Here is a 57592-nt window from a genome sequence, read left to right on the forward strand (position 1 = left end):
TTTATAGACGAATACATGTTTGGGTGATAAACTAATATCAGTAAATAATAGATAAATAATTATAAGTGGGACGCGGTGACTTTAAGGCTCGCGATTCCACTTTCTTTTGCTTAAGTCTAGTGTAAAGGAGGAACTTTTTTGTGATTTACCGGCAACCAGATAAAAAATTTGAATTAGTATCAGACTATCAGCCAACTGGTGATCAGCCCCAAGCGATTAGCCAACTGACAAAAGGAATAGAGGATGGCGAAAAAGCTCAAATCTTGTTAGGAGCGACTGGAACAGGAAAAACGTTTACGATTTCAAATGTTATTGCTAATGTTAATAAGCCCACGTTGATTCTTTCACATAACAAGACGCTAGCGGGACAGCTTTATGGAGAAATGAAGAAGTTCTTCCCCCATAACGCGGTTGAATATTTTGTTTCGTACTACGACTACTATCAGCCAGAAGCATATGTTCCTTCGAGTGATACATATATTGAAAAGGATGCTTCGATTAATGATGAGATTGATAAGCTGCGACACTCTGCCACTACATCTTTACTGGAACGTAATGATGTGATTGTTGTTGCTTCGGTTTCAAGCATCTTTGGTTTGGGTGATCCGCGAGAATATCAAAACAGTGTTCTTTCATTGCGGGTTGGTCAGGAGATTGAACGTGACCGACTTTTAACAGACCTTGTTAATATTCAGTTTGACCGTAATGATATTGACTTCCAGCGGGGAAGGTTCCGTGTTCGCGGCGATGTTGTGGAGATTTTCCCAGCGTCACGTGATGAGCGGGCACTGAGGATCGAATTTTTTGGTGATGAAATTGACCGGATTCGTGAAGTAGATGCCCTTACCGGAGAAGTGATTGGCGATCGTGACCATGTTTCGATCTTCCCGGCAACACACTTTATGACCAATGAAGAGGTAATGGATAGAGCATTGCCGCAAATTGAAGCCGACATGAAAAAACAGGTTAAAAAGTTTACGGATAAAGGGAAACTACTGGAAGCTGAGCGGATTCAACAACGGACAACTTATGACATTGAAATGATGCGCGAGATGGGCTACACCAATGGGATTGAGAATTATTCCCGGTATATGGACGGCCGTAAGCCGGGAGAACCGCCTTATACCTTGCTGGATTTCTTCCCCAAAGATTTTTTGCTAGTGGTTGACGAGTCTCACCAAACAATGCCCCAAGTGCGCGGAATGTATAATGGGGACCGTGCGCGAAAACAAATGTTAATTGATTATGGGTTCCGTCTACCGAGTGCCCTTGATAATCGGCCTTTAAAATTACCGGAATTTGAAAAGCATGTTAATCAAGTTGTATATATGTCGGCAACTCCCGGTCCATATGAAATGGAACAGACTGATCATGTTGCTCAACAGATTATTCGACCGACAGGCTTGCTTGATCCAACTGTAGAAGTACGCCCGGTTATGGGACAAATTGATGACTTGGTTGGTGAAATTAATAAACGGATTGAAAAGAATGAACGGGTCTTTGTCACAACATTAACCAAGAAGATGTCAGAAGATTTGACGGATTATTTGAAGGATATGGGCTTAAAAGTTAAATACCTTCATAGTGATATTAAGACCCTTGAGCGGACCCAAATAATTCGTGACCTCCGTCTTGGAAAATTTGACGTGCTTGTTGGAATTAATCTTTTGCGGGAAGGACTAGATGTACCTGAAGTATCGTTAGTTGCAATTCTTGACGCGGATAAGGAAGGGTTCTTACGAAATGAACGCTCACTTATTCAGACGATAGGGCGGGCGGCTCGTAACGAAAATGGGGCCGTAATTATGTATGCCGATACTATCACTGATTCGATGCAAAAAGCGATTGATGAAACTAAGCGGCGGCGGACGATTCAGATGAAATATAATGAAGAGCATCACATTACACCGCGTACAATTATTAAGCCAATTCAAGAAGCAATTACGGTTACTAAGAAAGTAACTGATGAAACGGAAACAGATAATAGCGCTGAATTTACCGATAAGGACTTTGCAATGCTGGATAAAGAAGCGCAAAGCAAGATGCTGGATGAATTAACCGAACAAATGCGGTCTGCGGCTAAACGGCTTGACTTTGAGCAAGCGGCAACACTGCGGGATACGATTATGGAGTTAAAAACAAAATTAAAGAAATAAGGAGGGATTAATTCGTGGCAAATGATAAGATTGTAATTCATGGCGCACGGGCACATAACCTAAAAAATATTGATATAACGATTCCCAAAAATAAATTAGTAGTTGTTACCGGGCTGTCTGGATCAGGTAAAAGTTCCTTAGCTTTTGATACTTTATATGCTGAAGGACAGCGGCGATATGTTGAGAGTTTGTCCGCATATGCCCGCCAGTTTTTGGGACAGATGGACAAACCGGATGTTGATTCGATTGATGGGCTATCTCCTGCTATCTCGATTGACCAAAAAACAACGTCGCATAACCCGCGCTCAACTGTTGGAACAGTAACCGAAATTAATGACTTTTTACGGTTATTGTGGGCACGAGTAGGAACGCCGATTTGTCCTAATGATAATATCCCTATTACTAGTCAGTCACCGGAACAGATGGTGGATAGGGTGCTTGAGTTGCCTGAACGAACTCGTTTACAGATTCTTTCACCTGTTGTGCGGGATAAAAAAGGAACACAGAAGAAAGTTTTTGAAACGATTAAACGAGAAGGATTTGTTCGAGTCCAAGTTGATGGCGAAACCTACGACCTTGATTCAGTCCCAGAACTAGATAAAAATAAAAAACACACAGTTAATGTGGTAATTGATCGGATTATTATCAAGGAAGGTGTTCGTTCGCGGTTATTTGATTCGTTTGAAGCAGCATTGCGATTAAGCAATGGATATGCGATTGCTGATGTAATTGGCGGAGACCCGATCCCATTTTCTGAACAATACGCGTGTCCAATTTGTGGTTTTACGGTTGGCGAATTGGAACCCCGGTTATTTTCGTTCAATGCCCCAACTGGCGCTTGCCCGGAATGTGAAGGGTTAGGGTTAAAGTTAGAAGTAGATATTGATTTGGTAGTGCCTGATCCAACAAAGACCTTAAAAGAAGGGGCAATTGTGCCGTGGAACCCAATCTCTTCTCAATATTACCCGCAATTGCTTGAACAATTCTGTAAATCGGTTGGCATTGATATGGATACCCCATTCAATAAGCTGCCTAAAAAACAACAGCAGCAAGTCCTATATGGTAACGGTGACACCACATTCCACTTCCATTATGAAAATGACTTTGGCGGGATTAGGGATGTTGACGTTCCGTTTGAAGGGGTTATTAACAACATTAGCCGTCGTTACCGGGAAACTAATTCTGACTTTACAAGAGAACAGATGAGGAAATACATGACAGAACTGCCTTGTCCGCTTTGCCACGGTTATCGGTTAAATCAGCGGGCACTAGCAGTTAAGATCGATGGTCAAAATATTGGAGAAGTTTCTGATTTGCCGATTAGTGAATCGCTTGAATTCTTTAAGAATGTTAAACTTTCCGACCAAAACGCTAAGATTGCCCAGCCAATTCTGAAAGAAATTATCGACCGTCTTACCTTCATGAAGAATGTGGGAGTTGAATACCTGACACTTAGCCGCTCTGCAAGAACTCTTTCTGGTGGGGAGGCTCAGCGAATTCGGTTAGCCACTCAAATCGGTTCAAATTTATCTGGCGTAATGTATGTTTTAGATGAGCCATCAATCGGTCTTCATCAGCGTGACAATGACCGGCTTATTGCATCTCTAAAATCGATGCGGGATCTTGGTAACACACTGATTGTGGTTGAACATGATGAAGATACAATGCGGGCGGCTGACTATATTATTGATATTGGACCAGGAGCCGGCGAAAATGGCGGGCAGGTAATGGCAGCCGGAACTCCTAAGCAAATTATGCGTTCACGGAAGTCCTTGACTGGTCAATATCTGTCTGGTAAAAAATTTATTCCGGTACCGCAAGAACGCCGAACTGGTAATGGTAAAAAAATTACTATAAAGGGAGCAGCTATAAATAATCTAAAGAATATTACGGTTGATTTCCCGCTTGGCGAATTTATTTGTGTGACAGGAGTTTCTGGCTCTGGAAAATCAACGTTAGTAAACATAATTTTAAAACGGGTATTAGCCCAAAAGTTAAACAATAATTCTGCTAAACCCGGTAAGTATAAGTCAATCAGCGGGGTTGAAAATATTGAAAAGGTTATTAATATTGACCAATCCCCAATCGGGCGGACTCCACGAAGTAATCCGGCTACTTATACTGGTGTATTTGATGATATTCGCGAATTATTTGCGCAAACTAACCAGGCCAAAATGCGTGGTTATACAAAGGGAAGGTTCAGTTTTAATGTAAAAGGCGGTCGCTGTGAGGCATGTCATGGTGATGGAATCCTTAAGATTGAGATGAACTTCTTACCAGACGTATATGTACCGTGTGAAGTTTGTCATGGTACGCGGTATAATTCAGAAACCCTTGAAGTTGAATACAAAGGTAAGAATATTGCGGAAGTCCTTAATATGACTGTCTCTGAGGCGCTTGAATTTTTTAATGCAATTCCTAAAATCAAGCGCAAGTTGCAAACCATTGAAGATGTCGGTCTTGGTTATGTTCATCTTGGACAACCAGCAACAACGCTTTCGGGTGGTGAAGCGCAGCGGATGAAACTAGCCGCTGAACTTCATCGTCAGTCTCATGGTAAGAGCTTCTATATCTTAGATGAGCCGACAACAGGATTACACATGGATGATATTAAACGCCTATTAGCTGTCCTCCAGCGGTTAGTTGATGCTGGAAATACTGTTTTGGTGATTGAACACGATTTGGATGTTGTAAAGTCAGCAGACTGGTTAATTGATCTTGGCCCAGAGGGAGGAGCTAATGGTGGCAATATTGTGGCGACCGGAACTCCTGAACAGGTAGCTGAAGTAAAGGGCAGCTATACTGGTAAGTACCTAAAAGAGATGCTGGACCGTGATCAAAAATGGGCAGAAGAGCGAGCAACTAAGAAGAAAAAATAAAAAAGTAGTTGCAATCAAAAAGTTCTAATGGTATTCTAATAAAAATCAAAGTACACGAAATGAGGGAAATATAATGTTACGATTTAATAAACAAAATCAACAACTTTCTTCCTCCTCAGCCTCTAACTCTATTAAGGCTGAGTGATTTTGGTGTACCCAATCAATAGGTGTTAAACAAACTCGGGTTCTCTATTAATCATTTGGCATGTCCGAAGTGTATTAATAGATGAAGTTCCGGGTTTTTTATTTTGCCTAATATTAAGAATGGAGGAATGATGATGAATCAACAACCAGCGGATGAATTAAAAAGGGCGCTTGGATTTTGGTCTGCCATTTCAATTGTAGTGGGGACCATTATTGGGTCGGGAATATTCTTTAAGCAAGGCTCTGTTCTTGATAGTGCTGGAACATCGACTCTTGCAATCGCTGCTTGGGTTTTCGGGGGAATTATTACCTTGACTGGTGGACTAACTGTTGCCGAAATCGGAGCGCAGATGCCATATACCGGTGGGCTTTATGTATATATTGAAAACATTTATGGCCGGATTCTCGGTTTCCTTGCCGGGTGGATGCAGGTAATTGTATACGGTCCTGCGATTATTGCTTCAGTTGCCGGTTTTATGAGTATTTTAATGGCTAACTTTTTTGGCCTGGGAGCACAATGGCGAATACCATTGGCAGTAATTACAGTTGTTGCAATTGGAATAATGAATTTATTTGAAAATAAAGTCGGTGCAATTTTTTCTATCATTACAACAGCAGGAAAAATGATTCCGATTGCTGCTATCATTATTTTTGGCCTTTTCTGGGGTCAGCAAGACGCGTTTGGACAGACTGTTACAGAAATTCATCAATCAACTGGTGGCTTTGGGGTAGCGGTTTTAGCAACATTATTTGGTTATGATGGCTGGATTTTAATTGCTAACCTTGGTGGTGAAATGAAAAATCCGCAAAAGTTGCTTCCTCGCGCTATTATTTTAGGAATTACGGCGGTACTAATTATCTATACCTTAATTACTATTGGAATCCTTAAATTTCTTCCTGTTAATACAATTCATCGATTAGGTGAAAATGCAACAGCTTATCTAGCCGTTAAAGCTTTTGGGGCAATTGGCGGTAAGTTGCTATCAGCTGGGATTATTATTTCGATGATGGGGACATTAAATGGAAAAATGATTACGTTCCCGCGGATTGTCTATGCCATGGCTCGTCGACGCGACTTACCGTTTTCACGGTATCTCTCGTATATTACACCTAAAGGGAAGTCACCGGTTGTTGCAACAATGTTTATTATCGTATTAGCAACAATCATGATGTGCTTCTTTGATCCTGATCATTTATCAGATTTATGTGTGTTTACTGTATATTGTTTCTATTTACTAGCATTTTTTGGTATCTTCATTTTAAGAAGAAAAAATAAGGGACCACGGCCGTTTAGCACGCCGCTTTACCCCCTCGTTCCGATTATTGCGATTGCTGGTGGGATTTTTGTCCTCGTAAGTGAAGTTATGAATGATCCGGCTGGTGTAATTCTTTTTATAGGGATTGTTATTGTCGGATTGCCAATTTTATATATTGTTAAGCGGATGGATCAACGGCGGATGCATTAGCGTTTGAGGAGGAGCCTAACAAAATGTTCTCCGCAAGTACAGATAGGCCTCTAGAGTTCAGTAAAATTGAACGCTAGGGGCCTTTTTCTTTTGTAGTTAGCTTTTTCTTGCTTGGGTAAGACACGCCCGGCTTGATGTGATAAAATGGGTGAGTAGCTGTAAGGAAGAAAGGAAACTATTAATGGCAGATGAAAAACTAAAAGTAGTAATAATTACGGGGATGAGCGGGGCAGGTAAAACTGTTGCCGTTCATAGCTTAGAAGATTTAGGATACTTTGTAATTGATAATATGCTTCCGGGATTAGCAGAACGGTTTGTAGATGTAATTGAAGAGTCCGATGAATTCAATAAAATCGCTATGGTGATGGATATGCGTTCGCGGGGCTTTTACGATGAAGTTCTACCAAATTTTGAAAAGCTAAAGCAACGTTCTGATTTAGATGTTAAGTTATTATTCCTTGATGCAAATGACGTTACGTTAATTTCCCGTTATAAAGAAACTCGTCGGTCACATCCATTGTCACCGCATGGTCGAATTTTAGATGGGGTTGAATTAGAACGAAAGCTATCTGCTGACCTCAAGAGTCAAGCTGATATTGTAATTGACACAACGAATATAACGCCTCGTAACCTGAAATTACGGCTAAATAAGCTTTTTGGTCATGGTGAAGGCAGTGATTTTTATGTTGAGATAATGTCATTTGGCTTTAAGTACGGGTTACCGCTTGATGCTGATATTGTAATGGATGTTCGCTTTTTGCCTAACCCATTTTATATCCCGGAATTAAAGCACCTAACCGGGAATGATAAGGTGGTTCAAGAATATGTAATGCAGAGTCCGCTTGCTAAAGAATTTTATCAACACTTGCGTTCACTCTTAGAAATATCTCTGCCAGGGTATATTCGTGAAGGCAAGAGTAGTTTAACAATTGCAATTGGGTGTACCGGTGGTCAACATCGGTCAGTGACAATTGCTAATAAAATATCTGCTGATTTAAAAACTGATGGGTATAAGGTTAATACTTACCATCGGGACGTTGAAAAGGCGAAGTAAAGAGGAGTTTTGATTATGTTGCATAAACCAAAGATTGTAGTAATCGGTGGTGGAACTGGACTCCCAGTTGTTTTGCGCGGATTACGAGATCAAGATGCTGATGTTACAGCGGTTGTGACCGTTGCTGACGATGGCGGTTCATCAGGAATATTACGTAATTATATTAATGTTGTGCCACCTGGTGATATTCGCAATGTTTTAGTTGCACTATCGGAATTGCCGGATCTTGAACTTGATATTTTCCAATACCGCTTTAAGAGTAGTGATCAATTCTTTGCCGGCCATGCAATCGGTAATTTGATTATTTCAGCTTTATCTGAAATGAAAGGCGGTATTTTTACAGCAGTTCAAGAACTATCTGAAATGATGAAAATTAATGGTCACATTTATCCAGTCGCTAATGAACCGTTAACATTAAATGCTGAATTTACAGATGGAACAAAATTAAGCGGTGAATCAGAGATAACGGCAGCTCATAAACAGATTAAACGAGTATGGGTAACCCCTTCTGCCGATAATGATGGTCATCCTGCACGACCTGTTTCTGAGGTTTTGACCGCAATTAAAAATGCTGATCAAATTGTTATCGGTCCTGGTAGTTTATTTACAAGTATTCTTCCCAACCTTATGATTTCTGAGGTAGGACAAGCGGTATGTGAGAGCAAAGCTGAAGTAATATATATTTGTAATATTATGACGCAGAAAGGCGAAACTGATAATTTTACTGATGCTGATCATGTCCGTGTCCTAAATCAACATCTTGGGAAAAACTTTATTGATACGGTCTTAGTTAATATTCAACCAGTTCCTGCTAATTATCTTGACTTCCAAGAATGGAACGAAATTTCTCAACCGGTTAAGCATGATTTTCGCGGATTACGTGCGCAAGGCTGCCGGGTAATTAGTTCTAATTTCTTACGCCTTAAAGATAACGGGGCATTTCATGATCGAGATAAGGTAGTGGCAGAATTAATGAACCGGCTTCATCAGGTCCACGATTAATAAGGAGGCAGATGCTAAGTGTCATACGCGAGCGAGGTAAAAAAAGAATTAACAGGAATAAAAGTTCATCGTGACAATGCAAAAGCTGAGCTAATGGCGCTTATTCGGATGAATGGATCAATTGGGATTGCTGATCGGCAATTGATACTTAACGTGCAGACTGAAAATCCTGCTATTGCACGTCGAATCTATTCACTGCTAAAACAGTTTTACGGGGTAGAAAGTGAAATTGTAGTACGGCGAAAGATGAAATTAAAGAAAAATAATCAGTATATTGTCCGTTTGCGTTACCATGCCCAGCATGTTTTAGATGATTTAGGAATTCTACAAAACTTCCAGATTAAAGAACAGGTACCAGTCGAGCTGCTTAAAGATGAATGGATGGTGCGGTCTTATTTGCGGGGGGCCTTTCTTGCGGGAGGATCGGTTAATAATCCTGAAACTTCACGTTACCATTTGGAAATCTATTCTTTATATGAAGAACACAACGAAATGATTGCCCAAATGATAAACAAATTTGGCTTAAATGCGCAGACAACGGCACGACGAAGCGGATTCATTGTTTATCTAAAAGAAGCAGAAAAAATTGCAAATTTTATGTCACTAATCGGGGCAACAAATTCCATGCTACAATTTGAAAATGTACGAATTGTACGCGATATGCGAAACTCTGTTAATCGATTGGTGAACTGTGAAAATGCTAACCTAAACAAAATTGCCAATGCTTCTACCCGGCAGATTGAAAATATTGAATTTATTGATTCACGTGTCGGACTTAGCAGTTTGCCTGATAAATTAAGAGAAATAGCTGAAACGCGGCTTGCCCATCAAGAAGTAAGCTTAAAAGAACTAGGCGAATTAGTACCAGGGGGGCCAATTTCAAAGTCAGGGGTTAACCATCGTCTACGCAAATTAAATGCATACGCTGATGAATTGCGTGCTTCACAAGTAAAATAATAAAAGCCTTTAGCATATCTTCATCCTTGAATGACAGGGTATGCTAAAGGCCTTTTTATAAAAAAGAAAACCTATTTTTTATTAATGCTTTCACTAATCAATGCTAATTCTGTAGCGGCACATTCTTGATCTAATTCATTCCAATTTGTGGTAACGTTAAAAATGTTTAAGGTATTTACTGACATAGTTATATCCTCCTCGGTCTTACACCATTACTTTATTTCTCATGTCTATACTCTGTATCATACCCTAATTGGTCTAAAATGTAAATCTTTTAATTGTAACGTTTGGTAGGCGTTGATTAAAATTGGTATAGGTCAATTGGCTGAAAAGCTAAGGCAATAGTAAAGATAATCGTTTAACAATTCCAATAAAATATTTCTTAATTTTTTCTTGAGAAGACTTATTTTTTGAAATTTAGAGAGACTTGCTTTTTAAAACGATGCCCGGTATAATTGGAACGTTAATTAATTTACGTTTAATATAAAAGGAGGCAAATACACATGCGTAAAGCACACCCATACGGCGTACAAGGCCGTCGCCCAATCGCTTCAAAGTACAAGCGAGCATTAAAAGAAAAGAAGATTGAAGCTATTCGTAAGTGGGCTAAGGAAAAGCCAGCTGAAGAAAAGTAATTCATAAAAAAGATCATGCAGCTTAATGCATGGTCTTTATTTTTACAAAAATATTAAATAAAGGTTAAAACATTTGACCTTTTTTGACCAATCGAGTATAGTATTATTATCCGTTAGCATACAAGACTAACGAGTGCTAATTAACTTAAGGAGGCCATATTATGAATTTAGTTCCTACTGTCATTGAGCAATCATCACGTGGTGAACGTGCTTATGACATTTACTCACGGCTTCTGAAGGACCGCATTATTATGCTTTCCGGTCCAATTGAAGACGAAATGGCAAATTCAATTGTTGCGCAGCTTCTATTCCTTGATGCGCAAGATTCAACTAAAGACATTTATTTATACATTAATTCACCTGGTGGAGTTGTTACCTCAGGAATGGCAATTTACGACACCATGAACTTTATTAAGGCTGATGTTCAAACTATCGTCATCGGAATGGCTGCTTCTATGGCCAGTGTGTTAGTATCATCTGGTGCTAAGGGGAAGCGTTTTGGGTTACCGCACTCACAAGTTCTGATTCACCAGCCATCTGGTGGAGCACAAGGTCAGCAAACTGAAATTGAAATTGCTGCTACTGAAATTTTGAAGACTAGAAAGATGCTTAATGGCATTTTAGCTAAGAATTCTGGTCAGCCAATTGAAAAGATTCAGGCTGATACTGAACGTGACCATTACTTAACGGCACAGGAAGCGGTAGATTACGGTTTGCTTGATGGCGTAATGGAAAATAATTCAAAATTAAAGTAATACTTAATAAGTTTAATTAAACATAAATCCCTATATTTAGGCTTTTTCCTAGATATAGGGATTATTTTTATATATAAAATTTAAAAATAAAAAAGAGGCTATAGCAGCCTCACAGAATGCGCCCCCCGAGAGTCGAACTCGGATCTCGAGAACCGGAATCTCACGTGCGATCCATTACACTAAGGGCGCGTCAACAAATATTATACTATCTTAAATTATAATGGATTGCAAGGATTATTTGAAAAATTTAATCAAAATAACGCTTACATCAGAAAAATGTTGTGATTGAATAGACAATTTTTTTGAAGATGGTATCATAAGTATCGTAGGAGTTGTATATTGCTTAGACCTTACCACTGCGTCACTTACAATGGTTGACAGTTGCGATGCTGATGTAATGTGATAAACTAAGCAAGTACACTAATTTATGTTTTTCCTAAAGGAGGAATTTGCAGTATGACTGTAAAAATTGGTATTAACGGTTTTGGCCGTATTGGTCGTTTAGCATTTCGTCGGATTCACGAACTCAACACAAATGATATTGAAGTTGTTGCAATCAACGATTTGACTACTCCTTCCATGTTGGCATACTTACTTAAGTATGACTCAACTCATGGTAAGTTCCCTGGTGAAGTTTCAGCTACTGATACTGGTATTGTTGTTGATGGTAAGGAATACCCTGTATATGCTGAACGTGATGCTCGTAACATTCCTTGGGTAAAGAACGATGGCGTTGACTTTGTCCTTGAATGTACTGGTTTCTACACTTCTGCTGAAAAGTCACAAGCACACATTGACGCTGGTGCAAAGCGTGTATTGATTTCAGCACCTGCTGGTAACATCCCAACTGTTGTTCCTGGTGTTAACCTTGACACCTTGACTAAGGATGATGTTATCGTTTCAGCTGGTTCATGTACTACTAACTGTCTTGCACCAATGGCTAAGGTCTTAAATGACGAATTTGGTGTTAAGGTTGGTACTATGACTACTGTTCACGCATTTACTTCAACTCAAGCTATCCTTGACGGCCCTCGTGGTAAGAAGATGCGTAACAACCGTACTGCAAGTGTTAACACTATTCCTCACTCAAGTGGTGCTGCTAAGGCTATTGGTTTAGTTATCCCTGAATTAAACGGTAAGCTTTCAGGTCACGCACAACGTGTTGGTGTTGTTGATGGTTCATTAACTGAACTTGTTTCAATCTTGGACAAGAAGGTTACTGTTGACCAAATTAACGATGCAATGAAGAAGGCTACTGAAGGTAACGATGCTTACGGTTACACTGAAGACGAAATTGTTTCAACTGATATTATCGGTTCAACATTCGGTTCAGTATTCGATCCTTCCCAAACTGAAATTATGGAAGGTGAAGATGGCTCACAATTAGTTAAGACTGTTGCTTGGTACGACAACGAATACGGTTTCACTAGCAACATGATCCGTACTTTACTTCACTTTGCTACTCTTTAATTTGAAGTAAAATTAAACTAATTGATTAAGGTGGGAGGAGGAAAACTCCGCTCACCTTTTTTGATAAAAGAGGAGGAAAATATACATGGCTAAATTAACTGTTGAAGACCTTCCTTTAGAAGGCAAGAAAGTATTAATGCGTGTCGACTTTAATGTACCAATTAAAGACGGCGTAGTTGGTGATGACAACCGAATCGTTGCCGCTTTACCAACTATTAAGTATGTAATTGATAATGGTGGCCGGGCAATCTTATTCTCACACCTTGGCCGGATTAAGAAAGAAGAAGATAAGCCAGGCCTTTCTCTTCGTCCAGTTGCTGAGCGCCTTTCAAACTTGCTTAACAAGCCAGTAACATTTGTTCCGGTTACTGAAGGCAAGCAATTAGAAGATGCCATTGATAACATGAAGAACGGTGATGTTTTGCTTGTTCAAAACACTCGTTACGAAGATGTTAAGGATGGCGAATATGTAAAGCGTGAATCTGGTAATGATCCAGAATTAGGCAAGTACTGGGCATCACTCGGCGATGTATTCGTAAATGATGCTTTTGGTACTGCACACCGTAAACATGCATCAAATGTTGGAATTGCTACAAACATGCCTGGTAAGGCCGCTGCCGGTTACTTAATGGAAAAGGAAATTAAATTCTTAGGTGACGCTGTGGATAACCCTGAACGACCATTTGTTGCTATCCTTGGTGGTGCTAAAGTTTCTGACAAGATTGGTGTTATTGACAACCTTCTTGATAAGGCAGATAAGATTATCATTGGTGGTGGAATGGCTTATACATTCTACGCTGCTAAGGGAATCAAAGTTGGTAACTCTCTTGTTGAAAAAGATAAGATTGATGTTGCTAAGCAAATCCTAGACAAGGCTGGCGACAAGTTAGTATTGCCAATTGATAACGTAGTGGCTGATAAGTTTAACAACGACGCTGACACTAAGGTAGTTGAAGGCGACATTGACGATGGCTGGATGGCTCTTGATATCGGTCCTAAGTCTGTAAAGGAATTTGAGAACGTATTAAAAGATGCTAAGACTGTTGTTTGGAATGGACCAATGGGTGTATTTGAAATGCCTAACTTTGCTAAGGGTACGCTTGAAATTGGTAAGTTCCTTGGTACTTTAACAGATGCTACGACAATTGTCGGTGGTGGTGACTCAACTGCTGCTGTTAAGGAATTGGGTGTTGCTGATAAGCTTACTCATATCTCAACTGGTGGTGGAGCATCATTAACATACCTTGAAGGTAAAGAATTGCCTGGAATTGCTGCAATTTCTGATAAGTAATTCGTTACTATTTCATGATTAGGGGGCTGAGAAAAATTCGTGTTTTTCTCAGCCCTTTATCCTTTATTGGGGGTGCACGAAATGAGAGTACCAATTATTGCAGGAAACTGGAAAATGAATAAGGATGTTCAAGAGGCAGTTTCTTTTGTGAAACAAGTAAAAGATGAGCTGCCACCAGCAAATCAGCTTGAAACGGCGATTGCGGGACCAACGCTTTGTTTAGTGCCAATGGTAAAAGAGGCTGGCAAGTCGCCCTTAAAAATAATGGCTGAAAACTGTTACTATAAGGATGATGGTGCATATACCGGTGAAACAAGCCCATATGCCTTATACCAAGCAGGAATTCATCATGTAATCTTAGGACATTCTGAGCGGCGAACATACTTTAATGAAAGTGACGACATGATTAATAAAAAAGTTAAAGCTGCCTTGAAAAACGGATTGTGTCCAATTGTTTGTTGCGATGATACAATGGGCCGTCGTGTTACAGGGAAAAAGGTTCATTGGGTAGTAAGCAGGATTCTAGCTGATGTGCATGGCCTTACTGATGACGAAATCTGTCATGTTACTATTGCTTACGAACCAAGCTGGGCAATTGGAACTGGCGAAAGTGCCGATCCTGATCAAGCGGCAGAGGGATGTTACTTGATTCGCCAAACAATCAGCGACATGTACGGTGATAATGTTGCTAACGATGTTCGTATTCTTTATGGCGGGAGTGTTACAACTGCTAATATTAATGCGTTGATGGAAAAGCAAGACATTGACGGAGTGTTGGTTGGTGCTGCTAGTTTAAATCCCGCAACATTTTTACAATTAGTTCACCATTAACCTGTTAAATGCTTGTTTTTAATTGTGTAAAATAATACAATGTTAAGTGGAATTGCTTTCCAAATAAATGACAGAGGAGAGATTCATCAAATGTCACTCATTACAGATATTTATGCACGTGAAGTCCTTGATTCACGTGGTAACCCAACAGTTGAAGCAGAAGTTTACACAGAAGCTGGCGGTGTAGGCCGCGGTATTGTTCCTTCTGGTGCTTCAACTGGTGAACACGAAGCTGTTGAATTACGTGACGGCGACAAGAACCGTTTTGGCGGTAAGGGTGTTTTAAAGGCTGTTTCAAACGTAAACAACATTATTGCTAAAGAAATCGTAGGGATGGAAGTTACTGACCAAATCGCTATCGATAAGGCAATGATTAAGTTAGACGGTACTCCAAACAAGGGTAAGTTAGGTGCTAACGCTATTTTAGCTGTTTCATTAGCTGCTGCTCGGGCTGCTGCTGACGAATTACAAGTACCTCTTTACAACTACCTTGGTGGTTTTAACGCTCACGTATTGCCAACACCAATGATGAACGTTATTAACGGTGGTGCTCACTCAGATAACAAGGTTGATTTCCAAGAATTTATGATCATGCCAGTTGGTGCACCAACTGTTCGTGAAGCTATTCGTTGGGGCTCAGAAACTTTCCACGCTTTGAAGAAAGAATTGGAAGCTGCTGGTAAGGTAACCTCTGTTGGTGACGAAGGTGGATTTGCTCCTGACTTTGCTAACAACGAAGAACCATTCGAATACTTAATCAAGGCTATTGAAGACGCTGGTTACAAGCCAGGTAAAGACATTGCAATTGCCTTTGACGTTGCTGCTTCAGAATTATGGAATGATGAAGACAAGAAGTACAAGCTTCGTTGGTCAACTGGTGAAGAATACACTACTGAAGAATGGATTAATTACTTATCCGGTATTATTGAAAAGTACCCAGTAGTATCTGTTGAAGACCCAATTGATGAAAATAACTGGGATGACTGGGTAACTATTACTAATAAGTTAGGTAAGAAAGTTCAACTTGTTGGTGATGACTTCTTTGTAACTAATACTGATTACTTGAAGAAGGGTATCCAAATGGGTGCTGCTAACTCAATCTTAATCAAGCTTAACCAAATTGGTACTTTAACTGAGACTGTTGAAGCTATCGAAATGGCTAAGGAAGCTGGTTACACTGCTATCGTTTCACACCGTTCTGGTGAAACTGAAGATACCACTATTGCCGACTTAGTTGTTGCTACAAACGCCGGACAAATCAAGACTGGTTCAATGAGCCGGACTGACCGTCTTGCTAAGTACAACCAATTAATGCGGATTGAAGATCAACTTGGTGATGTTGCTCAATACAAGGGTATTCACTCATTCTACAACTTGAGCCAACAAGCTCGCCAAGACATCGAAAACCGTTAATTTGCGGGATTAATAAAAACGGAAGATGAGCGTGACATAAGCTGTTTATAGTTTTATCCTTACGCTTCATCGGCCTAATAAAAATATAAGTAGGGTTCCAAGGTTCGATTTTTACCGAGCATTGGAACCCTATTTGTGTACTGTACAGTTTATATTTTATCTAAGTAAGCTCCTTTATTGAAAATCTATTTAACTAGGCTTGAAAATGGTTATATTGATTCTATTAAAAAATAATGAGAAAGAAATATTGGAATTTTTTGTGAAATATAATATAATTTTTAAGAGTTAAATTCAATGAAAGGACAATGATACAAATGAAAAAATCAGCACCGGAGCTTAACCGTTCGATGACTGCTGGTCAGATGGAAATGATCTCTCTTGGTGGAGCAATTGGGGTCGGTCTGTTTATGGGATCGACGTCAACCATTAAGTGGACGGGTCCATCGGTAATTCTTGCATATGCATTTGTTGGTTTAATTTTATATATTGTAATGAGGGCCTTGGGAGAGATGATCTATATTAATCCCGGCACCGGTTCTTTCGCAGATTATGCAACAGAATATGTTCATCCAGTAGCCGGATACCTTGCTAAATGGGCTAACGTATTTGAATATATCGTTGTTGGGATGTCTGAAGTGGTTGCTGCTACTGAATATCTTAAATATTGGTGGCCGCATATGCATACGTGGGTGGCTGGAATTGTAATCATAATTTTCCTAGTCTTAGCCAACTTAGCGAGTGCGAAGGCATACGGGTCACTTGAATTTTGGTTTGCGATGATTAAAGTTATTACTATTATTTTCATGATCCTCCTTGGGTTTATGATTATCTTCTTTGGATTTGGTAATGGTGGTCACCCAACTGGTTTTAACAATCTGTGGTCCCATGGTGGATTCTTCACTGGTGGTTGGAGCGGTTTCTTCTTCTCAATGTCAATTATTGTTGGTTCTTATGAGGGAATTGAATTGCTGGGAATTTCCGCTGGTGAAGTAGCAAATCCGCAAAAAGCAATTGTTAAATCAGTTAAGTCCGTCCTATTCCGAATTTTAATCTTCTATGTTGGAGCAATTTTTGTAATTGTAACGATTTATCCTTGGAATGAATTAAGTAGTGTCGGTTCGCCGTTTGTTTCTACATTTGCCAAAGTTGGAATTACGGCAGCAGCGTCAATTATTAACTTTGTTGTTTTAACGGCAGCATTATCAGGCGCTAATTCTGGTATTTACAGTTCAAGCCGAATGCTATTTAAGTTATCACATGAGGGGGATGCGCCTAAGATTTTTGGACGCCTCTCAAAACGAATTGTTCCCGATGCAGCTATTCTTGGTATCTCTGGTGGTATTTTAATTGGCTTCATTATTGATATGATTTCCACAATTTATAGCCACTCGACAGCCGATATGTTTGTAGTTGTCTTTAGTTCATCGGTTCTACCCGGAATGATTCCATGGTTTGTAATTTTATTAGCAGAATTGCGATTCCGTCGTAACAATAAAGATTTAATGACTGACCATCCCTTTAAGCTGCCGCTGTACCCATTCTCAAATTACTTCGCATTCATTATGCTGATTGTGATCGTCATCTTCATGTTTATTAATCCTGATACGCGAATTTCGGTCATTGTTGGTGCAGCAGTATTAATTCTGGCAGTCGTTATATACATTATTCGTCATGGCCTTAGTAAAGAAAAAGCATCGTAATCTTTTTGCAGGAGTTAGCAGAGCTAGATAAACTGGTTCTGGTTAACTCCTATTTTTATTTTAAAATTAATTTCGCCTTGGTAAACTCATGTAGTAAAATGGCATGTAGACTTTTAATAAATTGGAGAATAGATAATGGAAAGCAGAAAAGAGGCATTTCACCGATATAATCAGCTTAATCAAATAGTTCGCGCGATTATTATCGGAATATTAACCGGGCTGGTAGTAAGTTTATTTCGCCTTATCATTCAGTGCTTTTTACAACTAGTAACAACATGCTTTGGATACTTTCACTCCCATCCATTGTGGTTAGTACCGTGGACGATTGGATCAATTATTTTAGCGTTATTATTAGGGTGGCTGGCCCAGACTTATCCAGATATAAAAGGATCAGGAATTCCGCAGGTTGAGGGGCAATTGACTAACCAGTTTGATGAAAAGTGGTGGCCGGTACTATGGCGGAAGTTTCTTGGTGGAATATTTGCAATTGGTTCGGGGTTATATTTAGGACGAGAAGGACCATCAATCCAACTTGGTGCGACAATCGGCCAAGGGGTTGAAGAAATAGCAAAATTAGGGCAGCTTAACCGACAAATCGGAATTGCGAGTGGCGCGGCCGCCGGGTTGGCTGCTGCCTTTAATGCACCAATTGCTGCTACTATCTTTATTTTGGAAGAAGTGTATCATAATTTTTCACCGGTAATTTGGTTAGCGACGTTTGTCAGTTCACTATGTTCTAATATGGTGTCAATGCAATTTTTTGGATTACGGCCGGTATTAAACGTTCCGTACGATCATATGCTGCCTAATAACCTTTATTGGCATTTAATTGCGTTGGGAATTTTATTAGGTGTTTTAGGCCGGTTTTATCAGGTTATTATTTTGCACTTAAATGGTTGGACAGCAAGGATTCCTAAGTTATCCCCAATTGCTTATCCCGTTATTCCGTTTTTACTAGTAATCCCGATTGCCTGGTATTTTCCAATCACACTTGGGGGCGGGAATGAGCTAATTATTGTTTTGCGTTCTTCGCCGTTTTCTCTAGCGTTATTTGTTGGTCTCTTTGTTCTTCGCTTTGTATTTTCAATGATTAGCTATGGTTCGCAATTACCAGGAGGGATTTTTTTACCAATCTTAACTCTTGGTGCTATCCTAGGGGCGGTTTATTGTGCTTTAATGGTTAGATTAGGGCTGATGCCGGTTCGTTATCTGCCTAACTTTATTATTTATGGGATGGCGGGTTATTTTGCATGTATCAGTAAGGCGCCTTTTACTGCTATCTTGTTAATTACGGAAATGGTCGGATCGCTTGCTCATTTAATGCCCCTAGCGTTAGTAGCAGTGGTTGCCTACCTAGTTGTAGACGCATTACATGGTGAGCCGGTATATACAGCAATGTTTAATGCTTTTATTGGCAATAATCCACAATCCGCCCGGCGTAAAGAGGACGTTACGATGTCGATTACTATTTACGCTGGAGCGCGATTGGCTGGTTGTAAGGTAAAAGATTATCCGTGGCCGACTGATTGTATTGTAATGGTTATTTATAGGGGAGAAGAAAAAATTATCCCGAATGGTCAAACAGAGTTACAAGCAGGTGATACATTGATTTTACGTGCTAATTCCGCTACGACGCGGCAAGCGTATCATGAGATAAGTCGAGCAGCTCATTATGCGCAAGGATAGCAATAGAATAATAAATATGATATGATAGTTAAGATAAAAGCGTGAAAGTATTAGGAGGAAAATTCCTTGTATAACACATTAATGACTTTATTCTTAATTGATTGCGTTGTATTAATTGCTTGTGTAATGATGCAGCCAGCAAAAAATGATAATGATGCGATGTCAGCTTTAACTGGTGGTGCTGGCGACTTGTTCTCACGTCGTAAAGCGCGGGGATTTGAAGCTGTTATGCAGATTGTTACAACAATTTGTGGAGCACTCTTCTTTATTCTGGCATTAGCTATGATTTATGTTTCGTCACATTAAATTTAAAGTGCCTCCTGAAATTATTGTGGTTCCAGGAGGCTTTTTTGTCACTACTGTTAGAGTGTAGGGGATGATTTAGTGAAAACGTATACTGGTGACTCTTTTTTCTTTCCCCATAGTGGACGGCGCGGAGTTATCTTACTCCATGCATATACAGGAAATACGAATGATGTTCGCATGTTGGGACGTCAGCTTAATTGGCAGGGATATACGGTTTTCGCTCCGCTCTTAAGTGGTCATGGCGGCGATCCAAAAAAAGTGTTGGAAAGCAATGGGCCAGATGATTGGTGGGACGATACGCGGATGGCGATTTTTCGCTTGCGAGACGCGGGGATTGATCAGATTGCTATCTTTGGCTTGTCGTTAGGAGGCTTATTAGCAACAAGGGCTCTTGAAAATGACCCGCGATTATTAGGCGGTGGTGTTTTTGCATCCCCGATTACTACTTGGGGGCAGTCTAATGTTCCAGAATACTTTCCTAAAATTGCTGCAAAATATTATCGTCAGCAGAAGTTGAATCCATTAATCACTAAAGAAAAAGTGGCTAAGTTAACAGAACGGCTCCCTAAGCAATTGACCCAAATTCAAAGTATGGCACACCAGCTTTGTGACCACTTAGACCAGATTCACCAACCTTTTTTCATTGCACAAGGTGGTGCTGATGAAATGATTGATCCTGCTTCAGGCCTTCAATTAGAAAAACGGTTACAAGCAAGTGGGGTCGCAGTTGATTATCATTATTACCCTACTGCTACACATCTTCTAACAGTTAATACCGCCCATCGACAATTATTTACCGATGTAGGAAAATATCTACAAAATTTATTCGAGGTGTCTTCTAAATGACAACAAATGATTTAAAAGAAAAAATATTAACACATTTAACTGATAATGCAGGCATCAGTTATTCTGCAGAAAAACTTGCCCACCAATTAGGGATGGATGATGCTAATCAATTTACACCGATCGTTCAGTCACTTGCTCAGTTGGAACGCGAGAAAAAAGTTCAAGTAACCGATCGTGGTGAATTTGAAGCGGTTATTAAGCAACAGCCGCTTATTGGTACATTCCATGGTAATGATAAAGGATTCGGTTTTGTCGACTATGATCCGGACCTTCCAGATATGTATATCAATCCTGACCATACCCGCTATGCGCTAAACGGGGACCAGGTAGAGGTTAAAGTGTTACGGCCTGCAAAACCAGGTAGCGATCAAGGTCCAGAAGGGCAAGTAACGCGAATTGTTGAACATAAATATGAACAAGTAGTTGGCGAATTTAAGCAAGAAACTGTTGGTAATTATATTGGTGAAATCTTACTTAAAGATAAAAAATTATCGCGGTATCATTTTTACGTAACTGATAAGGGCTTAAAGCCGCTTGATGGTCAGGTCGTAACGGCCACTGTTGAAACTTATCCGAGCGATGAGGCACCGGAAGTATTAACAGGAGCAGTTACTGAAGTTATTGGTGACAAAGATGAACCGGGCATTGATATTATGTCAGTAATTTATGCCCACGATGTTCCTCATGAATTTCCTAAAGAAGTGATGGAACAGGCTAATAAGATTCCGCTTAAGGTTCTTCCTGAAGAAAAAAAGGGTCGTAAAGATATTACAGACCAACCACTTGTTACAATCGATGCAATTGAATCAAAAGACTTAGATGATGCGGTTGTAGCATGGAAAATGGATAACGGTCACTACCATCTAGGGGTTCACATTGCTGATGTTTCTCACTATGTAAAACCAGGAACGCCTCTTGATCAGGAAGCGTTTAAGCGCGGAACATCTGTCTACTTAACAGACCGGGTAGTGCCAATGCTTCCTAAACGCCTTTCTAATGGGATTTGTTCCTTGAACCCTGGTGAAGAACGGCTAGCGATGAGTTGTGAAATGGAAATTGACGAACAAGGGAAAATCGTTAACCACCGCATCTTCCAAAGTGTAATGAAATCTCATGCCCGGATGACTTATAAGGCGGTTAATAAAATTCTTGAGTCTCATGACGCCAAAACGATAAAGCAATACGAAGACTTAGTTCCAATGTTTGAAACAATGAGTGAAATTCACAAATTATTGCTAAAAAACCGGAAGAAACGTGGAGCAATTGACTTTGAAGCGCCTGAAGCAAAGATTATTGTGGATGAAAAGGGACATCCGACCGACATTCAGTTACGGGATCGGGGCCTTTCTGAGCGAATGATTGAATCATTTATGCTGGCAGCAAATGAAACGGTAGCTGAGCATTACTTTAAAGAGCATGTTCCATTTCTTTATCGGATCCACGAAACACCAGATAGTGACCGAATTAAAGCTTTTGCGGAGTTCTTAAGCGTATTCGGTATTGATGTTCACGGCGATATTAAAAATGTTAAGCCAAGGATGCTTCAACAAGTATTAAAAGATGTCGCCGGTACTCCAGAAGAGCAAATGGTTCAAGTTATGATGTTGCGTAGTATGCAACAAGCCAAATATTCAGATGAAGAACTTGGTCATTTTGGTTTGGGTGCAAAATACTACACTCACTTTACTTCACCAATTCGTCGATATCCTGATGATACAGTGCATCGTTTAATCAAATGGTATGAAAAGCACGGAAAGAATGAACCAGCTAAGGATCATTGGCGTGATAAGCTTCCAGAAATTGCCGAGCATACGTCTGTTACAGAACGTCGCGGAATTGATACAGAACGTGATGTTGACAGTATGAAGAAGGCCGAATACATGGAAGACCATGTTGGGGAAACGTTCGATGCAGTTGTTAGTTCAGTAATGAAGTTTGGTTTGTTTGTAGAATTACCAAATACGGTTGAAGGATTAGTTCATATTAGTGTCATGAATGATGACTATTATGAATATTCAGAAAAGCATATGGCCCTAATTGGTCGGAAGTCACATCGGATCTTCCAAATGGGACAGCCGATTAAGGTTAAGCTAGTACGGGCAGATAAAGATCTTCGTGAAGTAGACTTTGAAATTGTTAACCCTGAAGAGGCGCCAAAGACAAAGATTCGGGTTCCGCATAATGATCAATACAATGGTCGTGGCCGTGGTCGTAAAGGCCGTGCTAACAATAAGTCTCAGCGTGAGAACAATAATGGTAATCACTATCGGAATACGCAAGGAAAGTGGCGGCGGAGTAACCAAGAAAATGGTCGGCAAAACAATCGGCAAATAAATCGTGGCCAAACTCGTCACCACAACAATTCACGCGATCATGAAAGCGTTCGTCGTCACCATTAAGAGCGGGGAGGGATATTATGGCAAAAAAATCCCATCAAGAAAATAATGACAATTTAATTGCACAAAACAAAAAAGCCCGTCATGACTATTTTGTAACAGATACGGTTGAGGCTGGATTAGTTTTAACAGGGACTGAGATTAAATCGGTTCGTGCTCACCGGGTTAATTTGAAGGATGGATTTGCGCAGATCCGTAATGGTGAAGCTTGGTTAATGAATGTGCACATTAGTGAATATGACAACGGGACTTACTTTAATCAAGACCCGTTAAGGAATCGCAAATTATTATTGCATAAAAAAGAAATTAATAAGCTTGCAGGAGCCTTACAGGATAAGGGAGTTACGCTTGTCCCGTTAAAGATGTACATTAAACATGGTTATGCAAAAGTACTACTAGGATTAGCTAAAGGTAAACACCAGTACGATAAGCGTGAAGCAATTAAACGTCGTGAACAAAACCGTGAAATCGAACGGGTTATGAAACATTACTAAATATAAAAGGAAGAGGTCAAGAAATGATGTTTCTCGGTCTCTTCCTTTTGTATATTACTTATTTTTATGACTTTTACAGGTAAGGTTTAATTGATTGCTGATAGAAAATGACATGCTAGTACTGAGCTTAGGAGAACGTTTCATCAACCGGGCTAATAGTGGTTCTTGCTCGCTTCTCCGTGCCCAGTGGTTAAGAATGCTAGCAATTAGGATTGCTAAGGGTTCATCTTCTTTTTTGTTTACTTTTAATTCATGACAATATCCGCTTGAAAGTTTAACCGGTTGAATTGAAAAGACTAAGTGACTACCGGAAAAGACACGGTAGCGACTTGTTAAAGGGGAACCAACAATGATCCAGTTAATCCCGCGGATATAAATAACCTGTTGAACAAAACCAAACCCTTTACCAATTGTACCGACTCGTTGACGATTGACGTATAATGCAAACTTTGGTAATAATCCAAGGGTTAACTGCTTTACCTCGGCTAATAAAGCTCCATCAATTGCATACAATGATAGGGCATCGTACCTCATTCCCCATTTACCGACAAGAAGATAGCACGATTTACCGTCCTTATCGCGAATGACGGTCGTTCCATGTAAATCAGTCGAACGATCGCGAATAAATAATTGTCGCACTTTGCCACCACCATTCTTTGATAATCTACCTTTTATTTTACCAGCTTCTTGGAAAAATTGGTGAAGAAACTTCCTAGATAAAAAACGCTTCCAATTTATCCCATTATGATGTTTAATTATGCTAAAATAATAGGCGAGGTGCTAATAATCGTGAAACAGTTAATTCATAACGACTGGTGGGAAGTCTTAAAGCCCCAGTTTGAAAGTACGTATTATGCTCAACTGCATAATTTCCTAAAAGAAGAATATACCCATCAAACAATCTACCCAGAAATGCATCACATTTTTGAAGCGTTTGAATGGACGCCTTTTAGTAAGGTGAAGGTTGTTATTCTTGGTCAAGATCCTTATCATGGACCTAATCAAGCGCATGGGTGCAGTTTTTCAGTACTGCCTGGGGTACCGGTCCCGCCTTCATTACAGAATATTTATAAAGAATTGCAGAGTGATTTGGGCTGTACGCCAGTAAATCATGGCTATTTAAAAAAATGGGCTGATCAAGGTGTCCTTTTACTAAATTCGGTTTTAACAGTACGTGCGGGACAAGCATATTCACACCGTGGACATGGCTGGGAACAGTTAACAGACGCGGCAATTCACGCTTTGTCTGAACGTCCTAAACCAGTTGTATTTATTTTGTGGGGACGTGCTGCACGCAACAAAAAACAATTGATTAATACAAATACCAATATAGTTCTTGAGTCGGCCCACCCGAGTCCATTATCTGCTAATCGCGGGTTCTTTGGCTCGCGGCCATTTTCTAAAACCAACGAAGCACTTCAGGCGATGGGAGAACAGCCAATTGATTGGCAGCTTCCTGCCGAACCAAATTATCGTTAAAGATGTGATCATCAGTCACAACTTTAAAATGTTTAGTAACCATAAGGAGGTACTTGCATTATGGAATTATTTGATGAGATTGCTGCAAAGATTAAAGGACAAAACAAGACAATTGTTTTTCCTGAAGGTGAGGATAAGCGGATTTTAGGCGCTGCTGTTCGCTTAAAGAAGGATGACTTAGTAGACCCAATCTTGCTTGGGGATGAAGAAGCAATTAAAAAAGTTGCTAGTGAAAATAACTTTGACCTTACTGACCTTCAAATCATTGATCCAGCAACTTATCCAGAAGACGATAAGCAAGCAATGTTTGACTCATTAATGGAACGGCGAAAGGGAAAGAACACCCCTGAAGAAATTCAAAAGATGCTTGAAGATGTTAGTTACTTTGGGACAATGCTTGTCTACATGGGGAAGGCTGACGGAATGGTTTCTGGTGCTGTTCACTCAACCGGCTCAACAGTTCGTCCTGCACTACAAATCATTAAGACTAAGCCGGGTGCTCACCGAATTAGTGGAGCATTTCTTATGATTAAAGGCGATCAGCGTTATATTTTTGCTGATTGTGCAATTAATATTGAATTAGATGCACCAACGATGGCTGAAGTTGCAATTCAAAGTGCTGAAACAGCGCGTCTTTTTGAAATTGATCCGAAGGTGGCATTACTTAGTTTTTCAACTAAGGGTTCAGCTAAGGGCGAAATGGTTACTAAGGTTGCGGACGCTGCTAAGTTAGTTCATGACTTGGATCCTGACTTGCCAGCCGATGGTGAACTACAATTTGATGCGGCAGTTGTACCATCAGTAGGTGAACTTAAGGCTCCTGATTCTAAAGTTGCTGGTCATGCCAATGTCTTCATTTTCCCAAGTCTTGAAGCAGGTAATATTGGTTACAAGATTGCCCAACGATTTGGTGGATTTACTGCAGTTGGTCCTATTCTTCAAGGACTTAATGCCCCAATCGCTGACCTTTCACGGGGATGCAGTGAAGACGATGCTTATAAGGTAGCAATGATCACCGCTGCCCAATCATTGTAAGATTATTTTAATAAATTAGCTAAAAGAGAGTACAAATATGAAGCTGTGTTGATATGCTCCTATTAGGGTATGTGATGCTTTTAAAGTACTCTTTTTGCTTTTTAAAAAAGACATATGTACAATAAGACTAGTTATTTTAGAGTAGGAGAGAGTGCTATGGAAAGCTTAACTTTGACGAACCGTGATGCAACGATTAATCTCGGAAAAGTAATTGGTCAACAATTAGTGGCGGGTGATGTCCTTGTCTTAGATGGTGACTTAGGAGCCGGCAAAACGACTTTTACTAAGGGCCTTGCTGTTGGCTTAGATATTCCAGACATTATTAAGAGTCCTACGTTTACAATCATCCACGAGTATCAAGACGGGCGGTTACCTCTCTACCATATGGATGCATATCGGCTTGAAAATGGTGGAGCAGCTGATTTAGGTCTTGAAGAGTATTTTGACGGCGATGGAGTTTCAGTTGTCGAATGGGCTAAATTTGTAGAAGATGAACTTCCAGCTAATTTTTTAGCAATTCATTTTAAGCGAACAGACGATGATGAAACAAGAATCCTTGAATTTGAACCTCATGGAGAACATTTTGAACAAATCGTTAGAAATGTGGTGAAATAATGGCAGATGAAATTTCTGTAAAACTTGCGACTAGTGATGATGCTGAAAAGGTTCTAAGTTTTTTACGGGCAACTGCTACAGAAAGCAATGCTGTTTTAGTTCCGCACTTAAATGAAATTAGTGAAAAAACGGAAGCTAGAAATATTGACATGATTAATCAATTTGATGATTGCGTGATTTTGCTGGCAATGCTGGGAGAAGAAGTCGTTGGAATGGTGACCGTAATGGTATTAGAGCATCAACCGACGACAGGAGAATTGGGAGTAGTAGTCCGTAAAAAATATTGGCGGAATGGTATTGGCCGCCTTTTAGTTGATGAGGCTGAATATTGGTTTAATACATACAGCAGCTTGGAGAATTTAGTTCTGACCGTTTTTGAAGATAATTTTCCAGCAATTAGTTTATATCAACAATTAGATTTCGTTAAAACAGGAACAGCTATTGAACAAGGACGCAAGGTTATTCAAATGAAGTATTCACCAAAAGAAGCAAAATAAAGGAGCAGGATAGGAAGTACCGTAAATAACTTCTATCTTGCTCCTTATTTATACATGTAAGAATCTTATTTTTTATGAAAAATTTGTTTGATGTTGCGCCAGACAGATCCTCGCTGTTGATGATTGCTAACGTCTTGAGTAACCTCTACACAGCCTATATATTTACCATTATCATCACGTAGAGCGTAAAAGGCAATATTTACTGGTTGGTTATGATGTTTAATCATAATATTGATCGAATCGCGGTCGCCGCTGTGCATATCGTGAAGGACTTGTTTAACATGACCCTGACTGTGACCGGGGTGGACTTCTAAAACGTGTTTACCTAAGTCATTGTCAGTTCGTTTGAATAAGCGGTGACGGTTGGCAGATGACCAACGTACGATATCATTTTCATCGATAAAGTCAAATTCAACGGGGATTGTTGAAAAAATAGCATTAAGCTGTTCGAGAGTTAAGTTGCCGCCATTAAGGTTAATATTAGTCATAGTAGAATTCTCCTTTAGCCAATTAATTTGATAAATGGTTGAATTTGTTGTGGGGTAAAATGTTGACTTTGATACAGCAAGATATTAGCACAAGCTTGAGCATCGTCAAGAGCATTATGGTGGTGATGCAGGTCAATATTCAAGGCGTCACAAACAGTATTTAGCTTATAATTTGTTAATCCTGGTATTAATTGACGACTGCTTGCAAGTGTATCCAGCGTTTGGTATGCAGGAGGTTCAATTTGATAATGCTCTAACGTATTTTTTAAAACGTTATTATCAAAGCGGTTATTATGAGCAATTACTAACTTATCAGGGGTATAAAATTGCTTGATATGATCCCATACTTCAGGGAAATCCGGTGCATTTTGAACGTCTTGTTCGTGAATTCCATGAATCTGTGTATTACGCCAGAAAAACTTGGTGTGGGGATTAATTAAAGTATAAAATTCATCAGCAATCTGATTATCACGGACGATCGTAAGAGCTAATGAACAAGCACTATAGCGTTTGCCGCTAGCTGTTTCAAAGTCCATCGCAATAAAATTCATTTAGCATCCTCCTTGCAAAAGTCGATAATTTTATTTTACAATCAACTAATCATTTTTCAAAACTTTTAATTTTGAAAAATGATACAATAGCATTTGTAAGTATATGCAAAAAAGGAAGAAATAAAGAATGGCTAATTTGATGAATGAATTTCCTAACATTGAGATTAAACAAGATGAACCATTAATGAACTATACCTATACCCATACAGGTGGTCCTGCTGATTGGCTAGCCTTTCCTGAAACGGTTGATCAGGTAAGAGAGTTAGTCAATTATGTTCATGAACATAATATGTCACTAACCGTTTTAGGCAATGCCAGTAATTTAATTGTTGGTGATGGTGGAATTGATGATTTAACAATTATTCTGACCCGTCTTAATAAGGTTGAAGTCCACGACAATAAAGTTATTGCACAAGCGGGGGCATCATATGTTGAAACTACTAAAGCAGCTCGTGACAATAAATTAACTGGTCTAGAGTTTGCTGCGGGAATTCCCGGGAGTATTGGCGGAGCAATTTTCATGAATGCTGGTGCTTATGGCGGTGAGACCAAAAATGTTGTTTCCGAAGCGACCGTGATGCTACCAGATGGCACAATCAAACACCTTTCAAATGAAGAATTAGATTTTGGCTATCGACACAGTAGCGTTCAAGACAATAATGGAATTGTGCTCGATGCTACCTTTACCCTTGAACCAGGAAATTATGATGATATTAAAGCGGAAATGGATGATTTGAATGAGCGCCGTGCAGCTAAACAACCGCTTGATCTGCCATCTTGCGGTAGTGTATTTAAGCGTCCCAAGGGCTATTATGCTGGAAAATTGATTCATGATGCGGGCTTACAGGGATATACTTATGGTGGCGCACAGGTATCAACAAAACATGCAGGATTTATTGTTAATATTGACCATGGGACTGCGGCAGATTATGTCAATGTTATTCATCATGTTCAAAAAACAGTAAAAGAAAAATTTGGTGTTACTTTAGAGACAGAAGTTAGAATTATTGGTCGCCAAGATTAATATTATGAAGCGTAGATTTGTTAAAAGCTTATTAATAAATCTGCGCTTTTATTATTTTAAAGATTGTGAAATGATTTTAGGGCCTAATAAATAACGTCATCTATTGCGTTGTAGCGATCAATTTATGATGCATCAAGGATAATTTTTACTCATTTATTTGTAATTTATGAAAAAATCTCACAAATTGCTCATTGAAAAATTATTTTTATGGCTGAAAAGCGATTTCAAGGGATTCTTAAGTATATCGGTACACTGAATGGTAAAAGTAACTTTGTAATCACTTTCAAAATATGATAGGATAGCTAGGTCTCATTCTTGAAAAAATTCACAAAGTAAGGAGTATAGTTATGAGCAATAATGTAGTTGTTTTAGGAAGTATTAACGTCGATACTACTTATCACGTTGATCGTTTTCCACAGCCTGGTGAAACAATTTCAGCAGTAAGTAAAAGTTCTGCGCCAGGTGGTAAAGGTGCTAATCAAGCAGTTGCTGCGGCTCGTTCTGGCGCAAAGACTGCTTTTATTGGTGCTGTTGGTTCTGACAAAGAAGGAACCTACATGCTTGAATCATTAGCTGATGATCACATTGATACTCACCACATCATGACTGACAAGTTGCATGGTACTGGAAGTGCAGCAATTACTTTAGATGCTAATGGTCAAAATGACATCATGGTATACGGTGGTGCTAATCAGTCAATGACCACGGATGTTCTTGCAGGAATTGATGATGTCTTAAAAGATGCGGACTTTTTAATTAGTCAATTTGAAACACCACAAGAAGTTGCATTGGCTGCATTTAAGCAAGCTAAGGAACACGGTGTTACGACATTGTTAAACCCAGCACCTGCTCATGAAATTTTACCCGAATTATTAAAGTACACCGATGTTATCACTCCTAATGAGAGCGAGTGTGCATTGTTAACCGGCATCGAGATCACTGATGAAGCTTCAATGCTAAAGAGTGCTGAATATTTCCGTGAACGCGGGGTTAAGCACCTCCTGATTACATTGGGATCAAAAGGAGTATTTTACGCTACCCCAACGTCTCATGGATTAGTACCGGCATTTAAAGTAAAAGCCGTCGATACAACTGCCGCCGGTGATACATTCCTTGGTGCATTGAGTTCACAGTTGGAAAAGGATTTGTCAAATGTTGATAAGGCGCTTGTTTACGCGCAACGGGCATCTAGTTTAACCGTTCAACAAATGGGGGCAATGCCTTCAATTCCAGATCATGATGCAGTTATGAAAGCATTAGCAGAAAATTAAGGGGAATTATCATGAAAAAAACAGGAATTATTAATTCAGAAGTTTCAGCTGTTGTTGCTAATATGGGGCATATGGATTGGTTATCAATTGGTGATGCAGGAATGCCGGTTCCATTTGGTACTAAGAAGATTGATTTGGCCGTGGACAAAGAACTGCCAAGTTTTATGGACGTGTTAAATAATGTTCTTAAAGAAATGAAAGTTCAAAAGATTTACTTAGCTGAAGAAATTAAAGACCAAAATCCAGAACAGCTAGAAAACATAAAAAAGGCATTACCTGATGTTGAAGTTGCATTCATGCCTCACAGCGAATTAAAGAAGAGTCTCACTAAGACCCACGCATTTATTCGGACAGGGGAAATGACGCCGTACTCAAACATCATTTTGGAATCAGGAGTTACATTCTAATATTAGGAGTTTAAATTATGGATAGTAAAGTAAAAAAAGATCGGGAACAGAGTTGGGTTCAGCTTCCTGACGGCTACCTTAGCCGGACGCCAATGTTCCAGTTTGTTATTCTATGTTTGATTTTCCCATTATGGGGAGCTGCTGCGAGTCTTAATGATATTTTAATTACACAATTTAAGACCGTCTTTACCTTAAACGACACAGCAACCGCCTTTGTGCAAAGCGCCTTTTACGGTGGCTATTTCTTAATGGCGATTCCAGCATCGATTCTTATTAAAAAGACTTCATATAAGTTAGCAATTCTTATTGGGCTATTATTTTATATTATTGGTTGTGGATTATTCTTCCCGGCTTCACATGTTGCTACTTATAGTATGTTTCTAGTGGCTATTTTTGCTATTGCAATCGGGCTGAGTTTTCTTGAAACCAGTTGTGATACCTATGCCACAATGTTTGGTCCTAAAGATACTGCGAATAAACGATTAAATGTCGCAAATGTATTAATTCCGCTTGGTGACATTATGGGAATCGTACTCGGTAAGTACCTTATCTTTGGTGAAGGCGGAAATATTGCTGACAAAGTTGCTAAGATGTCTAAAGCCGAAGCCGAGGTTTATAACCAACACTTACTTCAATTAACTTTGCGGCCTTACAAGTACATTTTAATTGTTTTAATTATTATCTTTATTGTTTTAGCAATAACTAAGATGCCCCGTGCAAAGGCATTTTCAACCGCATCTGAGTCAAAAGAAGCTCAACCATCTCTTGGAGAAACTTTTAATTACCTATTCCACAATAAGCGGTACATGAAAGGGGTGCTTTGCCAGTTTATTTATGCTGGTATGCAAACCACTGTATGGTCATTTACTATTCGGTTGGCACTACGGTTAGATTCACATATTTCAGATGCTGCTGCTTCGACTTTTATGATTTACAGTTATATTGCATGGTTCTTTGGTAAGCTAGTTGCTAACTGGTTCCTTGATCGGTATTCAATTACTAAGGTTTTAACCTGGTTCTCATTGCTAGGAACGATTTCATTAGTGATTACATTTACTGTTCCAAATATCGTCGCTGTTATTGCGGCAATTGCTACTAGTTTCTTCTTTGGTCCTGAATGGCCAACCATCTATGCTCATACTCTTGATCAAATTCACGAAAAGAAATACACCGAAACCGGTGGAGCATTTATTGTTATGTCATTGATTGGTGGGGCAATTGTTCCAACTATCCAGGGACGGGTGTCTGATTTAACCGGTTCAATGCAATTATCATTTATCGTTCCGGCAATCTGTTTTGCCCTTATTACCCTTTACTTCTGGACTGAACACCGCTGGGAAAAAGCACACCCAGAAGAAGTTCAAGAACACTAAAATTTCCCAGGAAATAATTTGAAATTAATTTGGAGAGGACAAAATAAAAATTATTTGCTTCTCTATAAAATAAATTAGCTCCCAGTATTCGGTTTAGCTGAATTTTGGGAGCTATTTTGTATTATTTCCGTGAAAACTTTGCAGTATTTCCTTTTTGAATTGAGCGAAACATAAAATGAAATGATATAATATGAACGTGATTTAGAGGATGGTGAATGCGATGCAATTTATAATTTCGCTTTTAACATGGCAAAATCTGATTCACTTAATAGATATCTTAGTAATTTGGTTTTTGATTTACGAATTGTTAATGCTGATTCGTGGGACACGGGCTGTTCAGTTATTCCGCGGAATCTTAATTATTATTTTAGTTAAGATTGTTAGCTGGTATGTTGGCTTAAGCACCGTGTCATGGGTAATGGATCAAATTATCAACTGGGGTGTTATCGCAATTGTTATTATATTCCAGCCAGAGATTCGGCGGGGCTTAGAGCACCTTGGTCGCGGAACATTCTTTACCCATAATCAAACAGCTAATGAAAAAGAAGAAGATACGATTAAGCAATTGGATCAGGCAATTCAATACATGTCGAAGCGAAGAATTGGTGCTTTAATGAGTATTCAAATGAAAACAGGACTAGAAGAATATATCGAAACTGGTATTCCGCTGGACGCAGATATATCGGGTGCGTTACTCATAAATACGTTTATTCCTAATACTCCTTTACATGATGGCGCAGTAATTATTAAGGATAACCGAATTGCTGTTGCGGCGGCTTACTTACCTCTTTCTGATAGCAAGTTGATCCCAAAAGAATTGGGGACGCGGCACCGGGCAGCTGTTGGAATTAGTGAAGTGACTGATGCGTTAACAATTGTTATTTCTGAAGAGACTGGTGAAGTTTCAATTACAAAGGATAATGAATTAATTAGGAATATGTCACGTGATGAGTATCTCAAATTCTTGCGTGCCCAGTTATATACGCATGAACCTCAACACGAAAACTTAGTAACAGAACTATATGCTAAGTTTCAACGTAAAGGAGGTGGTCGCCATGGGCAAAGACACTAAAGGATTCTTTCGTCGGAAATGGTTTTTAAGGATTATTTCGTTAATTCTTGCTCTTTTCCTTTTTATGTATGTTAATGGGAGTAAAAGCGGTTTCCTTCGTCAAAATACGCGAAACAATAATCAAAGCAGTGCATTAATGTCTGACAAGTCAGCGACGATTAAGATGCCTCTTGATGTGACGATTGATAATTCTAAATATATTGTTAGCGGATACCCACAATACGTCAAAGTGAGGGTAACCGGGCCATCTGCCTTGGTAACAACGACATCGAATACGCAAAATTTTAAGATTTATGCCGATCTCTCTGATTTAACACCAGGGAGACATCGGGTAAAATTAAAAACAAGTGGTTTGAACTCGGAATTAACGTCGAAAATTGAGCCGAACTATATCAACGTTAATATCCAACCACGAAAAACAATCACAATGAAAGTTACTATTCGGTTGAGCACTAAAGATTTGGATAATGGATACAAGCTTGGACGACCGCATAGTGATATTCAAACAGTTCAAGTAACTGGTTCAAAAAATGAAGTAAATCAGGTCGATAAAATTGTTGCTTTTGTTGCCATTCCGCATAATGCTAAAGACAATGTTAGTCGGCAGGTAACATTGCAAGCACTTGATCGTAATGGTCAAACGCTTAATGTGGTTATTTCACCAACGACCACTAATGTCTCAATTCCAATTTCTGCTGGAGCGGAGAGCAGTAGTTCAAACAGCAGCTTATCCAGTAGTGAAAGTAAAGATGATACAAGTAGCAGTGCAAGGGGAACATCTAAAAGTACTTCTTCTGAATCATCTGTTGAGACATCGCAATCTTCAAGTAGTATAAATAGTAGTGAAAATTCAAGCTCAAGCAATACAAATTAATATTTTTAATATAAATAGAGGAGAAGTGAAATGAAGTTAAAATATTTTGGAACTGATGGTGTTCGCGGCGTTGCAAATCAGGATTTAAGTCCTGAGTTAGCTTTTCGTGTTGGACGTGCTGGTGGATATGTACTTACTCGTCACTCAGAGCGAAAGCAGCCACAAGTGTTAGTTTCACGTGATACGCGAATTTCTGGACAAATGTTAGAAAATGCATTGATTGCAGGACTGTTATCAGTAGGAATTGAAGTTTTGCGGCTCGGCGTTGTTACTACTCCAGGGGTAGCCTACCTTGTTCGCGCGCAAGAGGCTGATGCTGGGGTAATGATAACCGCTAGCCATAATCCGATTAAGTACAACGGGATTAAGTATTTTGGCGGAAATGGATTTAAACTATCTGATGAGCTTGAGTACGAAATTGAACAGCTGCTTGATGCAGAAGAAGATACGTTACCACGTCCATCCGATGCAGGTTTAGGAACTGTTGCAGACTATCATGAGGGTGCATTAAAATACACTTCTTTCCTTGAACAGACAGTTTCTAATGATCTGGAGGGATTGAAAATAGTCGTTGATGCTGCTAATGGTGCTACTAGCGGTTTTATTTCTAACTTATTTGCTGATATGAATGTTGAGTTTATCCCAATCAATGATCAGCCGGATGGACTAAACACAAACCTTAACTGCGGATCGACTCATCCAGAGAGCCTTCAAAAAGCGGTTGTTGAAAACAATGCTGATTTAGGTGTCGCTTTTGATGGTGACGGTGACCGTTGTATTGCTGTTGATAATGAAGGTAATATTGTTGATGGCGATAAGATTATGTATATTTGCGGTAAGTACATGGATAAAAAGGGCTTACTCAAAAAAGATACAGTGGTAACAACAGTAATGAGTAATCTTGGAATGTATAAGGCACTTGAAGCCCACAACTTAAAGAGTGTTAAGACCAAGGTTGGTGACCGTTACGTTGTTGAAGAAATGCTCAAGAATGGTTATAACCTTGGTGGAGAACAATCTGGTCATATCATTTTCTTAGATCACAATACAACCGGTGATGGAATGCTGACTGCACTTCAACTCCTGTCTGTTGTTAAAGATTCTGGAAAGACACTTGCAGAACTTGCAAACGATGTCACTACTTATCCACAAGAATTGCTAAATATCAAAGTTGCGGATAAAGCAAGTGCAATGGAAAATGAAAAGCTAAAAGAAGTCATTGCTGAAGTTGAAAAAGAAATGAACGGTGATGGCCGCGTACTAGTACGTCCTAGTGGTACAGAACCGCTATTACGGATTATGGCTGAGGCTGCTACACCGGAGTTAGTTCATGAATATGTTGAACGAATCGGTGATGTAGCACGAGCTGAATTAGAAGTAGAATAGTTAAAATGAAGGGACTAGGGAATTTAATATTTCTTAGTCCTTTTTGTGATAATCCTGTTAGTAAATTCAAACTATATAGACCAATCTGATAAAATAATTGACAAGATAACCTAAAAACTGTACTATACAATACAGTTGATTAGAGCTAGTAGTAGTTACTAGTTATCTATACCAATTTTATTTAAAGGATGGAATTTAATTATGTGTGGAATTGTTGGAGTTACTGGAACTGACAAGAGTTTGTCAATTCTAATTGATGGATTAAAGCGCCTTGAATACCGTGGATATGACTCTGCCGGTGTTTATGTTAATGATCAGCAGGGACATGATTACCTAGTTAAGCGTCCGGGCCGGATTGCCAATTTGGAAGCTGCGCTTGGCGATGAAGTACACGGTTTAGCAGGTATCGGTCATACACGGTGGGCTACTCATGGTGAACCCAATGAGGCTAATGCTCACCCGCAGTATTCACAAGACGAGCGATTCTACTTAGTTCACAACGGTGTGATCGAAAATTATGCTGATTTAAAGAAAGAATACTTATCCGATGTAAAATTTGTTAGTCAAACTGATACAGAAGTAATTGTTCAGTTAGTTGATAAATTTGTTGTTGAATCTGGAATGACTACTGAAGCAGCTTTGCTTAAGGTATTACGTTTAATTAGTCCTGATTCATCTTATGCATTTGTATTAATGGATAAGGAACAACCGGATACATTATTTGTTGCTAAAAATAAGAGTCCATTGTTGGTTGGTATTGCTGACGGTTACAATATGGTTGGTTCAGATGCAATGTCGATGATTAAGGAAACTAATACTTTCATGGAAATTGGCGATCATGAGCTGGTAATCGTTAAGCCGGACCATGTTACTGTTAAAGACTTTGATGGCAATGAGATCGATCGGCCGACATTTAAGGTTGATATGGATGCTAATGCAGCTGATAAAGGTACCTACCCATACTACATGCTTAAGGAAATCGATGAACAACCAGCTGTTATGCGGAAATTAGTTCAAGAATACTTTGGTGATAATGATGTAGCAAAAATTGATGAGAAGATGCTTAAGGACATGGCCGAAGCTGACCACTTATACATTGTCGGCGCAGGGACAAGTTATCATGCAGGACTTGTTGGTGCGCGGATTTTTGAAAAGCTTTGCGGTATTCCTACTTCTGTTCATATTTCATCAGAATTTGCTTACGAACAACCACTTCTTTCTAAGAAGCCGTTCTTTATCTTCTTAAGTCAAAGTGGTGAAACAGCAGATAGTCGGGAAGTACTTGTTAACGTAAATAAGCATAATTGGCCAAGTTTAACTATTACTAACGTTGATAAATCAACACTTTCTCGTGAAGCAACTTATACTGAATTGCTTTATGCGGGTCCAGAAATTGCCGTGGCTTCAACTAAGGCATATACTGCGCAAATTGCGGTTGAAGCAATTCTTGCACAAGCATTAGGAGTATACATGGGCAAGCAGGCTGCTAAGGACTTTGACGTTAAACATCAATTAGGATTAGTGGCTAATGGTATGCAATCAATCACTGATAGTAAGAAGAAGATTGAAGAAATTGCTTCTCGTTATCTTTCAAAGGTACCTAACGCCTTCTACATTGGTCGCGGAATGGATTGGTCAGTTTCACTCGAAGCAGCATTGAAGTTAAAGGAAATTTCATATGTTCAGGCTGAAGGATTTGCTTCTGGAGAATTAAAGCATGGAACAATTGCATTAATTGAAGACCACACTCCGGTTATTGCTATTATTACTCAAGACAGGACTGCAGGGTTGACTCGTAGCAATCTTGAAGAAACACAAGCTCGTGGTGCAAGTGCTATTACAATTGTTTCTCGGCACCTTGCACAAGAAGATGATACTTTCATTCTTCCAGATGTTGATGAAGTGCTGACCCCATTATTGAGTGTTATTCCTGCACAATTATTGGCTTACTACACTAGTCTTGGCAAGGGCCTTGATGTTGATAAGCCACGAAACCTAGCTAAGTCTGTTACAGTTCAATAAAAATTATGAGTGAGTGGAAAATAATCAGAGAATTGTTACCACTTGCTTTTTTTATCCATAATTTACAAGTAATTTGATATATTTTTGTCAATTGTTCATTATAAGGGGTTGACTTATAATATTGAAACCGCTATCATAATAAGTGCAAGGTATTAAGTAATTACCTTCTAATCAATTCTCTTTCTCTCTTATGCCAATCATCGTCGTTTAGACGGTGATTTTTTTGTTTAAACTCGCTATAATGGTAGGGTTGAAAGGGGAAGAAGAACGTGGAAGAGCAACACGAAACGTTAACATTAATTGAGGAAATTACCCGTAATGATGGCTCAAAATATTATGAAATTGGTAATATGGTGCAAAATGGACGAGCTGAATTAGCAGCTGAGCGTCACTTTATTAAAGAAGTACGAATTCTAGAGTTAAATATTCCTCATTCAAAAAATGTTATTAAATACGAACACTTTATAAACACCCATTACAAGATGCAGGACGAATCAATGGATCACTGGGAAGAGTGGAAACGACCACCCGAAATTGAGGAAATTGTTCAGGTAATCTTAAAAGAAAATCATGTTGGATAATAGACTTAATCTTGAGACTAAGAGACTAGTCTTAGGTTCTTTAATTTTTGAGCGATGCTTTGGTATGAATAAATAGTGGAGGTTAGGCAATGAAGCCGAATTTTAATCCATCGCAGGGAATGCAGACGCACTATTTTGTGACAGGAATAGATGGGCTAAGAACATTAGCTGTTTTAGGAGTTATTATTTATCACCTATTGCCCAATGTTTTAACAGGTGGATACCTCGGAGTTCCGCTTTTCTTATTAGTTTCAGGATACTTTGTGACGTACCAGTTTAGCCGCCAGCTTAAGTATGGTTACCGAATAAATCTTGGTCGCTTTTACCTTAAACGCTTTCGGCGATTATACCCGACACTGATTGCAATGTTGTTACTTACAACAGCGTATATTACATTGTTTGCTCATGAATTGCTTCATAATATTCGAGCAACAATTATTACAAATTTAACTTGGGTTTATAATTGGTGGGAAATTGGTCATGGCCAATCGTACTTTGATCAGTTTGGCGGCGTATCGCCCTTTACCCATCTTTGGACTTTAGGTGTTGAAGCACAATTTTACCTCCTATGGCCGCTAATTATTACGCTGCTCTTTAGGGTTTTTAAGGACTTAAAGAATGTACGGCGAGTAGTTTTCGGCTTGGCAATTTTGTCAGCAATTGAAATGGCTGTCTTGTACGACCCTGCAAATATCAATCGGGTATATTACGGGACAGATACCCGTGCCTTTTCGCTTTTTCTCGGTTCATGGTTAGGATTAGCGTGGCCGTTGAATCGTTTGCGACCTAATTTGCAGGCAAATAGTCGAAACCTGCTTAACGTTATTGGTATTTTAATGACCATTTTAACCATTGTCGGCTTTTGTTCGTTAAATGGTCAATCAGCCTTTACTTATCGTGGTGGCATGTTTCTTTACAGCCTTGTCGGGATGCTTCTTATGGCGACAATTCTGCATCCTGGTGCAAGTATGAATAAATGGTTTTCTAACCCTGTTTTTCACTGGGTTGGTCAACGTTCATACGGGATCTATGTTTACCAATATCCGATAATGATCTTTTATGAACGAGTAATCAACGTGGGGAATCATCCGCTAATTAATGCTTTAATTGAAATTACAATTATTTTGGTAATAAGTGAAATTTCATATCGGTTAATTGAACAACCAATTGCGCATTACCAATGGTCTAAGCTACCAGCAGACTTACAGCATGTAATAGAAACACACCAGTTTAGCTGGCAAAGCGGGTCTAAGTTATTAGCAAGCGTGTTGGTCTTTATCATTGCTTTTATTGGTTTTTGCCAGCCCAATCGTGCTCCTAAAAAGACTGCGGTTCAACAGCGAATTGAGCAAAACCATCAAGCTGCTGAGGAACATAATAAAAAAATTGCTAAAGGAGAAAATGTTGCTGAGGCGAGTGGCAATACCGCTAAATTGCAAAAACAGTATGATTTGACTCCCGCACAAGTAAAAGCGGCACAAAAACTAAAAGTAACGGCGATTGGTGATTCGGTGATGGCTGATGCAGCTGACAGCATTCAAAAGTTAATGCCGAATGCTTATGTTGATGCGCAAGTAGGAAGACAAGGTTCAGCAGCACCGGGAGTAATTAAACAATTAAAAGCTGATGGTCATTTGAATAAGATTGTAGTCCTAAATCTTGGTACTAACGGTCCGATGACACAGGATACGCTTGATAATATCCTAAGTGCGATTGGGCCTGGTCATCAAATCTATTGGGTTACAGCACATGTTCCAACTAAGCCATGGCAGCAAACAGTTAATAATGAAATTAAGGATATGGCAAAGAAACATAAGAACATTCATGTAGTGGATTGGTATAAAGCTAGTCAAGGACATACTGAATGGTTTGCAAATGATAATGTTCATATGGGGCCAAGCGGTAATGATCACTTTGCACGATTAATTGCGAAAACGATATTGACTAAATAATTAGGGGGATATGATGGCAAATGAAGACCAGCTGCTGGATAAGGCAATAAACATCTATTTAACCGGCTTGAAGGGGTTGGAAAGTTTTATTTCCGAACCAGCAAGTGAATATAATTTATCCTTTGAACAATTTTTAATTCTAAGAAAAATTATTAATCACCCTAATATTAAGCTGATGGACATTGCTGAGCAGCGGCAAGTGACAAGAAGTGCTGTTTCCCGTCAGTTAAGAGTTCTGTTTCAGCAAAAGTATGTTGAACAAAAAGCTGATCCGGCAGATCGTCGTCGAATGTTTCTTGTTGCAACCAATAAGGGAAAAGATGTCGAGACTAAGATATGGCAGAAAATCAATCAGCGATTTGCAAAGTGGGTGCAAATATATGGAGAGAAACGTGCCAGTCAATTTTTAGCACTTTTTGAAGACTTTAACCAACAAATAATTCAAGGAAATATTAGGAAGAAGGAAAGAGAAAATGATTAAAATGATTGCCCTCGACCTCGATAATACGTTGCTAAATAGTGATAAAGAGATTAGTAAGCGTAATGAACAGGTTTTAAAGCAATTACACGAACAAGGAATTCGGGTAGTGCTATGCACAGGACGACCAATCAACGCAATCTGGCCATACATTGAACAACTTGGTTTAACTCAAGATGAAGATTATACCATCACATTTAACGGTGGCTTAGTTATTAACAACAATTCGCGCGAGCATCTCTTTGAATTGGGAATGAAGAAAAGTGATTTATCGCACTTGTTTGATTACGTTAGAAGTGAAAAGATTCCATTAGACGTTTTAGATTTTGAACGAGTTTATGAACTGAGTGACAATCCTGGATCCATTTACCGCACTGTTTTAAGAAATATTGAATTTAATGATCTAGCAATGAATGATTTGCCGGAAACTACCTATAGTAAGGCGGTAATGGCAATTGAGCCGGAAAAGCTGACTAAAATTATTAGTAACCTTCCTGCTGAACTTAAAGCTCATTATCATGCTGTACAGTCGCAACCAATGATAATGGAATTTTTGCCTAAGAATTTAAACAAGGCGGTTGGACTAAAGGCATTATTGGACCATTTTGGTGATGACTTTAGTAATTTAATGTCATTTGGGGATGCAGATAATGACCTTGAAATGATTAAGGCGGCAGCTCAAGGAATTGTAATGGAAAATGGGTTACCAAATGTAAAAGCAGTTGCCACGGCAATTACTGATACTAATGATAATGATGGTGTCGCAAAGTATTGTGAACGTTATTTTGCAACACTTTTGTAATAAAGATAGTTATAAAGCTAAAATAAAGGGCGGTTTTGGAGCAAATATGAAATTTTTGCGAAGAAATCAGCTTTTTTTATTTATTTTTTTATAAATTGCCTGCAAAAGTTATGCAAACCGAAAACGCAACCAGCACAAGGACTTAGCTGGTTATGGCTATAATATTTTAAAAGCTATATTACAAAAAGCAAACGGAGAGTAGTAAATAGAAATGGTGCTGTTACAGCTTTGTAATATTAAGAGTGTAGTATATAGGGTGTTGAAACGGAAAAGATAATTTGCTAAATAATAAAGGATGGTTATTTAATTTATGATTTCTAAGAAAAACTTTGCTAAAGTATCTGCTACTCTTGGTGCAGTGGCCTTAGGTGTTAGTGCAACGGCTACTGCTGCTAATGCTGACACTATCTACACCGTACAAAGTGGTGACACACTTTCAGGTATTTCTTACAAATTTGCTAAAGACAACAGTATGATCAATGATCTTGCTAAGAAGAACAATATTCAAGATATTAACAAGATTTTTGTTGGTCAAAAGTTAATCATCAAGAGCGATGGTGAAATTCAAGAATACAATGCTCAAAATGCAGCTAATGCAAATGTAGCAAACAACAATACTCAAGCTACACAACAACAAACTACTCAAGCACAACCTCAACAAGCACAAAGTCAAGCTAACCAAAGCTACACTTCAAATGCTTCAGGTTCAGAAGCTGCTGCTAAAGCTTGGATTGCTGGTCGTGAATCAGGTGGTAACTACAACGCCACAAACGGTCAATACATTGGTAAGTACCAATTATCTGCATCATACCTTGGTGGTGACTACTCACCAGCTAACCAAGAACGTGTTGCTGACCAATACGTTGCAAGTCGTTACGGTTCTTGGACTGCTGCCCAACAATTCTGGCAAGCAAACGGTTGGTACTAAAATAAATAAGACTAATCAATTTTATTGCGAGACTGATGGAATATTATTTCCTTCAGTCTCGCTTTTTTAGGCTAATATGTTATAATAGTAGTACTTCTTATGGGGATGTTTATGGATTCGACAGGTATAGGTCGAGTTTCAATTGCGTTTCGAAGGTTGCGTCTTCGTAAAAACGCTCAGTTTTAAATTATAACTGCAAACAATAATTCAAACGCATACGCATACGCTGCCTAACAAGTAGCGCGCGTAGATCCATTCCGGGTTCGTCCATGATGCGGTAATGGGTTTTATACTTAGTGGACTACGCTTATTACTCCCGTTTGAAGTAATAAGAAGAGATTAATCAAACTAGCTAATCATGGTTGCCCTGATCAACGGCGTTTTGGTTAGTGAAGTTTAAATAGTTGAGATATGAACGTAGAGGTTGAAATGGCGATATGCTTGGACACGGGTTCGACTCCCGTCATCTCCATTGCTAGCTTGCAGCTAATTGCAAACAACATTAAAAGCCCGAAATAATGGGATTTAGGAAAATGTAAAATTTAATGAAAAGCATTGAATTGCATTTAAATGTTGTATGCATGTTGTATAGAAAAAACTAGATATCATTTGGGCATGGCTACCACATCTTATTGTGGTGGTTTTTTCTTTGTTATTAGATTATTTGACATCTATGAAATACAACAGGTAAGGATTAATTTTTTGCTTTTGTACCATTATAATTTTTTCTACTCTTCCTGATAGCGGAGAACTATATGTACAGTGAATTATGATAATAAAGATTATTACAAACCTCAATATTAATCGATTGAAATTGTGTGTTATTTGTCATACAATATAAATGAGGTGATAAGTATGGATTCAAGAGTAGATAGTAGGGTACCAGTTGATGTTAAGGAACGAGCTAGTAAAGAGTTAGCGGCACACGGATTATCTATTTCTAGTTTTATTCGTATGATGTTATCATCCGTAGCAAATGATGGTCTTCCTAAGTATTGGGGGATCCCGAACGCTGAAACAATGTCATCAATTGATGAAGCTATTGATGACATGAAAAAGCCGCATTTAAAAGGTGCTTCTTCGTATGATGAGTTGGAGAAGTTGCTAGATGAGTAAAATAATTCCTACAGGTCGATTCAAGAAGCAACGGAAAAAGGTTAAGAAAAATCCCCGTTGGCATAATATTTTCTATGGTGAAGTACCTTTTGAAAATGATCATCGTTCACCTTGGAAACATGTTATTGAGTGTTTCTTGAATGACCAAGAAATTCCTGATTATTTTTATGAACATCCAATTAATTTAACTAAACAGCAGCGTCAAGAGATAAAAAATCGATTTGGCAGTTTAGCAGATCTTAAAATAAGAGGTTTAGACTTACATTTTGACGGCCATAACGGGGATCACTTATTGCTATATATTCGGACAAATAAAGACATGATTTATTTAACAGGAATTGGTACTCATTCAGATTTGTTCTAATTTAATTGTATTGTGTGTGAAAGTAATATTTTGTAAATACTAGATAAGATTTGGTTGTTGTATTGAGAGTAAGTAAATTAATATGGCAAGAATAAGAATACGCCACCAAGTAAATCGAATGTAAATGTGCAGAAATATAAATTGCGGTAGCTTTATCAATTACCACTAAAGAAGGCCTTTCCTAATTACATGGGAAAGCTTTTTTGTTTTAAAAATGATATCAGGTTGATCCTCTATGCAATGTAGTTATACAGATGTATATTCTATAGCAATAATAGTAACGCACTTATTTTTACTTTTTTCTCGCGGGCGAGCCGCCCTGAACAAGTAATAGCTTTAGTTTAATCTTGTAGAAAGAAGTTGAGAATAATGCGTAATGAATTAAAATGGCTAGGAAATAAGCAACGGTATAGTTTTATTGGTCAATTTGAAAGAGTAGGGTATAAAAATAGCTATAGGACATTATTATTAAAGAATGTGAAATTAGCTGATACCGGACAGCTGATTACTATAAATGCTATATCTCAGCCAATAAACATGGCTACAAGTTATCGTACCCGACTAAAATTAAGTTTGCTAAACAACCTAAAAGTTAATGCCAGCAGAAAATGCAGATATTATCGGTTATATTATGGAAAAGAACAAAGACTTTTATATCACACAATCGGCCATATAATTCATGGTATGTTAGCAGCTATAATTCTTGGTTAAAGAGAAATAAAATATAATAATTAATCTTCAAACTGATCGTACAACATCCCTTAGAGTTCATACTTTCATTATTTAAAGTGTGAATTTTAAGAGGCATATTGGACGGTAAATAAGATAATGATAATTACAAAAGATTCAGTACTTAAAATTGATGTATAATCTTGTTAGGATTATAATATGATCATGAGGTGATTATAATGATGAATTCAGTCGCACGGAAAAATAAAAAAGTTCAAGTAAATGTTGAACGCAATTTAGCAAATGAAGCAGAAGATATTATGAATGAAATCGGGCTTAACCCCACCGTTGTTATCAATGCTCTTTACAAGGAAATCGTTGCAACGGGACGAATTCCACTCAGTTTTAGCCTAACTCCAGAACAACAAACTGCTTTAAGAATACGTCTGTTGTCAAAGGATAAGCCGGAAAAAGAAATCAATAGTGAAGAAGAAATGAAGGAGTTCTTTGATGAAGACTAATGATATTTCAATAGCTTATATTTCTTGGAATGGCGGTGGAAAAAAAAGACCAATTTATATTATTTCTGATAGTGATAATAAGGTTCGCTTCTATAAAATTACCTCCAAATATGAAAACAAATCATTTGAGATTAGGAAAAATTACTTCAAAATAGACCATTGGAAAGAGGCTGGTCTTAATAAGCAGTCTTATATTGATACAATAACTGTAGGTAAAATTGATAAGAGGAAATTTAACTTGAAGATTATCGGTAGATTGAGTAAACAAGACGCTGAGGAATTAGTAATGTTTTTAAATAATCAAGATTAACAAAGAATAATGTACAATTTAATAATTAAGTCGCTTAGCAAAAATCAACATTGCTAAAGATAACGATCCGGCTAATACAAAAACTTAGAACTGGATCATTGAGCAATTACAACGAATTTATCGATTGGGCGCGTCCATCACAGTAAAACGTGGTGGTTTTTTATTGCCTCATTTTAATCTAACAGTAATAAAAAATTTATCTACTGCTAACTAATTATAGAATCAAGATTATGATTTAAATTAAAAATATACTATGATACTATGTGAATTGGGGATATTTTATTTATAGGAGGATAATTGCAAATGGCAAAGGAAGAAAATGGTCCCAACGAAGCAATAAAGGAAAATAGTTCACAGTCATGGTTTAATTCCCATAAGACTCTTTCAATTATTGGCGGAGTTATTATCATATTGGTGGTTATTGCTGGCATTTGGGGAGTCGTTCATCCACGAGTTTATGGTACATATTATGGTTATATTGATGGTAAAAAGAACGTTAAGCTAGTTATCGATAAAGATGGTAAAAACAAAAAGCTTGGTTATATTCAATTTGTATCATCATCTGATACCGGAAAGGCAATGAAAGATTTTACAACCGCTTTTGACAAGAATGAACGTTCAATTAGGGAGTTTGCAGAGTACGATAAATCCGTTTCTGAATTAAAAAAATTAATGGATAGTAGTCTTTATAAAAATTACCTCAGTGAGGCTAAGGTTCCGGTACAGGTAGTTAAGCATGATGACAATTGGTATCTTCAATATCGATCACAATTATATGAAGATGCAGGCTACTCGAGAAGTGACCTCAAGGATCTTACTACAGATCTTTTTGGAGAAAAAACCTATACTAAGGATAATAAAGTTACATATGGCTTTAAGAAATTTATTGTAGGGCCTAAAGACAAGAACCTGCTTTTCTATCGGGGAGATAAAAAGCCAAATGATCCAGAAGACTGGGCTTCAAAGGGTGAGCAAAAGAAACTAGTCAAAGAACTAAATGAAGCTACTGACGAATTAAATGACTTTGCTGATATGATGAAGACAATGAAAAATTTGAGTAATCTTGATGCAATTATCGATGCGATGGATAATGGGACGGCTTCTGAAAATTCAATGTCAGATGATAGCGATGATCTTGAAGATGCAAGCACGGAAGATGTCAGTTTTAACCCGGTGACGATGAAGGGTCAATTTGTTTTTGAATAATTACTAAGGTTTGGGAATGATTGTTCTCAAACTTTTTTATTTTGGCTGAGAAATGATATTATTAAGTGAACATTGTGAATATGTTAAAATTAAGCGAGACAATACTAAATCAGATTTGATATTAGGGGAATGACAAAAATGCAAATTTTAATGATTGAAGATAACCATTCCGTCTGTGAAATGATGGCAATGTTTTTTAAAAAAGAAAAATGGCAATATGATTTTGCATACGATGGAATAGAAGCAGAGGAAAAATTTAATGCTGATCCACATAAATGGGATATTATTTTATTGGACCTCAACCTCCCTAAAAAAGATGGGATGCAGGTAGCAGCTGATATTCGGCGGGTATCACCAACTGTCCCATTAATAATGCTGACCGCCCGTGATACGGAAAGTGATCAGGTTTTAGGGCTTGAGATTGGGGCAGATGATTATGTAACGAAACCATTTAGTACGATTACGTTAATTGCCCGAATCAAAGCCTTGTATCGGCGAACTCACTTGAATAAATTAGAAGATGTTCATGACGATGAAAATGATGATACGTTTGATATTCAAACAAAGCATTTCAAGATGAATACTAAAACAAGGGAAGTATTCCTATACGATAAACCGGTAAATGATCTAACACCTAAGGAATTTGACCTATTAAAGACTCTGGCATCAAAGCCTCGCCAAGTTTTCACCCGGTCCCAATTGCTACAATTAGTGTGGGACTACGAATATTATGGCGATGAGCGGACAGTTGACGCGCACATCAAGAAGCTGCGGCAAAAGCTTGAAGATATCGGGCCACAGGTTATTAAAACTGTCTGGGGTGTTGGATATAAATTCGACGATGAAGGTAACGACTAATGAAATTAATGTATCGGCTAATGCTGTCATTTTTTGCAGTGATTATGATTTTAATGGCGATTGTTAGTATTTCATTTATTAATGTTACTAATAACACCCTATATCACAATACTTGGCAACAGCTGAAAAGTTATTCTGATAGTTTAATTCAAGATTCGATTCGTTATAATATGGCAACGCAGAGTTTTGAAGGTTTTGCGACTGAGTCATTGAATAGCAATGCTAACTTGTTGACCCGTCAAAATGTTCATTTTGCGATTTATGATACAACTCATCGTAAGATCTTTGCTAGTAATGGTTTTACTCCTAATATGAGTAAAGATGATTGGAAAAAGTTAAAAAAAGGAGAAACGGTCTATACAAAGCTAATTACTCCCAAAATCAATGCCCGGGTTTCCAATGGGACATCACCCCGAATGACAGAAGTATCACGTCCATACTTTTATAAGGGGAAAATGATTGCAGTAGTATCGATTGCAACGTTTGTATCAACGATTGAGCAAAATATGCATCAGATAAAAACAAACTTGATAATGGCGTTGCTTACTGCCAGTCTTGTTACATTAGCCGTTAGTTACTTCTTAGCGCGGTCAATTACTAAGCGGATTGATCGGCTGCGTTTGGCAACCCACCAAATTGCGCGTGGAAACTATAACGTTGAGGTTGATGATGATGGTCGTGATGAAGTTGCTGATTTGGGGCGTAGTTTTAACCAGATGACGGCATCATTGCGTGAATCACAACAAGAAATTCGGCGGCAGGAAGAACGGCGCCGGCAATTTATGGCTGATGCAGCCCATGAGATGCGGACACCGTTGACAACAATCAATGGAATCTTAGAGGGGTTACAGTATGATGCAATTCCCGAGGAAGATAAAAAGCATAGTATTCAACTAATGCAAAATGACACGCGGCGGCTAATTCGGTTGGTAAATGATAATTTAGACTACGAAAAAATCCGCACTAACCAGATCGCAATGGAACGGAAAGTATTTGATGCATCAGCTGTTCTCGAAAATCTAAAGGAGCAGCTATCTAAGAAGGCTAAAGAAAAGAAAGACACGTTGCGGTTAGATGTTGAAAAAGATTTACGCGTTTACGCCGACTACGACCGCTTTGTCCAGATTATGTTTAATATTATTCAAAATGCAATTCAATTTACTGACCAAGGAATAATTGATATTCGCGGGTACCGGGTTGAAAAAGGGAGTCAATTTGAAGTTCAGGATAATGGAATCGGAATGACCCCAGAACAATTAGATAACATTTGGGAACGTTATTATAAAGCAGATCGTTCAAGAATGAGTACTAAGTATGGCGAATCCGGACTTGGATTAGCAATTGTACACCAATTAGTTTTATTGCATGGTGGTAAGATTAACGTGAAAAGCCAACATGGAAAGGGGACCACTTTTACGATTTTCTTCCCTGACCGTGATTATGCACCCCATAATAATCAACAAACAAATAATAAAGATAAAAAGTAAGCCATTTTTTTACGTATAACGCTTTAACCTTGTAGTTAAGGCGTTTTTGTTTTTATAGACCAATTCATTTACGATGAATAATTTAAAGAAAGCGCTTGTGTAAGCGTTTACCTTGTGCTAAACTTATATCCTGTAATCATACAACGGATTGATAGGAGAGAATTTTTAATGAATTATTTACTTGCTTTAATCCCAGCGATTGGTTGGGGACTTATGCCACTAATTACTGGTAAGATTGGTGGATCAACCATTAACCAAATGTTTGGAATCGGTGCCGGTGCAACACTTGTCGGCTTAGTTGCATTTATTTTTGGTCATCCAACGGTAAGTATGGCTGGCTTCTGGTTCTCAGTACTATGTGGTGCTTTATGGACGATTGGTCAAATTGGTCAATTTATTTCATTCAAGCGAATGGGTGTTTCAAACACAATTCCGTTATCAACAATGTTCCAGTTAATTGGTAACTCTTTAATTGGGGTTATTATCTTTGGTGAATGGCATAGTGCCCACGCTCTTACAGTAGGATTCATCGCATTAGCAATTGTTATTGTTGGGGCATTGATGACATCAGTATCTGATGAGAGCACTGGAAAGAAAGTTACTGTCCAAAACTTCTTCTTCCTTCTTATTACAACTATTGGTTACTGGGTATACTCAGCATTCCCTAAGATGCCAATGATTGCTAATGACAGTTCGCTTGGAATTTTCCTTCCAGAAATGCTTGGTATTTTACTTGGATCTGTTATCTATGCGATTTGTTCAGGAAACATTGACTCATTTAAGCAAAAGAAACAATACCTTAATATCTGGGGAGGAATTTCCTGGGGTATCGCGGCGCTTGCCTACATCTTTGCAGGACGGGCACTCGGAATCAATGTTGCCTTTGTCTTCACGCAGATGAATGTTATTATCGCGACTATTGGTGGTGTGCTTATCCTTCATGAGCACAAGACCCGTCGAGAAATGTCATTCACAATTGCCGGGATCATCTTTATTGTTGCCGGAAGTATTTTAACAATTTTTGCATAAAAAATAGGCGCCTGCATGATGCAAGCGTCTTTTATTTTTAGTAAGGATAGTTTGATAAACGATCTTTTTCAGTGATGGTACGAATGACTTTACCTGGGACGCCAAGGACGAGCGAATTGTCAGGAATATCTTTAGTAACTACAGCACCTGCGCCAATAACACAGCCATTGCCAATCGTTACGCCAGGGCAAATAGTTACATTGCTTGCAAACCAACAATTATTACCGATTGTGACGGGTTTGCCATACTCAATATCATCAAATTGTCCATCAGCCTGTTTGCGGATATTTCGTTGCTGGTACATAAGGGGATGCATTGCCGTAATAATAGAAACATTTGGTCCGCACATTACATTATCGCCAATTATAACTGGGCATGTGTCGAGAACAGTAAAATTAAAATTAGCGTAGAAATTCTTGCCAAGTTTAGTAAAACGACCATAATCAATATGAATAGGTCCTTGAAGATAGACCCCATCGGCATGATCCGAAAATAGACGGTTAATAATCGCTTTTCGTTCAACCGTATCTTCATCTGCTGTTAAATTATAATCACGGCAAAGACGATGCGCAAGCTGTGAGAATTTATTAAGCTCAGGAGTACCAGGGCGGTAAGGTTTTCCTGCAAGCATATTTTCTGTATTTTGGTCCATAATTATTTTTCCTTTCTGTGATGTAAGCGGATACTTACTATGTTCAAAGTATGCCTAATTATATTTGGATTGTCAATTCTGTATTTATAAGAAAAATTTTTTAGTTCTGATTGAAACCGACTTCATTATCCGCTATGATTTAAATGTCTAAAAAATAAAAAAGAAAGAAGCTATTGGAATGACACACATTAAATTTGACAGTAGCGCATTAAAGCAATTTGTTCACGATAACGAACTTGGTGAAATGCAAGCAATGGTTAACGCCGCTAATGATGAATTACGGAATGGAACAGGCGCTGGCGCCGACTTCCGTGATTGGCTGCATTTACCAACTGAATATGATAAAGAAGAATTTTCACGGATTAAGAAAGCCGCTGATAAGATTCAACGTGATTCTGATGTTTTAGTAGTCATTGGAATTGGGGGTTCCTACTTGGGAGCACAAATGGCGATTGACTTCTTGCATAACACTTTCTACCAAGCACAAAAGGCTAAGGATCGCCAAGCACCATTAGTAGTTTTTGCTGGTAATTCCTTAAGTTCGACTTATGTTCATGATTTGATTCAATTAATCGGCGATAAGGACTTCTCAATTAATGTTGTTTCAAAGTCAGGAACAACAACTGAGCCGTCAATTGCTTTCCGAATTTTCAAGGATCTTTTAATTAAGAAGTATGGAGAAACGGAAGCAAATAAGCGGATTTATGCCACAACTGATAAGGAAAAAGGAGCTTTAAAGACCGAGGCTGATGCTAATGGATACGAGACCTTTGTTATTCCTGATGGGGTTGGTGGACGTTACTCGGTTCTTTCTGCTGTTGGTCTTTTGCCGATCGCCGCATCCGGTGCTGACATCGATAAACTGATGGAAGGAGCAGCCCAGGCAGAAAAAGACTATGTTGACCCTGATTTGACTAAGAACGAAGCTTATCAATATGCGGCATACCGGAATATCCTTTACCGTAAGGGTTATGAAACAGAGCTATTGGAAAACTACGAACCAAATATGCGGATGTTTGCGGAATGGTGGAAACAATTAGCTGGTGAATCAGAAGGTAAGGATCAAAAGGGCATTTACCCATCATCGGCTAACTTCACCACAGACCTGCACTCTCTTGGTCAATACATCCAAGAAGGTCGTCGTTTCTTGATGGAAACTGTTGTTAAGCTTGATAAGCCAAACTATGACATGGAAATCCCAACTGAACCGGATAATCTTGATGGCTTAGGCTACTTGGAAGGTAAGACAATGGATTACGTTAACACCAAGGCCTACGAAGCGGTTGTTGCTGCTCATACTGATGGCGGCGTTCCGGTTATGACGGTTCATATCCCGCAAGAAGACGAGTACACGCTAGGCTACTTGATTTACTTCTTTGAGGTTGCCATGGGAATTTCCGGCTACTTAAACGGCATTAACCCATTTAACCAACCAGGAGTGGAAGCTTACAAGACAAATATGTTTGGATTGCTTGGTAAGCCTGGCTATGAAGAAATCGGTAAAGAATTACGGGATAAGATGGCAAAGAACGATTAATTAGCTCATTAAGAGGGTGAAGGGGTAACTAACTCATTTCAGCCCTCTTTTTGTATGGAGAATGATTATGAAAAAAGATGAACTAATTGAACACCGTGACCGAGTTAAAGATCACTTAGTAGTATGGATTGTTTTAACAATTTGTCTGCAAATCCTCACTGTATTTCACATTTTAGCTTTTTTGAAATATGTAGTCTGGCTTTCGGCTGCTTACAGCGTACTGTTAATTATTTTATGGTGTTATTTAGAAATCAAACTATTGCGACTAAAACGTTAAACTAGTTAAGCCTTCTTTCGTGCTATAATAAAGCTAATTGTGCTGTAGTACAGGCATTACCGATATAAAATATTTTATTAATCAGAGGTAGCTAAAAATGATAAATGACCACCGTAATCTTTCACGAATCCAAAATAAAAAACTCGTTTTGCAACAGCTATTTAATAATACTGAAACATCACGAGCAGAGATAGCACGGCAGCTAAAATTGAATAAATCAACGGTTTCGTCAATATATGATGAATTAAATGAAGAAGGCTTTATTGAGGGCATTCGTCAGGGAGAATCGACTAGTAGCGGTGGCCGAAAACCACATCTTGTTAGTATGAACCATAACTATGGGTATGTTGCAAGTTTTAATATTGGAACAACATATATGGCAGCGATGTTTAATTATCTCAATGGAGAAATTATTCAATATAGCCGTGAACCAATTGAAAAGTTTGATATTTTAAGCATTATGCAAATGATAAAAAAGGAGATAAAGAAACTCCAAGGTGTTGATTCAACCCAACATGGTCTACTAGCGATTGCATTCTCAATTCATGGGATTGTGTATGACAATAAGGTAATTGACTCACCATTTCTTGAATTGCAGGGTATTGACCTTGAAGAATATTTTAGTAAGGAATTTGACGTACCGGTTGTCTTAGAAAATGAAGCTAATTTATCGGCAGTTTTTGAGCAAGACTTTGGTGTTAACCAAGATATTCGTGATTTAATAACTATTAGTATCCATCGGGGAATTGGTGTTGGTATTATCACAAATCACAGCTTATATCGTGGCTTTCGCGGAATGGCAGGTGAAATTGGCAGGAGCTTAATGTCTAATGACTTAGATAGCGGATCACGACAACTTGTAAAAGTCGAATCCTTATGTTCTGAAGAGGCAATTATGCGCCAGATAATGGATGCTAAGAACTTAACCTCATTAACAAGTACCGAATTAGTTAAACTTTATCGTGAAGATGACCAGGTGCAACAGATTTTAAATCATGCCGCTAATCTAATTGCAGAGGTCTCCTATAATGCGGTTGTGTCGTATGGACCAGAAAAAGTCTATTTTAATTCAACCTTGTTTGAAGATTTACCAGAAATATATGTCATGGTGCGGGATCGACTAGTAGAATTAGGGATATTTTCACCTATTCAGATGATTAAAGGATCACGAATGACATCATTATTAGGAGCAAGTTCGTTGGCAATTCACCGCGCTTTAGGATTAGATGATTATTTATTACATTTCAAGTGGCCTAAAGAAGTAAAAAATGTCGATTAGAGACTGAAGATTAGCACGGTCTCGTTACTATTTTAAATATAAAGCAGCCTCTAGTGTTCAGATGTGCCGAATACTAGAGGCTTTTTCATTCTGTGTTAGAAAATTGTCATGTCCGTAATTGTTAGATGAGGCCGAAACGATTTTTTACAGCTGTATTAATGCAGTTAGCTAACTTTTCTTTTACCATTTTCTCTGTTTCTGGGTCGTCCGCTTTATCCTTTTGATAGGCATCGATTACGATTGAAGCCATTATATGCTTAGGTTCGGAAAGAATCTTAACATCCATGTAATCAGAATTTTCGGCAGGAACATCGCTAAAAGTGAGAACGATTTTCTTATCGTTGACAGTAATTGTTAGGTTACCGCCTTTACCAATCGTGTAATCTAGCTCGTCAGGAGTACAATCTTTATATGATATCATTGTCATTCTCCTTCCTATTGCTTATAACGACTTCATTATATCATAATTTGATTTATATTAGATTTAAAAAGCCGGCTTTGCAATTTTGTCGTGCCGGCTAAATATCATGTATTTAATTTTCTTTTTGGACAGTAGTAGTTTCAGAAGATGTGCCCTTTTGCTTCTTTGTTGCTTGATCGCGTAACCATTGTTCGATTGATTCAAGTGATTTACCTTGTGTTTCAAAGACTTTGGAATGAACGAACCAAATAGCTAGAAGGCAGAAGATTCCATAACCAATAAATAGTGTACCTTTGCCGAAGAAACTAAGTAGTGGTGGGAAAGTCAATGAAACAATTGCATTTGCAGTCCAGTTAACACCAGCAGCAAAAGAATTTCCAAGGCCCCGAATGTTAAGCGGGAACATTTCGCCAATCATTGTCCACATGATAGGGCCCCAAGTACCAGAGAATGAGGCAATATAAATAACCATTGAAATGACAGCAATATCAGCAGCTAGTTTTGAGTCACTAGAATGCATTAATCCCCAACACATAACGAAGAGGGTAATGCCCATTAGCCAGCCCCCAACGATTAACATTTTACGCCGGCTAACTTTGTTCATAAGGTAGATTCCAATGAAAGTTACGATGACATTGAAGATACCGATCCAAATATGTGAAAGTAAGGCAAAGTGAACACCAAATCCAGCATCAGTAAAGATGGTTGGTGCATAGTAAAGAACCGTATTACAGCCCATTACCTGTTGGAAAATAGCTAAACCAATTGCAGCTATTAGTGCGGGACGAACCATTAGACCAAATAATTCTTTCCAACCACCAGAGACGATTTCCGCTTGTTTCTTAATTTTAGCGATATCGCCATTAACAACGTCTTCATCATTATTGTTCATTGTCATTAAGACTTCGCGAGCAACATTTTCTTTATCATTACGAACTAAGTAACGTGGCGATTCTGGAAGAATAATTGCACCGATAAATAAAATTGCAGCAGGTAAAGCCGCAAAACCAAGCATCCAGCGCCAGCCTGTATAGATTCCTTGTAGGTAATAGTTAAGAATATAAGCTAAGAGTAAACCAGACATAATCATGAGTTGGAACATTCCGGACATCATTCCGCGCTTGGCAACTGGTGCTAGTTCAGCTAAATAGGTAGGAATTAAAGATGAAGCGGCCCCAACAGCTAATCCAAGGATAATTCGTGTAAGAATTAAGGTCCAAAATTCAGGAGCTAACCCAGAACCTAAAGCCCCGATAAAAAAGAGAACAGATGTTAATAATAGCAGCTTTCGACGACCAAAGCGATCTGAGAAAGGACCAATCGTAATGGCGCCAATAATAGCACCGACAAGAACTGCTGAAACAACCCATCCTTGTTGCCAGGAATTCAATGCTAATTGCTTTTCAATAAAAAGAATGGCTCCAGAAATTGATCCGGTATCATATCCGAAGAGTAATCCGCCTAAGGCAGCAAAGAAATATATCCACCCTGATGATAATTTATGTTTCATGTTAAGTCTCCTAACTTATATACAAACAGTAATAAAAAGGTGTAAGTTAGTTGCTTGTATTAGTTAGTTTAAATAAATGACTAACTTTTGTGATAAAGTATAGCACTTTTTTTGTTTTTTGAAAGCGGTTCCTTAAAATGGATATAATAAATTATGGTCAGAATATAACAAATATTTAGATAAAAGATAAGTTACGAATTAACAAATTTAGGTTATAAATAGACCTAAACACGCAGTACTTTTTGACAGATAATATTAATGATGGAACAAAAAGTTAAAAGAAAGGAGTAATAAAGGTGCAGAGCTTCATATCATTTCCGACAATTGAATCAGGATTATATATGTTTGGTGGTCATAAGCATACGGTAAATGGCGGGTGGACTTTTTTTGAACAGAGCCATCAAGTAATTGAATTAATGATTGTGACAAAAGGGCATCAACTTACGGAGATTAAGGACTCACGTGTAATTGATCTTGGACCAGGAGATGCTATTTTAATTGCACCGGGTACGTTGCATACAAATAGGAATGCAGATGATTATAAAAAGATGACGTATATGTGTTTGCATTTTGATTTTGAAGATGTTGAATTACGTTCAAAAATTATAGGCCTTTTAGCTAATAAATTGATACCAGCACATTCGGACTTAGCGCATATATCTGGGAAAATATTGAATGATATTGTTAATTTATGTAAGGATAAAGCTCGTCGAAATGACTTTGAAGTTCAAGTAGATATTGAAATTATACTCTTACAATATCTAAAGCAATTAAGTATTTTAGTACAGAAAATAAAAGGATATAATTTGCCATTTACCGATAAGGAAGCTAAAGTTGGACGAGATATTTCAGTCACAATTGAAGATTGGGTTAATAATGATGATGTGAATTCAGCTTTTACTTTTAGTGATATTTGTTCAAGTTTGCATATAAGTAGTGGATATGGTCACCGAGTTTTTAAGCCCGAAATGTCAATTTAAATTAGAAAAATGTTGAAAGCTGTTCATCTGTGACGTGACTTAGGAATACTTCAAGTGGTGTGCGGTAGTGAAGTGACTTCCGTGGAATAGTATTTCGTTTGTGCATCAGCTGGGTGATTAGTTCATCTGGTAAATTACGGAAGTCTAATCGTTTACTGAGACCGTCACGACGTAAGATACCATTATTGTTTTCATTCAGGCCGCGTTGATTGGGCGCTCCAACCTCCGCAAAATAAGTATGAAGATCATGTTTATTGGCAATCTCACGCCAGCCCGCGAATTCCTTACCATTATCAAAGGTAATCGACTTAACGAAATGACGAGGTATTTTAGAAAGCCATTTATCCAAGTGATAGTTAACTGCTTCATCAGTTTTACGATGAACGTTAAGCACAATCATCACCTTAGATTGACGTTCCACCAAGGTCATGACCGCACCACGATGAGCTTTTCCTTGAACAGTATCAGCTTCAAAGTGACCAAACTCGTGTTGGTAGTGAGGAAAATCATGGTATCGCTGGTAAATACTCCGACCGAGATGCCCCGCCTTACCACGTCGTTCGACATAGCCATTGGGGTGTCGCTTGCCTTTCATCGGTAATTGCTGGACGGCAAAATTGTACTGTCCACGAGCAAACATCCGATAAAGTGTCCGCATACTACAGCTAATTGTCCGTTCTGCTCGACCAATGATCGTATCAGGTGTCCAGCCCGCTTTAACCTGCTCATTGATGTAGCTGATCTCATCCTTGGCTAGCTGAGCCTGCTTACGACCACAACGCTGCTTATTCCGTTGGTAAGCCTTAAGATACTGTGCAATGGTCTTACCGCTATCAAGAAATCGATAGACTCGGTAAATAGTTTCTTGGCTTCGTTTAAGCAGTTTAGCAGCTTGATAAGCCTTCGTACCTTGGTGCCAAAAATTAGCTATGAGGGTTAGTTCACGTGTGGTAAGATGTTTATAAGTCATTTGTGATGTTCCTTTACTTTTGTTTGTGGTTATTCAAAAGTCTATCACAAATGGCTTTTTTATTTTTCTAACTTAATTTTACAAACGGCG

At 38.5% G+C, this 57592-nt stretch carries 55 protein-coding genes, 1 tRNA gene and 1 other RNA gene; 49 read left to right on the forward strand and 8 right to left on the reverse strand.

All coding sequences use genetic code 11. The features are described 5' to 3' along the window. Positions 1-140: 140 nt before the first annotated feature. The 8 genes from uvrB (at position 141) to clpP (ending at position 11048) form a co-directional block, all read left to right on the forward strand. Positions 141-2156, forward strand: a complete 2016-nt coding sequence (gene uvrB, locus H5S41_RS01035) for an excinuclease ABC subunit UvrB (protein WP_182601711.1) — start codon at positions 141-143, stop codon at positions 2154-2156. Between the two features lie 14 nt (positions 2157-2170). Beyond that, positions 2171-5035, forward strand: coding sequence for an excinuclease ABC subunit UvrA (gene uvrA, locus H5S41_RS01040; RefSeq protein WP_182601713.1), 2865 nt, complete (start codon positions 2171-2173; stop codon positions 5033-5035). Between the two features lie 278 nt (positions 5036-5313). Next, complete coding sequence (locus H5S41_RS01045; RefSeq protein WP_182599219.1) at positions 5314-6645, forward strand: APC family permease; 1332 nt, start codon at positions 5314-5316, stop codon at positions 6643-6645. Between the two features lie 181 nt (positions 6646-6826). Then, entirely contained in the window at positions 6827-7699 is an 873-nt protein-coding gene (rapZ, locus tag H5S41_RS01050) for an RNase adapter RapZ (RefSeq protein ID WP_182601715.1), read from the forward strand. Positions 7700-7714: 15 nt separating this feature from the next. After that, positions 7715-8701 (forward strand): gluconeogenesis morphogenetic factor MgfK, encoded by a 987-nt coding sequence (mgfK, locus tag H5S41_RS01055; RefSeq protein ID WP_153710081.1) that lies wholly within the window; start codon positions 7715-7717, stop codon positions 8699-8701. 18 nt (positions 8702-8719) lie between these two features. Further along, positions 8720-9658 carry a DNA-binding protein WhiA gene (whiA, locus tag H5S41_RS01060; protein WP_182599221.1) on the forward strand — a complete coding sequence of 313 codons (939 nt, stop codon included), beginning with the start codon at positions 8720-8722 and terminating at the stop codon, positions 9656-9658. Between the two features lie 503 nt (positions 9659-10161). Next, positions 10162-10293, forward strand: coding sequence for a hypothetical protein (locus tag H5S41_RS11860; protein ID WP_003666430.1), 132 nt, complete (start codon positions 10162-10164; stop codon positions 10291-10293). Between the two features lie 161 nt (positions 10294-10454). After that, positions 10455-11048: an ATP-dependent Clp endopeptidase proteolytic subunit ClpP gene (gene clpP, locus H5S41_RS01065; RefSeq protein WP_003666435.1), complete on the forward strand. Its 594-nt coding sequence runs from the start codon at positions 10455-10457 to the stop codon at positions 11046-11048. Between the two features lie 117 nt (positions 11049-11165). Here clpP and H5S41_RS01070 read toward each other — a convergent pair. Further along, positions 11166-11237, reverse strand: a tRNA-Arg gene (locus H5S41_RS01070). A 267-nt stretch (positions 11238-11504) separates the two neighbouring features. On the opposite strand from H5S41_RS01070, the gene gap reads away from it, so the two are divergent. The 10 genes from gap to smpB all read left to right on the forward strand — a co-directional run bounded on the left by gap (position 11505) and on the right by smpB (position 23481). After that, positions 11505-12518, forward strand: a complete 1014-nt coding sequence (gene gap, locus H5S41_RS01075; RefSeq protein WP_182599222.1) for a type I glyceraldehyde-3-phosphate dehydrogenase — start codon at positions 11505-11507, stop codon at positions 12516-12518. A gap of 85 nt (positions 12519-12603) precedes the next feature. After that, positions 12604-13809: a phosphoglycerate kinase gene (locus H5S41_RS01080; RefSeq protein WP_182599223.1), complete on the forward strand. Its 1206-nt coding sequence runs from the start codon at positions 12604-12606 to the stop codon at positions 13807-13809. An 81-nt stretch (positions 13810-13890) separates the two neighbouring features. Continuing rightward, entirely contained in the window at positions 13891-14640 is a 750-nt protein-coding gene (gene tpiA / locus H5S41_RS01085; protein ID WP_153710084.1) for a triose-phosphate isomerase, read from the forward strand. A gap of 90 nt (positions 14641-14730) precedes the next feature. Next, positions 14731-16053 (forward strand): phosphopyruvate hydratase, encoded by a 1323-nt coding sequence (gene eno / locus H5S41_RS01090; RefSeq protein WP_153710085.1) that lies wholly within the window; start codon positions 14731-14733, stop codon positions 16051-16053. Between the two features lie 314 nt (positions 16054-16367). After that, on the forward strand, positions 16368-17753 hold the full coding sequence (locus H5S41_RS01095; RefSeq protein ID WP_153710086.1) for an amino acid permease: 1386 nt from the start codon (positions 16368-16370) through the stop codon (positions 17751-17753). Between the two features lie 135 nt (positions 17754-17888). Continuing rightward, the gene (locus H5S41_RS01100; RefSeq protein ID WP_182601717.1) at positions 17889-19439 is read left to right on the forward strand and encodes a ClC family H(+)/Cl(-) exchange transporter; all 1551 of its coding nucleotides are present in this window, start codon (positions 17889-17891) and stop codon (positions 19437-19439) included. 66 nt (positions 19440-19505) lie between these two features. Further along, a complete protein-coding gene (secG, locus tag H5S41_RS01105) occupies positions 19506-19745 on the forward strand; it encodes a preprotein translocase subunit SecG (RefSeq protein ID WP_003667480.1) in 240 nt (79 codons plus the stop codon). 78 nt (positions 19746-19823) lie between these two features. Beyond that, a complete protein-coding gene (locus H5S41_RS01110; RefSeq protein WP_182601719.1) occupies positions 19824-20591 on the forward strand; it encodes an alpha/beta hydrolase in 768 nt (255 codons plus the stop codon). Beyond that, a complete protein-coding gene (rnr, locus tag H5S41_RS01115; RefSeq protein ID WP_182601722.1) occupies positions 20588-22990 on the forward strand; it encodes a ribonuclease R in 2403 nt (800 codons plus the stop codon). The genes H5S41_RS01110 and rnr overlap by 4 nt, the downstream gene beginning before the upstream one ends. A 17-nt stretch (positions 22991-23007) precedes the next feature. Beyond that, entirely contained in the window at positions 23008-23481 is a 474-nt protein-coding gene (smpB, locus tag H5S41_RS01120) for an SsrA-binding protein SmpB (RefSeq protein ID WP_182601730.1), read from the forward strand. A 54-nt stretch (positions 23482-23535) separates the two neighbouring features. Here smpB and H5S41_RS01125 read toward each other — a convergent pair whose 3' ends face one another. Then, on the reverse strand, positions 23536-24120 hold the full coding sequence (locus H5S41_RS01125; protein ID WP_182601732.1) for an LURP-one-related/scramblase family protein: 585 nt from the start codon (positions 24118-24120) through the stop codon (positions 23536-23538). A 150-nt stretch (positions 24121-24270) separates the two neighbouring features. Here H5S41_RS01125 and H5S41_RS01130 point away from each other — a divergent pair, with 150 nt between their 5' ends. The 4 genes from H5S41_RS01130 (at position 24271) to H5S41_RS01145 (ending at position 27107) form a co-directional block, all read left to right on the forward strand. Beyond that, a complete protein-coding gene (locus H5S41_RS01130) occupies positions 24271-24960 on the forward strand; it encodes a uracil-DNA glycosylase (protein WP_163705072.1) in 690 nt (229 codons plus the stop codon). A 60-nt stretch (positions 24961-25020) separates the two neighbouring features. Continuing rightward, positions 25021-25995 (forward strand): phosphate acetyltransferase, encoded by a 975-nt coding sequence (gene pta, locus H5S41_RS01135; protein ID WP_182599230.1) that lies wholly within the window; start codon positions 25021-25023, stop codon positions 25993-25995. A gap of 156 nt (positions 25996-26151) precedes the next feature. Beyond that, positions 26152-26610 carry a tRNA (adenosine(37)-N6)-threonylcarbamoyltransferase complex ATPase subunit type 1 TsaE gene (gene tsaE, locus H5S41_RS01140; RefSeq protein ID WP_182601741.1) on the forward strand — a complete coding sequence of 153 codons (459 nt, stop codon included), beginning with the start codon at positions 26152-26154 and terminating at the stop codon, positions 26608-26610. After that, on the forward strand, positions 26610-27107 hold the full coding sequence (locus H5S41_RS01145; protein ID WP_182599232.1) for a GNAT family N-acetyltransferase: 498 nt from the start codon (positions 26610-26612) through the stop codon (positions 27105-27107). Before tsaE ends, H5S41_RS01145 begins: the two co-directional genes overlap by 1 nt. A 65-nt stretch (positions 27108-27172) precedes the next feature. On the opposite strand, the gene H5S41_RS01150 is transcribed toward H5S41_RS01145, so the two are convergent. Continuing rightward, positions 27173-27595: a PAS domain-containing protein gene (locus tag H5S41_RS01150; RefSeq protein ID WP_182601744.1), complete on the reverse strand. Its 423-nt coding sequence runs from the start codon at positions 27593-27595 to the stop codon at positions 27173-27175. Between the two features lie 14 nt (positions 27596-27609). Beyond that, a complete protein-coding gene (locus tag H5S41_RS01155; protein WP_182601746.1) occupies positions 27610-28146 on the reverse strand; it encodes a 3'-5' exonuclease in 537 nt (178 codons plus the stop codon). Between the two features lie 127 nt (positions 28147-28273). On the opposite strand from H5S41_RS01155, the gene murB reads away from it, so the two are divergent. From murB to H5S41_RS01270, 23 genes are all read left to right on the forward strand, one after another. After that, complete coding sequence (gene murB, locus H5S41_RS01160; protein WP_182601748.1) at positions 28274-29170, forward strand: UDP-N-acetylmuramate dehydrogenase; 897 nt, start codon at positions 28274-28276, stop codon at positions 29168-29170. A 347-nt stretch (positions 29171-29517) separates the two neighbouring features. Continuing rightward, positions 29518-30441, forward strand: coding sequence for a ribokinase (gene rbsK, locus H5S41_RS01165; protein ID WP_182599236.1), 924 nt, complete (start codon positions 29518-29520; stop codon positions 30439-30441). An 11-nt stretch (positions 30442-30452) separates the two neighbouring features. Next, a complete protein-coding gene (rbsD, locus tag H5S41_RS01170; RefSeq protein ID WP_182601764.1) occupies positions 30453-30848 on the forward strand; it encodes a D-ribose pyranase in 396 nt (131 codons plus the stop codon). Positions 30849-30865: 17 nt separating this feature from the next. Beyond that, complete coding sequence (gene fucP / locus H5S41_RS01175) at positions 30866-32221, forward strand: L-fucose:H+ symporter permease (RefSeq protein WP_182601766.1); 1356 nt, start codon at positions 30866-30868, stop codon at positions 32219-32221. A gap of 220 nt (positions 32222-32441) precedes the next feature. Further along, positions 32442-33293, forward strand: a complete 852-nt coding sequence (gene cdaA, locus H5S41_RS01180) for a diadenylate cyclase CdaA (protein ID WP_153710099.1) — start codon at positions 32442-32444, stop codon at positions 33291-33293. Then, positions 33277-34167, forward strand: a complete 891-nt coding sequence (locus tag H5S41_RS01185; protein ID WP_182601769.1) for a CdaR family protein — start codon at positions 33277-33279, stop codon at positions 34165-34167. Before cdaA ends, H5S41_RS01185 begins: the two co-directional genes overlap by 17 nt. 30 nt (positions 34168-34197) lie before the next feature. Further along, entirely contained in the window at positions 34198-35553 is a 1356-nt protein-coding gene (gene glmM / locus H5S41_RS01190) for a phosphoglucosamine mutase (protein ID WP_182601771.1), read from the forward strand. Positions 35554-35754: 201 nt separating this feature from the next. Further along, a complete protein-coding gene (gene glmS / locus H5S41_RS01195) occupies positions 35755-37575 on the forward strand; it encodes a glutamine--fructose-6-phosphate transaminase (isomerizing) (protein ID WP_182601773.1) in 1821 nt (606 codons plus the stop codon). A gap of 269 nt (positions 37576-37844) precedes the next feature. After that, complete coding sequence (locus H5S41_RS01200; RefSeq protein ID WP_182599241.1) at positions 37845-38156, forward strand: hypothetical protein; 312 nt, start codon at positions 37845-37847, stop codon at positions 38154-38156. An 89-nt stretch (positions 38157-38245) separates the two neighbouring features. Continuing rightward, on the forward strand, positions 38246-40108 hold the full coding sequence (locus H5S41_RS01205; RefSeq protein WP_182601775.1) for an acyltransferase family protein: 1863 nt from the start codon (positions 38246-38248) through the stop codon (positions 40106-40108). 13 nt (positions 40109-40121) lie between these two features. Then, on the forward strand, positions 40122-40589 hold the full coding sequence (locus H5S41_RS01210) for a MarR family winged helix-turn-helix transcriptional regulator (protein ID WP_182601776.1): 468 nt from the start codon (positions 40122-40124) through the stop codon (positions 40587-40589). Then, the gene (locus H5S41_RS01215; protein WP_182601778.1) at positions 40582-41388 is read left to right on the forward strand and encodes a Cof-type HAD-IIB family hydrolase; all 807 of its coding nucleotides are present in this window, start codon (positions 40582-40584) and stop codon (positions 41386-41388) included. Before H5S41_RS01210 ends, H5S41_RS01215 begins: the two co-directional genes overlap by 8 nt. Before the next feature lie 310 nt (positions 41389-41698). Further along, positions 41699-42316 (forward strand): aggregation-promoting factor, encoded by a 618-nt coding sequence (gene apf / locus H5S41_RS01220; RefSeq protein WP_182599245.1) that lies wholly within the window; start codon positions 41699-41701, stop codon positions 42314-42316. 101 nt (positions 42317-42417) lie between these two features. After that, positions 42418-42791, forward strand: a transfer-messenger RNA (tmRNA) gene (ssrA, locus tag H5S41_RS01225). Between the two features lie 380 nt (positions 42792-43171). After that, positions 43172-43432, forward strand: a complete 261-nt coding sequence (locus tag H5S41_RS01230) for a type II toxin-antitoxin system RelB/DinJ family antitoxin (protein ID WP_182599246.1) — start codon at positions 43172-43174, stop codon at positions 43430-43432. Then, positions 43425-43796 carry a type II toxin-antitoxin system RelE/ParE family toxin gene (locus H5S41_RS01235; protein WP_182601780.1) on the forward strand — a complete coding sequence of 124 codons (372 nt, stop codon included), beginning with the start codon at positions 43425-43427 and terminating at the stop codon, positions 43794-43796. The genes H5S41_RS01230 and H5S41_RS01235 overlap by 8 nt, the downstream gene beginning before the upstream one ends. A gap of 369 nt (positions 43797-44165) precedes the next feature. After that, the gene (locus tag H5S41_RS01240; RefSeq protein ID WP_182601782.1) at positions 44166-44507 is read left to right on the forward strand and encodes a hypothetical protein; all 342 of its coding nucleotides are present in this window, start codon (positions 44166-44168) and stop codon (positions 44505-44507) included. Positions 44508-44704: 197 nt separating this feature from the next. Continuing rightward, positions 44705-44986, forward strand: a complete 282-nt coding sequence (locus tag H5S41_RS01245; protein WP_182601784.1) for a type II toxin-antitoxin system RelB/DinJ family antitoxin — start codon at positions 44705-44707, stop codon at positions 44984-44986. After that, positions 44976-45296: a MazF family toxin-antitoxin system gene (locus H5S41_RS01250; RefSeq protein ID WP_182601786.1), complete on the forward strand. Its 321-nt coding sequence runs from the start codon at positions 44976-44978 to the stop codon at positions 45294-45296. The genes H5S41_RS01245 and H5S41_RS01250 overlap by 11 nt, the downstream gene beginning before the upstream one ends. 303 nt (positions 45297-45599) lie before the next feature. Further along, a complete protein-coding gene (locus H5S41_RS01255; protein ID WP_182601788.1) occupies positions 45600-46502 on the forward strand; it encodes a hypothetical protein in 903 nt (300 codons plus the stop codon). Positions 46503-46640: 138 nt separating this feature from the next. Beyond that, entirely contained in the window at positions 46641-47360 is a 720-nt protein-coding gene (locus H5S41_RS01260; RefSeq protein WP_163705092.1) for a response regulator transcription factor, read from the forward strand. Beyond that, positions 47360-48847: a sensor histidine kinase gene (locus tag H5S41_RS01265; protein WP_182599248.1), complete on the forward strand. Its 1488-nt coding sequence runs from the start codon at positions 47360-47362 to the stop codon at positions 48845-48847. The genes H5S41_RS01260 and H5S41_RS01265 overlap by 1 nt, the downstream gene beginning before the upstream one ends. Positions 48848-49015: 168 nt before the next feature. Continuing rightward, positions 49016-49876 (forward strand): GRP family sugar transporter, encoded by an 861-nt coding sequence (locus tag H5S41_RS01270; RefSeq protein ID WP_182601790.1) that lies wholly within the window; start codon positions 49016-49018, stop codon positions 49874-49876. A 37-nt stretch (positions 49877-49913) separates the two neighbouring features. On the opposite strand, the gene H5S41_RS01275 is transcribed toward H5S41_RS01270, so the two are convergent. Beyond that, positions 49914-50528 carry a sugar O-acetyltransferase gene (locus H5S41_RS01275; protein ID WP_182601792.1) on the reverse strand — a complete coding sequence of 205 codons (615 nt, stop codon included), beginning with the start codon at positions 50526-50528 and terminating at the stop codon, positions 49914-49916. Between the two features lie 178 nt (positions 50529-50706). Between H5S41_RS01275 and H5S41_RS01280 the strand changes: the two genes are divergently transcribed. From H5S41_RS01280 to H5S41_RS01290, 3 genes are all read left to right on the forward strand, one after another. Continuing rightward, on the forward strand, positions 50707-52065 hold the full coding sequence (locus H5S41_RS01280; protein ID WP_182601794.1) for a glucose-6-phosphate isomerase: 1359 nt from the start codon (positions 50707-50709) through the stop codon (positions 52063-52065). Positions 52066-52132: 67 nt separating this feature from the next. Next, a complete protein-coding gene (locus tag H5S41_RS01285) occupies positions 52133-52342 on the forward strand; it encodes a hypothetical protein (RefSeq protein ID WP_163705096.1) in 210 nt (69 codons plus the stop codon). 97 nt (positions 52343-52439) lie between these two features. Continuing rightward, positions 52440-53621 carry an ROK family transcriptional regulator gene (locus H5S41_RS01290; RefSeq protein ID WP_182601796.1) on the forward strand — a complete coding sequence of 394 codons (1182 nt, stop codon included), beginning with the start codon at positions 52440-52442 and terminating at the stop codon, positions 53619-53621. Positions 53622-53742: 121 nt separating this feature from the next. Here the strand turns inward: H5S41_RS01290 and H5S41_RS01295 are convergent, their stop codons facing one another. Together H5S41_RS01295 and H5S41_RS01300 are read right to left on the reverse strand one after the other, a co-directional pair. Continuing rightward, complete coding sequence (locus H5S41_RS01295; RefSeq protein ID WP_182597783.1) at positions 53743-54042, reverse strand: hypothetical protein; 300 nt, start codon at positions 54040-54042, stop codon at positions 53743-53745. 112 nt (positions 54043-54154) lie between these two features. After that, positions 54155-55552 (reverse strand): sugar porter family MFS transporter, encoded by a 1398-nt coding sequence (locus H5S41_RS01300; protein WP_182601798.1) that lies wholly within the window; start codon positions 55550-55552, stop codon positions 54155-54157. A gap of 296 nt (positions 55553-55848) precedes the next feature. On the opposite strand from H5S41_RS01300, the gene H5S41_RS01305 reads away from it, so the two are divergent. Continuing rightward, positions 55849-56532, forward strand: coding sequence for a cupin domain-containing protein (locus H5S41_RS01305; protein WP_310740884.1), 684 nt, complete (start codon positions 55849-55851; stop codon positions 56530-56532). Position 56533: 1 nt separating this feature from the next. Here the strand turns inward: H5S41_RS01305 and H5S41_RS01310 are convergent, their stop codons facing one another. Beyond that, positions 56534-57502, reverse strand: a complete 969-nt coding sequence (locus tag H5S41_RS01310) for an IS30 family transposase (protein WP_085720378.1) — start codon at positions 57500-57502, stop codon at positions 56534-56536. Positions 57503-57592: the final 90 nt, after the last annotated feature.

This window comes from Limosilactobacillus albertensis (assembly GCF_014145555.1).
Lineage (GTDB): Bacteria > Bacillota > Bacilli > Lactobacillales > Lactobacillaceae > Limosilactobacillus > Limosilactobacillus albertensis.

What these genes read in the sequence shown, in the direction of transcription:
- H5S41_RS01045 (WP_182599219.1), top strand. Translation starts at nt 5,314, where the DNA reads ATGAATCAACAACCAGCGGATGAATTAAAAAGGGCGCTTGGATTTTGG.
- rapZ (WP_182601715.1), top strand. Translation starts at nt 6,827, where the DNA reads ATGGCAGATGAAAAACTAAAAGTAGTAATAATTACGGGGATGAGCGGG.
- mgfK (WP_153710081.1), top strand. Translation starts at nt 7,715, where the DNA reads ATGTTGCATAAACCAAAGATTGTAGTAATCGGTGGTGGAACTGGACTC.
- H5S41_RS11860 (WP_003666430.1), top strand. Translation starts at nt 10,162, where the DNA reads ATGCGTAAAGCACACCCATACGGCGTACAAGGCCGTCGCCCAATCGCT.
- clpP (WP_003666435.1), top strand. Translation starts at nt 10,455, where the DNA reads ATGAATTTAGTTCCTACTGTCATTGAGCAATCATCACGTGGTGAACGT.
- gap (WP_182599222.1), top strand. Translation starts at nt 11,505, where the DNA reads ATGACTGTAAAAATTGGTATTAACGGTTTTGGCCGTATTGGTCGTTTA.
- H5S41_RS01080 (WP_182599223.1), top strand. Translation starts at nt 12,604, where the DNA reads ATGGCTAAATTAACTGTTGAAGACCTTCCTTTAGAAGGCAAGAAAGTA.
- tpiA (WP_153710084.1), top strand. Translation starts at nt 13,891, where the DNA reads ATGAGAGTACCAATTATTGCAGGAAACTGGAAAATGAATAAGGATGTT.
- eno (WP_153710085.1), top strand. Translation starts at nt 14,731, where the DNA reads ATGTCACTCATTACAGATATTTATGCACGTGAAGTCCTTGATTCACGT.
- H5S41_RS01095 (WP_153710086.1), top strand. Translation starts at nt 16,368, where the DNA reads ATGAAAAAATCAGCACCGGAGCTTAACCGTTCGATGACTGCTGGTCAG.
- H5S41_RS01100 (WP_182601717.1), top strand. Translation starts at nt 17,889, where the DNA reads ATGGAAAGCAGAAAAGAGGCATTTCACCGATATAATCAGCTTAATCAA.
- rnr (WP_182601722.1), top strand. Translation starts at nt 20,588, where the DNA reads ATGACAACAAATGATTTAAAAGAAAAAATATTAACACATTTAACTGAT.
- smpB (WP_182601730.1), top strand. Translation starts at nt 23,008, where the DNA reads ATGGCAAAAAAATCCCATCAAGAAAATAATGACAATTTAATTGCACAA.
- pta (WP_182599230.1), top strand. Translation starts at nt 25,021, where the DNA reads ATGGAATTATTTGATGAGATTGCTGCAAAGATTAAAGGACAAAACAAG.
- tsaE (WP_182601741.1), top strand. Translation starts at nt 26,152, where the DNA reads ATGGAAAGCTTAACTTTGACGAACCGTGATGCAACGATTAATCTCGGA.
- H5S41_RS01145 (WP_182599232.1), top strand. Translation starts at nt 26,610, where the DNA reads ATGGCAGATGAAATTTCTGTAAAACTTGCGACTAGTGATGATGCTGAA.
- H5S41_RS01150 (WP_182601744.1), bottom strand. Translation starts at nt 27,595, where the DNA reads ATGACTAATATTAACCTTAATGGCGGCAACTTAACTCTCGAACAGCTT.
- H5S41_RS01155 (WP_182601746.1), bottom strand. Translation starts at nt 28,146, where the DNA reads ATGAATTTTATTGCGATGGACTTTGAAACAGCTAGCGGCAAACGCTAT.
- murB (WP_182601748.1), top strand. Translation starts at nt 28,274, where the DNA reads ATGGCTAATTTGATGAATGAATTTCCTAACATTGAGATTAAACAAGAT.
- rbsK (WP_182599236.1), top strand. Translation starts at nt 29,518, where the DNA reads ATGAGCAATAATGTAGTTGTTTTAGGAAGTATTAACGTCGATACTACT.
- rbsD (WP_182601764.1), top strand. Translation starts at nt 30,453, where the DNA reads ATGAAAAAAACAGGAATTATTAATTCAGAAGTTTCAGCTGTTGTTGCT.
- fucP (WP_182601766.1), top strand. Translation starts at nt 30,866, where the DNA reads ATGGATAGTAAAGTAAAAAAAGATCGGGAACAGAGTTGGGTTCAGCTT.
- cdaA (WP_153710099.1), top strand. Translation starts at nt 32,442, where the DNA reads ATGCAATTTATAATTTCGCTTTTAACATGGCAAAATCTGATTCACTTA.
- H5S41_RS01185 (WP_182601769.1), top strand. Translation starts at nt 33,277, where the DNA reads ATGGGCAAAGACACTAAAGGATTCTTTCGTCGGAAATGGTTTTTAAGG.
- glmM (WP_182601771.1), top strand. Translation starts at nt 34,198, where the DNA reads ATGAAGTTAAAATATTTTGGAACTGATGGTGTTCGCGGCGTTGCAAAT.
- glmS (WP_182601773.1), top strand. Translation starts at nt 35,755, where the DNA reads ATGTGTGGAATTGTTGGAGTTACTGGAACTGACAAGAGTTTGTCAATT.
- H5S41_RS01205 (WP_182601775.1), top strand. Translation starts at nt 38,246, where the DNA reads ATGAAGCCGAATTTTAATCCATCGCAGGGAATGCAGACGCACTATTTT.
- H5S41_RS01210 (WP_182601776.1), top strand. Translation starts at nt 40,122, where the DNA reads ATGGCAAATGAAGACCAGCTGCTGGATAAGGCAATAAACATCTATTTA.
- H5S41_RS01215 (WP_182601778.1), top strand. Translation starts at nt 40,582, where the DNA reads ATGATTAAAATGATTGCCCTCGACCTCGATAATACGTTGCTAAATAGT.
- apf (WP_182599245.1), top strand. Translation starts at nt 41,699, where the DNA reads ATGATTTCTAAGAAAAACTTTGCTAAAGTATCTGCTACTCTTGGTGCA.
- H5S41_RS01230 (WP_182599246.1), top strand. Translation starts at nt 43,172, where the DNA reads ATGGATTCAAGAGTAGATAGTAGGGTACCAGTTGATGTTAAGGAACGA.
- H5S41_RS01235 (WP_182601780.1), top strand. Translation starts at nt 43,425, where the DNA reads ATGAGTAAAATAATTCCTACAGGTCGATTCAAGAAGCAACGGAAAAAG.
- H5S41_RS01240 (WP_182601782.1), top strand. Translation starts at nt 44,166, where the DNA reads ATGCGTAATGAATTAAAATGGCTAGGAAATAAGCAACGGTATAGTTTT.
- H5S41_RS01245 (WP_182601784.1), top strand. Translation starts at nt 44,705, where the DNA reads ATGATGAATTCAGTCGCACGGAAAAATAAAAAAGTTCAAGTAAATGTT.
- H5S41_RS01250 (WP_182601786.1), top strand. Translation starts at nt 44,976, where the DNA reads ATGAAGACTAATGATATTTCAATAGCTTATATTTCTTGGAATGGCGGT.
- H5S41_RS01255 (WP_182601788.1), top strand. Translation starts at nt 45,600, where the DNA reads ATGGCAAAGGAAGAAAATGGTCCCAACGAAGCAATAAAGGAAAATAGT.
- H5S41_RS01260 (WP_163705092.1), top strand. Translation starts at nt 46,641, where the DNA reads ATGCAAATTTTAATGATTGAAGATAACCATTCCGTCTGTGAAATGATG.
- H5S41_RS01265 (WP_182599248.1), top strand. Translation starts at nt 47,360, where the DNA reads ATGAAATTAATGTATCGGCTAATGCTGTCATTTTTTGCAGTGATTATG.
- H5S41_RS01270 (WP_182601790.1), top strand. Translation starts at nt 49,016, where the DNA reads ATGAATTATTTACTTGCTTTAATCCCAGCGATTGGTTGGGGACTTATG.
- H5S41_RS01275 (WP_182601792.1), bottom strand. Translation starts at nt 50,528, where the DNA reads ATGGACCAAAATACAGAAAATATGCTTGCAGGAAAACCTTACCGCCCT.
- H5S41_RS01280 (WP_182601794.1), top strand. Translation starts at nt 50,707, where the DNA reads ATGACACACATTAAATTTGACAGTAGCGCATTAAAGCAATTTGTTCAC.
- H5S41_RS01285 (WP_163705096.1), top strand. Translation starts at nt 52,133, where the DNA reads ATGAAAAAAGATGAACTAATTGAACACCGTGACCGAGTTAAAGATCAC.
- H5S41_RS01290 (WP_182601796.1), top strand. Translation starts at nt 52,440, where the DNA reads ATGATAAATGACCACCGTAATCTTTCACGAATCCAAAATAAAAAACTC.
- H5S41_RS01295 (WP_182597783.1), bottom strand. Translation starts at nt 54,042, where the DNA reads ATGATATCATATAAAGATTGTACTCCTGACGAGCTAGATTACACGATT.
- H5S41_RS01300 (WP_182601798.1), bottom strand. Translation starts at nt 55,552, where the DNA reads ATGAAACATAAATTATCATCAGGGTGGATATATTTCTTTGCTGCCTTA.
- H5S41_RS01310 (WP_085720378.1), bottom strand. Translation starts at nt 57,502, where the DNA reads ATGACTTATAAACATCTTACCACACGTGAACTAACCCTCATAGCTAAT.